Here is a 57,671-nt window from a genome sequence, read left to right as displayed (position 1 = left end):
TGACCGAAGCGGGATTGGCGGACCAGTTCTGATGCCCACTACGACCAAGGACGCCGCGCACGGAGCACTGGTGGCCGCGCTGGGCGCCGATTGCGTGCGTGAAGCGACGGAGACCGACGCCGTGTCCGGCGTCCGCCCGCACTGGGTGGCCACCGTGGACGGAACGGAGCGGACGTCGGTGGCGATGAAGATCGCCGCCGAGCACGGCCTGCGGGTGGTGCCCAGGGGATCGGGCAGCAAGCTCGGCTGGGGCTGCGCGCCGGACGCCGTGGACCTGCTGCTCGACGTGTCGGCCGCGAGCGGCATCGTCGACCACGCCGCGGGCGACCTCGTGGTGCACGCCCTGGCCGGGACGCCGATCGCCGAGGTCAACAGCGCTGCCCGCGCCACCGGGCAGCAGTTGGCGATCGACCAGCCGCTGCCGACGGCGACGCTGGGCGGCATCATCGCGACCGGAACCGCAGGGCCGTCCCGGCACCTCTTCGGCGGGGTGCGCGACCTGCTGATCGGCATCACGGTCGTGCGGGCCGACGGCACGGTGACCACGGCGGGCGGCAAGGTCGTGAAGAACGTCGCGGGCTACGACCTCGGCAAGCTCTACACCGGCTCCTTCGGCACGCTCGGGGTGATCACCGAAGCCGTGTTCCGGCTGCACCCGGTCGCCGCCGAGCACCGCTGGATCACGGTCACCGCCGACGAACCGGAAAGCGCCGCGACCGCCGCCGACATCGTCCGGCACTCCCAGGCGATGCCCACCGCGATCGAACTCGACCGGGCCGAACCAGGCGGGCCGATCACGGTCTGCGCGCAGCTCGAAGGCAGGCCCACCGCCACGCACGACCGCGCGGTCGAGCTGGCCGCCGCCATCGGGCACGGCGCGGAAGTGCTGGAGCAGGCCCCGTCGTGGTGGGGGCAATACCCGTTCGACCCGGCCGGCGGGATCGGTCTGCGCTTCGGCGCGAAGCCGACCGCGCTGCCCCGACTGCTCAGCGCCGTGCAAGACGCCGCCGCGGCGGGCCTGCCGCTGGCGATCCGCGGCGCCGCCGGACTCGGCGTGCTGAACGCCGGGCTGCCCGGCGACGCGGACGCAGCCGCTGTCGCCAACCTCGTCAAAGCGCTGCGCGCCAGCTGCGACTACGCGGTACTGCTCCGCGCGCCGCAGGACGCCGCGATCGACCCGTGGGGGCCGATCGAGCCCGGACTGCTGGCGCTGATGCGTCGCACCAAGGACCAGTTCGATCCGGAACACCGGCTCGCCCCCGGCCGGTTCGTGGGAGGAATCTGATGACCGAGACCCCGGCCCGCCCGGGCGCCTTCGACGCGCTGCACCCGCCGCAGCGCGAGCTCGTCGACGACTGCGTCCACTGTGGATTCTGCCTGCCCGTCTGCCCTACCTACGACCTGTGGGGCGAGGAGATGGACTCGCCGCGCGGGCGCATCTACCTGATGAAGGAAGGGCTCGAAGGCGAGCCCATGACCGATACGATGGTCGGTCACTTCGACGCGTGCCTCGGCTGCATGGCCTGCGTGACCGCCTGCCCGTCCGGGGTGCAGTACGGCACGCTCATCACCGAGACGCGGGCCCAGGTCGAACGAAACCACCAGCGCGGACGCTGGGAACGACTCCTGCGCACGGCGATCTTCACGCTGTTCCCGTACCCACGCCGCCTCAAGGCGATGCGCGGACCGCTCGCGCTGTACCAGCGGCTCGGCATCGGCAACCTGCTCAAGCGGTCCGGGCTGCTGGCGAAGCTGCCGGACGGGCTGCAGGTGATGGAATCCCTGGCGCCGCCGATCAGTCGCGCGCCGAAGCTGGGAAACCGGATCCCGGCGCGCGGCAAGCGACGCGCGACCGTCGGCATGATCACCGGCTGCGTGCAGAGCGCGTTCTTCCCCGACGTCAACGCGGCAACGGCGCGCATCCTCTCCGCAGAAGGCTGTGACGTCGTCATCCCGCCGGCGCAGGGCTGCTGCGGCGCGCTCAGCGAGCACTCCGGGCGCGAACCCGAAGCGGTGAAGTTCGCCCGCCAGCTGCTGGACGCCTTCGAAGAATCCGGCGTGGACTACGTCGTCATCAACTCGGCCGGCTGCGGCTCCACGCTGAAGGAATACCCGCGACTGCTGCAGGACGACCCGGAATACGCCGAGCGGGCGGAACGCTTCTCCGCGCGGGTGCGCGACATCTCCGAACTGCTCGCCGAGCTGGGCCCGGTCGCCGAGCGCCACCCGCTGCCCGTGCAGATCGCCTACCACGATGCCTGCCACCTGGCGCACGGCCAGGGCATCCGGTCGCAGCCGCGCGAACTCCTGCGCGCGATCCCCGGGCTGGAGCTCAAGGAGATCAACCGGGGCGAACTGTGCTGCGGCTCCGCAGGCGTCTACAACCTGCTCCAGCCGGAGGCCGCGCGCGAACTGGGCGATCGCAAGGCCGAGAACGTCCTCGCCACCGGCGCGAAGCTGCTGGTGACGGCGAACCCGGGGTGCTCGATGCAGATCCGCACGGCGCTCGAGCGCCGCGGCGAACGCCTGGCGATGGCGCACACCGTGCAGGTGCTCGACGCATCCATCCGCGGCCAGGGCGTCGAGACCCTCCTGCGCGGCTGACCCGAAGCCCTGCGAGGCCGACGCCCCGGCCTCGCAGGGCTCTTGCCGCTCGCGCGCGAGAGCCCGTGCCCCCTTCGATCGGCAGCATCCTCTCTGCGACCCGGGCGGCGTCGGCTGCGAGCATGGGAACTTTCCTGTCACCACGCATGGAGCATGGGAACCTTCCTGTCATTCCTGAGGCGCGGACGCGAGCATGGGAACCTTCCTGTCACCGGCACGCAGCGATCGGCCGCGAGCGCGGTCGATCCGGCAGGGAGGGGCAGAGCTGTGGATGCGCGGCGTGAAGCATCGGGCGAGTGCCTGGCCTGCGACCTCTCCAACGGTGCGGCCAGGCTCCCGGGCGGCCGAGTGCACCAGACCGAATCCAGGGTGGTGGAGCACTGCGTGGGCCCGCTGGGCGTGGGAACGCTGCTGGTCAAGCCATTCCGCCACGTCCTGTACATCGCAGAGCTGACCGATGCGGAGAGCGCGGAGCTCGGCCCGCTCCTGCGGCGCGTCGCTGAAGCGGTCGAGGAGGTCGTGCGCCCGGAGCAGGTCTACGTCTGCTTGTGGTCGCATTCCGGTGGCACTCCCGGCCACATCCACTTCGTCGTGCAGCCCGCGACCCGCGACCTGATGGAACGGTTCGACGGCTACGGGCCGGAGCTGCAGATGGCGATGTTCACCGATAGCGCGATGCCGGACGAAGCAGCAGTGGAAGCGATCTGCGCCCGATTCCGCGAGCAGCTGAGCGAGGTGGAGTCGGCTTCCTGACCGGTTTCGCTCCGGCGCCGCTCGGGGCGGGATGACAGGAAGGTTCCCATGCTCGCACCGCCCCAGCCCCCATCCGGGCACAACTGATCGCTCGGCAAGCCCCACACCCATTGACTGTGACAGTGTTGGTGTCACACTCTGGGTGGAGCACCTGCCGCAACGAGGAGGCACGCCACACATGTCCGAGGCGTTCGTCTACGACGCGATCCGCACACCACGCGGTCGCGGCAAGAAAACCGGGTCGCTGCACGGGGTGAAGCCGATCAGCCTGGTGGTGGGCCTCATCCAGGAGCTGCAGCGCCGCCACCCGGACCTGGACCCCGCGCTGATCGACGACGTCGTGCTCGGCGTGGTCTCGCCCGTCGCAGATCAGGGCGGCGACATCGCCAAGACCGCCGCGCTGGCCGCGGGCCTGCCCGACACCGTCAGCGGTGTGCAGATCAACCGCTTCTGCGCGTCCGGCCTGGAGGCCGTCAACATCGCCGCCCAGAAGGTGCGTTCCGGCTGGGAGGACGCCGTGCTCGCCGGCGGCGTCGAATCCATGTCCCGGGTATCGATGGGCTCCGACGGCGGAGCCTGGGCGATGGACCCCGAAACGAACTTCGCCACCTCCTTCGTGCCGCAGGGCATCGGCGCCGACCTGATCGCCACCATCGAAGGCTTCGATAGGTCCACTGTGGATGCCTATGCCGCCGAGTCGCAGACCCGCGCGGCCAAGGCCTGGGCCGACGGCCGCTTCGCCCGCTCCGTGGTCCCGGTGACCGACCGCAACGGCGTCGCCGTCCTCGACCGCGACGAACACATCCGCGCCAACACCACCGCCGACAGCCTCGGCGGGCTGAAGTCGTCCTTCGCCGACATCGGCGAGCTCGGCGGATTCGACGCCGTCGCACTGCAGAAGTACCACTGGGTGGAGCGCATCGACCACGTCCACACGGCCGGCAACTCCTCCGGCATCGTCGACGGCGCCGCGCTGGCGCTGATCGGCAGCGAATCCCTCGGCGAACGCACCGGGCTGCGCCCCCGCGCCCGGATCGTCGCCGCGGCGCTCAGCGGCGCCGATCCGACGATCATGCTGACCGGCCCCGGCCCGGCGGTCCGCAAGGCGCTGGCCAAGGCCGACCTGAGCATCGACCAGATCGACCTGATCGAGATCAACGAGGCCTTCGCCGCGGTCCCGCTGAAGTTCATGAAGGAATTCGGCGTCGCCCACGACAAGGTCAACGTCAACGGCGGGGCCATCGCCATGGGCCACCCGCTGGGCGCCACCGGGGCGATGATCCTGGGCACCCTCATCGATGAGCTGGAACGCCGCAACCAGCGCTACGGCCTGGCCACGCTGTGCATCGGCGGCGGCATGGGGATCGCGACTGTCGTCGAACGGATCGGCTGAAGGACACATCACACATGAGCGAGCAGAACACCATCCGCTGGGAGTCCGACGCAGACGGCATCGTCGTGCTGACCCTGGACGACCCGCAGCAGCAGGCCAACACCATGAACGAGCGCTACCAGCGCTCCATGGACGAAACCCTGCAGCGCCTGGAAGCCGAGCGCGACAACATCACCGGCGTCGTCCTCACCTCCGCGAAGAGCACCTTCTTCGCCGGCGGTGACCTGCGCGAGCTGGTCCAGGCCCGCCCCGGCGACGCCGAACGGGTCGCCGAAACCACCACCGGCGTCAAGCGGCATCTCCGCCGCCTCGAAACCCTCGGCGTGCCGGTGGTCGCCGCGCTCAACGGCACCGCCCTCGGCGGCGGCCTGGAGATCGCGCTGGCCTGCCACCACCGCATCGCGCTGAAGGACCCCGAGGCCCGCTTCGGTTTCCCCGAGGTCACCCTCGGCCTGCTGCCCGGCGCCGGCGGCGTGGTCCGCACGGTCCGCCTGCTCGGCATCGCCGACGCCCTGCTGAACGTGCTCCTGCAGGGCCAGCGGCTGCGCCCGGAGAAGGCCGCGGAGACCGGCATCGTCGACGAGCTCGTCGACACGCCGGAGCAGCTGATCGCGGCCGCCAAGGACTGGATCAAGGCCAACCCCGAGGCGGCACAACCCTGGGACCGGCCGGGACACAAGATTCCCGGTGGCACGCCGTCGAACCCGAAGTTCGCGGCCAACCTCCCGGCCTTCCCCGCCAACCTCCGCAAGCAGCTCAAGGGCGCGCCGCTGCCCGCCCCGCGCAACATCCTCGCCGCCGCGGTGGAAGGCGCGCAGGTCGACTTCGACACCGCGCTCGCCATCGAGGGCCGCTACTTCGTGGAGCTGGTCTGCGGCCAGACCGCCAAGAACATGAGCAAGGCGTTCTTCTTCGACCTCCAGCACATCAATTCAGGTGGCAGCCGCCCGGCCGGCGAACCCGAATGGCGCGCGAAGAAGGTCGCGGTGCTCGGCGGCGGCATGATGGGCGCGGGCATCGCCTACGTGTGCGCCAAGGCCGGCATGCAGGTCGTGCTCAAGGACATCTCGCTCGCGGCGGCCGAGAAGGGCAAGGACTACTCGGCGAAGCTGCTGGAGAAGGCCATCGCCAAGGGGCGTTCGACGCAGGTCAAGGCGGACGAGCTGCTGGCCCGGATCACGCCCACCGACCAGCTCGACCCGCTGACCGGCTGCGACCTGGTCATCGAGGCCGTCTTCGAGGACCCGAAGCTCAAGCACCAGGTGTACTCGGAGGTGCAGGACGTCATCGACGGCGACGCGCTGATCGCCTCCAACACCTCCACGCTGCCGATCACCGACCTCGCCGAGGGCGTGCACCGCCGAGAGGACTTCATCGGCCTGCACTTCTTCTCCCCGGTCGACAAGATGCCGCTGGTCGAGATCATCTGCGGCGAGCACACCAGCGACCGGGCCCTGGCGCGCGCGTTCGACGTGGTGCAGCAGATCAACAAGACGCCGATCGTGGTCAACGACAGCCGCGGCTTCTTCACCAGCCGCGTCATCGGCACGTACGTCAACGAGGGCGTCTCGATGCTCGCCGAAGGCGTGCACCCGGCGTCCATCGAGCAGGCCTCCGCGCAGGCCGGATTCCCGGCGCCCGTCCTGCAGCTGTTCGACGAGCTGACCTTGACGCTGCCGCGCAAGATCCGCGACGAGAGCAGGCGTGCCGTCGAGGCCGCCGGCGGGACCTGGACTCCGCACCCGGCCGAGCTGGTGCTGGACCGCATGGTCGACGAGTTCGACCGCAAGGGCCGCTCCAGCGGCGCCGGCTTCTACGACTACGCCGACGGCAAGCGGGTCGGGTTGTGGCCGGGACTGGCCGAGCACTTCGGCGCGGCCGAGCGTGATCCGTCCGAGGTGAGCCTGACCGACCTCAAGGAGCGGATGCTGTTCGTGGAGGCGCTGGAAACGGTCAAGTGCCTCGACGAGGGCGTGCTGCGGTCGGTGCCGGACGCCAACATCGGCTCGATCTTCGGCATCGGGTTCCCCGCCTGGACCGGCGGAGTCGTGCAGTACATGAACGGCTACTCGGGCGGGCTGGCCGGATTCGTCGCGCGCTGCCGGGAACTGGCGGAACGCTACGGCGAGCGGTTCGAGCCGCCGGCCTCCCTGGTCCGCCGCGCAGAGGCGGGGGAGCCGTTCGACCTCGGCGAACCCGACGGGGACATCGTCGCCGCCACGGCGGCATGACGGGAGAGGCTTCGTAGCAGGCGAACTCGCGGACGTGAAAAGGCGCCGGGCCAACGCAGGCCCGGCGCCTTTTCCGCTGGTCCTGCTCAGCGCTTGAGGTGGTCGATGATCGGCGCGTTGACGCAGTGGTTGATCTGCGGCGACAGGATCGGGACCACGGCGCCGGCGACGGCAACGTTGTTGCCGCACAACTGCACCGGAACGGCGCTGACGTTGTTGTCGTCCAGCAGGTTGATGCCATTGTTGTTCGCGCTGTCGGCGAAGGCCGGGGAGGCGATGGCCATCATCGCAGCGGCGGCCGCGGCAACACCAGCAATACGAGCACCGGTACGCACTGTGCTTCTCCTTAGGTGACTGAACATTGCGGGTTCATCCCATGCGGCGACCGGGAAAACGCGGGAACAGGCCCCGTGCAACGGCGACCGCGCGGCAGAGTTTGCGCCATGCCCGCACGCAAGTCGAACCGCTCCGGGCGTGTTCCGGCAAGTTCCCACGATGGAGTGAGAAATCCATTGTGGAGCGTTACTTGTTCGTTGCTCGAAAAAGAAAAAGTGGTCCCGGAACGTTGTCCGGGACCACTTGATCCGATCGTGCTCAGCGCAGCGCGCGGGCCACGTCGCCGACTGACGGGAGCTGGCCGGTGATCCGGTGCACCGGAGCATTCGGAAGGCTGCCGGTGACCTGCTGCGCGACATCCCTCGCGCCGCCGCCGAGGCCGCTGTTGAGCTCCGACGTCACCGGGGTCTTCTCGAGCGCAGGCACGAGCTTCTCGGGCTGCGGCAGGGCGACCTGCTCGCCGGAGTTCTGCAGCGGATTGCGCTGCAGAGCGGGGGCGACCGCGCCGACCGGATTGGCCAGCGGTTCCGTCGCGTAGCCCTGGGCCGCGGTCAGCTCGACCGCGGTGTCCAGCGTGGACATGCCCTGGTGCCCGGGCTCGCGCGGCCCCACCTCGGCGTCCAGCAGCGTGGCTTCCGGAATGCGTTCGGAGGCCACACCGAGGTGGTCCGGGGTCACCGAGCCGCCGATGGTCGGGCGGGTCTTCGTCATCTGCTCGACGCGGGTGGTCTCGGCGAAGACGTGGCCGAGCACCCGGTTCGGCTTGCCGGGCGCGAGCACCGGGCGGCCGTCCCGCATCTCACCGCCAATCCCGTGGGCGGTGGTGGTGATGTCCGCGCCCACCTTCTTAACCAGGTTCGGGGTGTTCGCGTACAGCTGGGTGTCCGCGCACGGAGCCTTCGTCGGGCTGTACCCGGGGCCGTTCTGCATCTGGCAGGCGTTCAACGGGGCGCGGACCCCGATGTTGTCCGGAACGGACGACAGGTCCGGCTTCGGGAGGCCGGTGCTCTCCGCGGCAGAGGCGGCACCGGTTCCGACTGCGGCGAACCCCGCGGCCACAACGGCTGCCTTTACTGTGCGCGTGGTCCAGGGGCGCAAACTGTTCTCCTTGGGTCTGGCGTGTTGGCACGGCTGACTCGGTATCGGAGAACGTCCGGTGGATCTTGACTCTCAACTTCCGATCACCGCTCGAACGAGTGAAATTCGAGAGGCGTGACCCGCTGCTCAGGTCAGAATCTCTGCCCCTGCTGCCTCGGCACTCCGGCCCCGCGATCTCGCACCGACAACACCGCGTGGCGTTCCAGCTCGGGGGCGGATGACAGGAAGGTTCCCATGCTCCAAGGGCGCGGGCGTGGGCTCGGCGTGGAGTGACAGGAAGGTTCCCATGCTTCAACCGGCGCCCCGGGGGGCAGTCGGCGGCTGGGCCGCGTTGCGGGCGGGTGGTGTCAGGGGACCGGGGTGAGGCTCGGGGCGAACAGGGCCATCAGGTGTCCGGTGGCCTGTTCGGCGGTGATTTCCGGGCGGCGGTCCCGCCACAGGGCGAGGCGTTCGCAAGCGCCGATGATCGCCTCCGCGAACGCCTCCAACTGCACCGGATCGAGGTCGGGGCGCGCGGCGCCCATCAGTCCCGACGTGAACTCCATCTGCTGCATGCGGATCGATTCCAGCTCGCTGCTCACCGATGAGCTCGGCACCGCGGACTCGTTGCGCAGCAGCGCCCAGGCCTGGGCGTGGTCGTCGCTGAACTTGAAGAAGGCCAGCAGGCAGTCGTGCAGCAGTTGCTCGGGGGTGGCTGCGCCGGCCGCCGCGACCGTGGTCGCTTCCAGCAGCTCGCGCTTGGCCCGTTGCAGGCAGGCGAGCAGCAGCCCTTCTTTGGAGCCGAAGTACTCGTAGAGCATCGGCTTGGACAGGCCGACCCGTGCCGCGATGTCGTCCATGGACGTGCCCTGGTAGCCGTCTGCCGCGAACACCTGCTCGGCGACGGCGAGGATCTGGCGTTCCCGCTCGGCTCGGGGCATGCGCTTGCGTCCGGTGGTCGGTGCCTGCTGCGTCTCCACGGAAACACCCTACCGCAAGTAACCTACTCGTAGTAAGCTACTGCCGGGTAGTCAGTCGTTCCGGTGTCGGAGGAGGACCTGATGGTGCAACGGCAAACGCAGGACCAGCGCAAATACCGGACCTCGGTGATCATCGTCGGGACCGGCTTCTCCGGGCTCGGGATGGCGATCCGGCTCAAGCAGGCCGGAATCAGTGACTTCATCGTGCTGGAGAAGTCCGCCGACCTCGGCGGCACCTGGCGGGACAACACCTACCCGGGCTGCGCCTGCGACGTGCCGTCCCTGATGTACTCGTTCTCCTTCGAGCAGAACCCGTCCTGGTCCCGGATGTTCGCCAGGCAGGGCGAGATCTCCGACTACCTGCAGCACTGCGCCGACAAGTACCGGGTCCGCGACCACATCCACTACGGCGTCGAGTTCACCGGCGCCGAGTACGACGAGGACGCCAACACCTGGACGGTGTCCACTGCGGACGGAACCGAGTACGAGGGTCGCGCGCTGGTGTCCGGTGTCGGCGCATTGCACATCCCGAGCTACCCGGAACTACCCGGCGTGGAAGGCTTCGAGGGCGAGGTGTTCCACTCCGCGGAGTGGAACCACGACTTCGACCTGGCGGGCAAGCGGGTCGCGGTGATCGGCACCGGGGCGAGCGCCATCCAGTTCGTGCCGCGCATCGCCAAGGAAGTGGCGCAGCTGCACCTGTTCCAGCGCACCCCGCCGTGGATCCAGCCCAAGCCCGACCGGCCCCTCCCGGAGTCGGTGCAGCGCCTGTTCCGCAACGTCCCGCTGGTCCAGCGGGCCGCCCGCGCGGCGCTGTACTGGACCCTCGAAGCGCGCTACTTAGCGGTGTTCAACCGCCGCCTCGGCAAGTTCGCCGAGCAGCTGTCCAAGCGGTACATCCGCAAGGCCGTCAAGGACCCGAAGGTGCGCGCCGCGGTGACCCCGGACTACGCCATGGGCTGCAAGCGGATCCTGCTCTCCAGCGACTACTACCCGGCGCTCAACAGGTCCAATGTGGACCTCGTGACCAGCGGGGTGGCCGAGGTCCGGTCGCGATCCGTGGTCACCGGTGACAGCGAAGAGCACGAGGTCGACGCGATCATCTACGGCACCGGCTTCCACGTCACCGACGCGTTCGACCACCTGAGCATCGTCGGCCGCGACGGGCGCAAGCTGCAGGACGCCTGGCGCAACGGGATGGAGGCCTACCTCGGCATGACCGTCTCCGGCTTCCCGAACCTGTTCTTCCTGCTGGGGCCCAACACCGGGCTCGGGCACAACTCCGTGGTGTTCATGATCGAGTCGCAGATCAACTACGTGCTCAGCTGCCTGCGGCCGATCTGCCGCGACGAGATCGGGCAGATCGATGTGCGGAAGTCGGTGCAGGACGCCTTCAACACCGAGATCCAGGCGGAACTGGCCGACGAGGTGTGGTCGGCCGGCGGGTGCCGGAGCTGGTACCTCGACGAGAACGGCGTCAACCGCACGATCTGGCCCGGATTCACCTGGAAGTACTGGCAGCGCACCCGGAAGGCCGACCTGGCGGACTACGAGACGACCGCCGGCCGATCCCGTTGAAGCTTCGCACGGGCGTTCGATATAGTGGTGGCGTCACTGTCTAACAGCCCCGAAGGGGCTCACCCTTGAGCAAGGGGTGGCGATGTCACCGCTGTCGTCCGATGAGCTGCACGGAATCCGCGAAGAGCTGAACGCCGGAACCACGCCGACGGTGTGGTTCACCGGCTCGGCCGTGGGCGTCCAGGAAGGCCGCTCCGGCAAGGTCGTCGCGCTCGGCGAACCGGCCGAGGGCGACTTCATCCAGGTCCGCCCGGCCGGTTCGAAGGACGTGCTGTCCTTCTCGGCCGCGGAGGTCACGAAGGTCAAACCACCTCGCAAGAAAGCGGCGCCACCCGAGCCGCCGGCGAAACCGGCCGCGAAGCCACGCCCTGCCACCCCGGCATCGGCTCCAGCTGCGGCGAAGCCACCGGCGGCGCAGGAGAAGCCCGCCGCCGCGGTGAAGCCTGCTGCGCCGGCGAAGCCCAAGGCCGCCGCGGCTCCGGCCGCTGCGTCGGCGAAGCCGGCTGCGGAGTCGGCGGCACGCCGCAAACCACGGCAGGCCAAGCCGATCGGCGGGGCGACGGTGACGCTGACGGCGGACCAGGACGGCCAGTGGAGCGTCGAGGTCAGCGCCGGCAAGAAGCGCGTCGTGCGCCCGACACCCGTCGCCGCGAACGCGGTTGCGCAAGCGGCGAAGGCGCTGCACGACGACGTCGCGGCAGCGGTGGAACCGCTGATCGACGCCGCTCGCGAACAGCAGCGTCTGCGCGTCGAGCAACTTCGCTCGGAGCTCGCCGCGGCGCAGGCGGCGCTCGACGAACTCGGGAACTGAGCCCCACTGCGCTGAGCCGGACTTCCGTGTCCGAAGCTCGCCAGCATCTGTCGTCGCGCTCCGATTCACTCATGCCAGGCATCAGGCCGGGACATGGTGAAGAGGAACTCGATGACCGAAACGGCGTCGCGGCGGCGCGGCTCCAGCGGGCAGCTCACCGCGCTGCTGGGTGGGATGTTCCTCGGCAACGTGGACGTGGCCATCGTCAACGTGGCCGCGCCGTCGGTCCGCGATGACCTGGCCGCCTCGGGCGCCGAGCTGGAGCTGATCGTCTCCGGGTATGCGCTCAGCTTCGCGGTGCTGCTGATCACCAGCGCGCGGTTGGGCGAGATGCGCGGTTACCGGCGGATTTTCCTGCTCGGCCTAGCGGTCTTCACGCTCGCGTCGCTGGGCTGCGGGCTCGCGCCAACACCCTTTCTGCTGATATGCGCGCGGATCGTGCAGGGCGCCGGGGCGGCGTTGATGACCTCGCAGGTGCTGACCGGAATCCAGCTGAACTTCCGGGACGACGAACGCCCCCGAGCGCTGGGGCTTTACGCGGTGACCCTCGCGGGCAGTGCGGTGATCGGGCAGGTGCTCGGCGGCCTGCTGGTCTCCGCGGACCTGTTCGGCACCGGGTGGCGCCCGGTCTTCCTGATCAACGTGCCCATCGGCGCGGCCCTGTTCGTGACCGCCTGGTTCTTCCTTCCCGCGGACCGGGGACGCAGCATGGAGCGACTGGACCTGGCAGGAGCGGCGGTCTTGGCCGCGGCGCTCGCGTTGTTCATCGGCCCGATGATCCTGGGGCGGGAGATGGACTGGCCGATGTGGATGCGGTTGTGCTTGGCGGCCAGTCCGCCCGCGTTCGCGCTGTTCGTCGTGGTTGAGCGCCGCGCCGCTCGGCCACTGGTCGAGCTGGGCCTGCTGCGGCGGGCACCGGTGGCGTGGGCGATGGTCGCCCAGACCACAGTGCGGGCCACGTACTTCGCGCTGCTGTTCGTGCTGGCGCTCCACCTCCAGCAAGGGTTGGGGGAGAGCGCAACCTATTCCGGGCTGGTCCTGGTGTCCTGGGTGGCCGCCTTCGGCGTCTCGGGCCCGCTGCTCGGCCGGATGCCCGCACGCTTGAGGAGATCGGCGGCACCGGCCGGGAATCTGCTGCTCGCCGCCGCCTTCGCCGGAATCGGCTCGGGCCGGTGGTGGGCCGCCACGGCCAACGGGCCCCTGCTGATCGTCCTGCTCGGCCTCGGCGGGCTGGGGTACGGAGCGGCGTTCAGCGCCACGCTCGACCACCTGACGAGCGTCGTCGAAACCCGCCACGCACCGGACGTGAGCGGACTGTTCAACACCACGTTGCAGATCGGCGGTGCCGTGGGCGTCGCCGCCTTCGGCGCGATCTACCTGGATCTGGCGCCAGCGAGTGGGCCGGAAGCGGTGACCGCCTTCAGCACGGTCGCCTTCGCGCTCGCGGCGGCGGCGCTGGCCGCAGTGGCATGTGCCCAGCTCGCGATCCGAACCACCAAACCCCGGCAACCGCCGGAAACCTGATGCGAGCATGGGAACCTTCCTGTCACCCACCAGCCGGGCAGGCGCTGTGACCAGGGATTTTCCAGAGGGCATCCGGTATCGAACGAACGGCGCTCGCCGCCGCGCAGGAACGCAGCCGGCGAGCGTCGAGGGTCGTGTGCCGGGTTCGTCAGTTCTCGATGTCGGTGGTGGCGGTCATGGTCTGCTTGCCGCGGTCGGTGGGCGGGATGCGGTCGTAGGCGGCGGGGTCGAGGTGCTCGACCTGGCCGCTGGCGACCGACGAGAGGATCCCGTCGAGTCCGATGTAGACGGCTCGGGTCAGCATCGCGCGATGCTGTTCGCCCAGCGTCTGGGTCTGGCCGCGAACCTCGAACAGCACCGCGCCGCTGCCATTGAGCTGGAACGTGCCGAGGCCGGTGCCCGGCAGGTTGGTGTCCTGCGGGTAGAGGGTGATGTTGCCGAATTCCGGATTGCGGTTGGCCGCGGCCTGCAACGCGTTGTACGCGGCCACGTTGAGCTGCTTGGAGTACTCCGGCCGGAAGGTGTCGGCGAACTCGGCGTACGCGGCGCCCTCCGGGGTGGCGGGGTCGGCGACGAACTTGCCGGACAGGCTCAAGGTCACGAACCGGTCGGTACCCGGAACCGTGTAGCAGGCGCCCTGGTGGTGCAGGTCGATGTAGGTGTCGACCGCGCCGAACTCGGCCTGCAGCGAGCGGTAGACATCGCGCACCGTCTGCGTCTCCGGGCTGATGAACCAGCCTGGCCGGTCGCTGCTACCGGGGAAGTCCTGCGGCTGCGGCTGGTAGTCGAGGTCGGGGTTGTAGTCCCGGTTGACGTCGAAACCGGGCCGCTGCGTGTAGTCGTCGCCCTGCCGCGGCTCGGTGTAGTAGTTCCAGGATGGTGGCGCGGCCGCCAGCTGCGGGAAGCGCGCCTGCACCTCCTGCCACGTCATGTCGTTGCCGCGGCGATCGAGCGCGGCTCCGTCCGGGTTGATCTTCGGCATCGCGACCACGGTCAGCTGCTCGCGGATCTGCTCGGCCCGGCTGGAATCCGAGGTGCCCAGGAAGTCGAGCAGGTCCAGCACCGCATCCGGCCCGGTCTTCTCGTTGCCGTGGATCTCGGCTGTGACGAGCACGACCTTCGGACCGGTACCGACGCGCGCGAGGAGCATGTCGCGGCCCCGGTTGGATTCGCCGACGGTTTCCACCGCGACGCGACCCGCGCTCACCCGCTCGATCCGGTCGAGCTCGACGAGGAGCTCGTCGTGGCTGGTGAACTCGCTGATCGGGTTCTCCCGGGGCTCCTCGCTGCACGGCGGCGGGGCCGCCACCGTCAGCGGTGCGGTGGCCGCCGCGGGAACGAACGCCGATCCCGCGACCGCCGCCGCCAGTGCCAGTGCTCGCATCCGATTCATGCAGGAACTCCTCGCCGTCGCAGTGACGGCCCAAGCCAAACCGATCTTGACGAAAGCCACAATCGGCCATGAGTGCGCATCTCGGACTTCTTGGACCGGATGGACAAAGCATGGCCACGAGGCCTATCAAGAACTCGTGCGAGTCTCGGTTGAATCCCCCGCCAAGGACAGGACGGCGTTGCAGCACCGGTCTTTTCGGCTTCTCCTGGTAGCGACCGTCGGCGGTTTCGCCGGATATGTGCTGCTGGTGCCGGTCCTCCCGCTGTGGGCGGTCGCGGGCGGTGCGGGTGAAGTTGCGGCCGGGGCGACCAACGCCGTCTTCATGCTCGTGACCGTGCTGACCCAGCTGGGCATGCCATGGCTGCTCAAGCGCATCGACCACCGAATCGCATTCGCGCTGGGCACGATGCTGATCGGCCTGCCCACCCCGCTGTACGCGCTGTCCAGCGAGCTGTGGCTGCTGCTCGGCGTCTCCTGCTTGCGAGGAGTCGGCTTCGGCCTTCTCACCGTGACCGGCGCCGCCCTGGTGGCCGAGCTCGTGCCCGCTGCGCAACGCGGGCGGGCGGCTGGGCTCTACGGGTTGTCGATCGGGCTGCCGAACGTTCTCTTCCTGCCCGCCGGCGTGTGGCTGACGCAGACGATCGGCTTCGTCCCGCTGTTCTGGATCGCCGGGGCACTACCGGTGGCTGCGACCGCGGCGGTGCTGGGCATGTCGCGAGTGCGGGCCAAGGTGGTGGAGCGGTCCGGCACCTCGGCGTTCCCGCTGGCGCTGCTGCCGTCGTGGACCGTCATGACCACGGCCGCGATCGCCGCCGGCGGGCTCACGGCGTTCCTGCCGCTGGCCATCGCAGGATCGGTGGCCCCAGCGGCGTTGCTGGCCTTCGGCGCCGCCACGATGCTCGGCCGGTGGGCCGCTGGACAGCTCGGCGACCGGCTCGGGCACAACAGGGTTCTGGTGCCCGCCGTGCTGCTGGCCGCCCTGGGCACGGGCCTGCTCGCGGTCTCGGCGTGGGGTGCGGACCCGGTGGCCCTGGTCGGCGCGGCTGCCTTCGGGGCCGGGTTCGGCGCGGTCCAGAACATCACCCTGGTCGTGATGTTCGAGCGCACGGAGTCCAGGGTGGCCAGCACCGCGTGGAACATCGCGTACGACGCCGGCCAGGGCCTCGGCTCGATCGGCTTCGGCGCCCTGGTCACGCTGTCCGGCTATCCGGTGACCTTCGCCGTCGCGGCGATCCTCATCGCCATCGGCACACCCCTGGCCGCCTCCCACCGCCGGCGGGGTTGAGAGCAAGGGAACCTTTCTGTCACCCGCCGCTGCCCGCCGGTCGGAAAGCTGCAGCATGGGAACCTTCCTGTCACTCGCCCCGCGAGCCGGGGCGGTCGTGGTGACAGAAAGGTTCCCTTCCTGTCACCACGCGTAAGATCTGTGGTGTGTGGTTGGACACATCTCGTGGAATTTCAGCCGACCGAATCGCGCTTCAGCGGATCGGCGAATCCGGCCCCGGGCGATCGGGGTGAACAGCCCGTGACGACACCCGGCCGCCCGGTCGTTCGGGACGGCCTAGAATTCGGGGTGTGTTCCGCAGCCTGTTGACCCCGCGTTGGCTGCTTCTGCACGCGCTTTTCGTCGTGGCCACGGTCGCCACCGGCTTCCTTGCCGTGTGGCAGTGGGACCGTGCGCACGAAGCAGGGGGAAGCTTCCAGAACCTCGGCTACGCCTTGCAGTGGCCGCTGTTCGGCGTGTTCACGATCTTCCTGTGGGTCCGGCTGATGCGCATGGAAGCGCACCGGGACCGGGACGAGGCGGAGCCGGAAGCTGCGGAGACCGCGCCCCGGGAAGAAGCCGCGCCGCAGGTCGAGGCCCAGCCGGCCGTGCACCGGAAGCGGCCGCTGGTGCCGCCGCCGGCGCCGCCGGTCGGTGCGGAGGACGATCCGGAGCTCGCCGCCTACAACCAGTACCTGGCCGACCTGAACAAGTCGGATCGCCGCGCTAGTTGAACGTGATGTTGCCCTCGATGGTGCGCGCCTGAATCAGGTTCTTGACCTCACCGCGGTTCACGTTGACCACCGCGTTGTCCGCGGCCGAGATCTCCTCGTGCACCTCGGCACCCTCCGTGCGCAGCTCCTCCGCGAACTCGGCGTCCTCCGCGCAAACCTGGTCCAGTCGTTCGGCCAGGGCCTTCACCTGCGGTTGACCCGCCGAATCCTGTTCGGCGGCTTCGAGCGCGGCCCTCGTCTCCGGATCGTTCTGAGACCTCCGGCGCAGGAGGTCGCGGACCTTTTCCAACGCCTGCTTTCCGGCAGCGCCGAGCGCGGTGGCGGCTTGCCCAGCGAGCGCTGTGGCCAGCGAATCCAGGAACGGGTCGGTCATTTCTCCTCCGCGGTGATCGACTCCGGTGGTCACCAAGTGTAGTGATCCAGGCCGGGAACGCGGGCCTGTCGGTGAAGACTCGGCCGTTCGGTGCAACGCCGCGCGGATCGGCGGATGTGATATCAACGAATCGACTGACAGCTAGGGAGAAGCGGGCGTCGGCCGATGCCGACGGGACGCTCCCGGGCCGATCGTTGGACGAGCGGGGGCGGGCCCCAGGTGGGCCCTGCGATCGGCGGTCGAGTCGGGTGGACATTTGGTGATTGGGGCTGGCGTGCGCGGCGGCGTGCTGTTGAAGATGTTCGGGCTGTGCGTCCTGGCCGGTGTGCTGGTGGCGGCTTTGTTGCTGCCGATGGCCACCGGGGCCGGGGCGATGGTCAACCAGACGACCGACGCCATGTCGAAGATGTCGGGTTCCCTGGCGAGGCGCGACATGCCGCAGGTGTCCACCATCATGGACAAGGACGGCGAACCCATCGCGTACTTCTTCGACCAGTACCGCATCGAAACGTCGCCGGATCAGGTCTCGGACACCATGAAGGCCGCGATCACCGCGGTCGAGGACAAGCGCTTCTGGGACCACGGCGGCGTGGACTGGCACGGCACCATGCGCGCGCTGGCGACCAACGTCAGCAGCGGTGAGGCGGCGCAGGGCGCGTCCACGATCACCCAGCAGTACGTGAAGAACTACCTCGTGCACGTCGCGGCGGACTCCGAGGTGGAGGCCGAGAAGGCCAAGGAATCGACGATCGCCCGAAAGCTCCGCGAGGCGAAGATCGCCGTCGAACTCGAACACACCATGACCAAGGAGGAGATCCTCACCGGATACCTCAACGTGGTGCCGTTCGGAAACCAGACATTCGGCGTCGGCGCGGCTGCCCAGACCTACTTCGGCACCACGTCCGACAAGCTGACCATCGCCCAGGCCGCACTGCTCGCCGCGATCGTCAACCAGCCCGGTTCGCTGAACCCCAACAGCAACCCGCAAGACGCGATGCAGCGCCGCAACCTCGTGATCGACCTGATGACGGACCCGAGCAACAACATCCGCATCACCAAGGAAGACGCGGAGAAGGCCAAGCAGGAACCGCTCGGCGTGATGTCGCCGCTCGGCCGGCCGCCGAACGGCTGCGCCGGCGTCGGTGATGGTGCCACCGACGGCTTCTTCTGCACCTACGTCACGGACTACCTGAACCGGCTCGGCATCGACAAGGACAAGCTGAAGACCGGCGGCTACACCGTCCGCACGACGCTCGACCGCAAGGCCACCGACGCGGCCAAGGCCGCCGCCGAAGCCCAGGTGCCGACCCAGACCGCGGGCATCGCCAACGCGATGGCGATGGTCGAGCCCGGTAAGGACAAGCACAAGGTGCGGGCGCTGGTCGCCAACCGCGACTACGGCAACGACGCGAGCAAGGGCCAGACGGCGTACGACATCGTCAGCCGGGTGCAGCCCTTCGGCGCAGGCTCGGTCTACAAGGTGTTCACCGCGGCCTCCGCGATCGAGCAGGGCATGAGCGTCTACGACACGATCGACGTGCCACCGTCCTACACCTCTCGCGTGTACAAGAACGGCACCGCGCCGTACACCGTCTCCAACGCCGACGGCGTGCAGCCGGGGCCGAGGACGCTGCAGATGGCGTTGGCCACGTCGCCGAACACGGCGTTCGTGGCGCTGTCGGAACGGGCCGGCCTCAACAACGTTGTGGACATGGCCGCGCGCCTCGGGTTGCGGGTCGGCATGAACGGCGTCAACTCCAGCGGCCTTCCCCTGAAAGCCGATGGCTCGAACGGCCCGTCCCAGGCCGACGTGATCAAGAAGGGCAACCGAGGCGCATTCACGCTCGGTTACACCCCGACGAGCGTGCTGGAGCTGTCCAACGTCGGGGCGACGATCATGAGCGGCGGTGTCTACTGCCCGCCGACGCCGATCGAGGAGATCAAGGACCGGCACGGCAACCCGCTGCAGCTCAACGAGGCCGCATGCGAGCAGGCGGTGTCCCCGCAGGTGGCGGCGGCCTTGGCGCAGGGTATGAGCAAGGACGACACCGACGGCACATCGCGTCAGGCAGCGCAGAGCGTCGGCTGGAATCGGCCCATGATCGGCAAGACCGGGACGACCCAGGCGCACCAGTCGGCAGCGTTCCTCGCTGCGACTCCCCAGATGGCCGGTGCGGTCCTGACCTACGCCGACGGCAGCACCCCCCAGGGGATCTGCGACGGCGGCGGTGACGCGCCCCCGTACTTGTGCGGGAAGAACGGCGGCAACATCTACGGTGGCAAGGTGCCGGCCCGGACCTGGTTCGCCGCGATGACCAAGGTCCACGAAGGCCTGCCGCCGGCGGCTCTGCCCAGTTGACCCTGACACTGCTCAGGCATGAAGCCCGTGCTCACACCGTGAGCACGGGCTTTTTTCATGAGAAGAAAAACGGCGGTCGAGGTACCGTCATAGGGGTTCGTTCGTGTCGTGATTGCAGTAATGCGAATGCCTTGGCGAATGTGTTGGGAATCAATCTTGATCTCTAATCAGGCCTGAAGGACTATGTCGCCATGACGTTCTGCGCGGACGGGATGCACCATCCAGATCCCGCACATAGTCGGTGAACCGTGTTCTTCGTTGTTCTCGAGCTTTTCATCTTATTGGGGGCGCTTTTCGCGGGAGTCGCGTTGGCTCCGCTGAAGCGCGTGGTCACGAGGGTCGTGTTCCTCGCCGTCCACTTAGCAGTGTCGATCGCGCTTTTCGTCTGGGGCGTGTGGGGCGGTCGAGACTGGTCGTCGTACGTGTTCCTCGGCATCGCTCTGGGACCCGGTTCGGTCGTGAGCGCGATCCGCATCTTGCGGGCGATCGTCCGAAAGGAGTGAGCTCGATGAGCTGTCGCGTGTGATCCGTCACCGGCAATGTACGTGCACAAGGAGCTCCCGCCGTTTCGTGCGACGGGAGCCCCCTTGCCTGGAGGGCCTGGCTCTCAGCGAGGTTTGGCAAACTGGCGAAGTGAGCACTGACCAGAACCGAGTGGACGTCCGCGGCGTTGTCAGTTTCGTCGCAATCGCCTATTTGCCGGCGTGGCTGCTGACCCTGCCGCTCTGGTTGACCGGTGAAGGACTGTCGTGGAGTTGGGCGCCCCTCGTCCTCTTCCTCATGATGTTCATGCCGGCGGTTGCGGCATTGGTGGTCACCAAGTGGATCAGCCCGCGGCCGAAGGTGCTTCGCGGGCTGGGAATCACCAACCCCGGCGGCATCAAGAAGTGGTGGCCCTACGCGCTGATCGCCTGGCTGGGGCCGCCGCTGGTGGCGACCCTCGCGCTGATGGTGGGCTACCTGCTCGGGGTGTACCAGGCCGACTGGACGGGTTTCTCCGGGCTGGCCGAGCAGTTCGGGGCCGCCGTGGTGGGCGCGGAGCCCGAAACGTCGCCGGGGATGCTCGCGCTCACGCAGATCGCCGCGGTCTTCGGGCTGGGCTGGCTGCAGGTCATCCCCGCGCTCGGTGAAGAACTGGGCTGGCGGGGCTACCTCACCCAGGCGCTGCTGCCCCTCGGGCAGCCCGGCGCGTTCCTGACGACCGGCGTGCTGTGGGGCCTGTGGCACGCGCCGGTCCTGATCCTCGGCTACAACTATCCGACGCTGCCGATCGTGGTGGCGTTCATCATGATGGTGTGCTTCTGCACCCTGGTGGGAACGCTGCTGGGCTGGCTCAGGCTCGCGTCGCGCAGCGTCTGGCCGGCGGTCATCGCGCACGGATTCCTCAACGCGGCGGCCGGTTTGGGCACGGTCTTCAGCATGGCCGGGCACCCGGTCGACAACGCGTCGACGGGGCTCCTGGGATGGAGCGGATGGATCGTGCTCGCTCTGCTCATCCTGGTGCTCGTCCTGCTCGGGAAGCTCCCGGTGCGGTTCCCGGTGGAGACGACCGGGATCTCCCGAGGAGTCAACCGCCGCACCCGCCGCTGACCGGTTTCGGTGCGAGCATGGGAACCTTCCTGTCACTCGCACCCGAGCCGCAGGCCGGTCGCGGGACTCCGAATGCTTCAACACCGCTTTTCACACGGGTGGAAGCATGGGGGCATGACGAGTCTGCTGCCCTCCACCCAGAGAGCCCTCCTGCGTCGCCTGGCCGTGGAGCAGAGTGAAAACCGTGTTCCATCACTGATCGCGGGGCTGATCCGCGACGGTGAGACGATCTGGGTGGACAGCCGTGGGCAGGTCGGCGGCCGGCCCTCCACAACGGACACCCAGTACCGGGTCGGTTCGATCACGAAGACCTTCGTCGCCGTGCTCGTGATGCGCTTGCGCGACGAAGGCCGCCTCGACCTCGCCGACAAGCTCGACGACTACATTCCGGGCACCTCGATCGGCAAGCGGAGCATCGGTGAAATCCTTTCGCAATCAAGCGGCTTGACCGCGGAACCCGCCGGGCAGTGGTGGGAGCGAACCCCAGGCGGCAGCGCCGAGGAACTCGTGGCCAGCATCGACGAAACCGCGCTGCGCCCAACGCCTCGCCACGGCTTCCACTACTCCAATGTCGGTTTCGGTGTCCTGGGGGAGCTGGTGTCGCGGCTGCGCGGAGCCTCTTGGGGCGAGGTGCTGCAACGCGAGATCCTCGAGCCGCTCGAGATGAAGCGCACCACGCTCAGCCCGGTCGCGCCGCACGCGGAGGGATTCGCCGTGCACCCGTGGGCGGACGTGGTGCTTCCCGAGCCCGCCGAGGACGCGGGAGCAATGGCCCCTGCCGGCCAGCTTTGGTCGACCTTCGACGACATGGCTAGGTGGGCGCGTTTCGTGATCGGCGACAGCGGCCACGTGCTGCACCCGGATACCGTCGCCGAGATGCGATCCCCGGCGTCGGTCGACGACGGCGCCGAATGGCGAGGCGGTTACGGACTCGGGCTGCAGCTGCTGCGGCATGGCGGACGTCGGCTCGCCGGTCATTCAGGATCGATGCCCGGATTCCTGGCGTCCGTCTGGGCAGACCCCGCCGAGAACACGGGGGTGATCTTCATGGCCAACACCACGGCGGGTGTCACGGGGCTGTTCGCGACCGACCTGCTGGACCTGCTCGCGAAGCACGAGCCTCGAATCCCGGCCCCGTGGGAACCACGCGGCGACGCGGACTTGCGACTCTTGGAGCTCACCGGCCAGTGGTACTGGGGGCCGACGCCCTACGTGTTGCGGGTGCGCCGCGATGGTCTGCTCGACCTCTTGCCGTGGCAGGGGCGCGGGCGGGCATCCCGATTCCGCGCCAACCCGGATGGCACCTGGACCGGGCTGGACGGCTACTACTCGGGCGAAATCCTGCGCGTGGGGCGGAACGGCGACGGTGTGCCCACCCACCTCGACCTGAACACGTTCATCTTCACCCGCACGCCATACGCCCCCGACGCCCCGGTTCCCGGCGGTGTGACCGGCTGGCGCCCGGCCCAGTAGCCCCGCGGCCAGCTTTGAAAGCATGGGAACCTTCCTGTCAGAGCGTGACAGGAAGGTTCCCATGCTCCAGCCTTCGATCTGCCAGCTCGAAAGGGAGTCGGGGTGTTCTAGCGGGCGAGGTGCAGCCGTAGGACCGGCCAAAACAGTGTGAGGCATGCTGACTGGTATGCCCGCAGACTTGCCCGTCACCCGCCGCTGGACGATCCCTGCGCTCGAGCTCTCGGAGCGCTTCTCGCGGTCCTCCGGCCCTGGAGGGCAGGGCGTCAACACAACGGACTCGCGGGTCGAACTGTCCTTCGATCTCGCGCGCTCGACGTCGCTCCCAGAACCTCTGCGGGAACGTGCGATGGAACGCCTCGCCCACCGCCTCGTCGACGGCGTGCTCACGATCGCAGCCTCCGAGAATCGCGCACAGCTCGCCAACCGCCAGGCCGCTCGGGAACGGATGGCCAGGCTGCTCGCCGAGGCAGTTACCCCGCCTGCCCCGAAGCGTCGGCCCACCAAACCGACCAAGGGTTCGCAGCAACGTCGTCTCGCTGGTAAGAAGCGGCGTGCGGAGGTAAAACGGCAGCGCCGTCGAGGTGATCCCGGCGACGCCTGACGTGTGCTGCGAGTGTGCGCGGCTAGCCTCGGAAGAAGACGAACGCAGAAGGGACATTGCTGATGCGCACGGCATGGGTCCTGCCGGGTGGCTCCACCTTCGGGGCGATCCAGGCCGGCCTGGTTACGGCATTGTTCGAGGCCGGTATCGAGCCCGACCTACTCGTCGGGACCTCTGCAGGCTCGCTGAACGCGGCATGGCTCGCCGGCGACCCAACACCGCGTGGGGCGGCGAAGCTCCGCGAGCTGTGGGTGTCGATGCGGCGCACAGATGTCTTCCCGATCCAGCCCAGCCGGATACTCGCAGGGAAGATCGGGCTGTCTAACCACGTCATGGGAAATCACGGGCTGGCGCGCTGGCTGCACAACAACCTGCCGTTCCGCCGGTTGGAAGACGCGCAAATCCCGGTGACCGTGACCGCAACGGATCTGGACTCCGGTGATCCGGTGTACTTCGAGAGCGGCCCTGCACTTCCTCCGCTGGTGGCTTCGTGCTCGATTCCCGGCATGTTCCCGCCGGTGAAGGTCGGCGACCGCTGGCTGGTGGACGGTGGCCCAGCGGCGTTCATGCCGGTCAGTCGCGCCGTCGAGCGCGGGGCAGAGCGCGTTTACGTGCTCCCGTGCGGAGGCACCGAGCCTTTCGAGTTCAGCCAGCGCAGGCGGGGGATCGGTTCGATCGCGACCTGGCCGCCGCCGAAGACGCCACCGCGGTCGGTCGGCGGAGTGAACGGTGCGGCGCTCGGCGCGGCGATGGTGTCCGCGGCACGGCTCGACCTGCAGTTGAACGCGACGCGCTGTGAGCTCTACGTTGTGCCAGCCCCGTCGGTGGCCGGTCTCTCGCCGTATTCCTTCGCACACGCCGAGGCCCTGATCAACGCCTCATGGGAGATCGCCAAGAAGTGGTGCCCGACGGCCAAGCCGGTGCCGTCGGGCCCCGTGGACATCGGCGGAAACCCGATCGCAAGCGGCCGGTTCGGGGTTTCCGAATCCGCGCCCAGCATCAACTGACCAGACGCTGAAAGCATAGGAACTTTCCTGCCACGATGACAGGAAAGTTCCCATGCTTTCGTTGGTCAGGCCCGAACCGGGGCTTCTTCGGTCAGCTCGTCCCCGGCGAGTCGCTCCGGCGGTGTGGTTGCGGGGCGGGCGAGCGTCACCGCGACGTTGACCAGGACGTTCGCGGCGAGTCCGAGCAGACCAGCGTTGATGCCGAGCCACGGGTCGTTTCCAGTGATGACGAGCAATGCGACGACGACCACCCCGGCAGCGAGCCCGGACGCGGCCGCCGCGGTCGACATGCGCTTCCAAAGCAAGCTGATGAGGACCACCGGCAGGAGTTGCGCGAGCCCTTGATACGAGAGGACCGACAATTGCACCAGGGTGCTCGGTGAAATGAACGTGAACAGCAGTGCCACCAACCCGACGACGAACGTGACCAGCTGAGACAGCTGCTTCTGGTGCGGCGCTGTCCGGGGATGCACGCCCAGGACGGACCGTCCCCACATCGTGCCGATCACGAGCATGAAGACGGCCATCGGAACGATCGACGACAACGCGCCGGCGACACCGACGAGCCCGACGAGCCAAGCCGGCATCGAGTCGACGACGAGCTTGAACATCGCCAGATTGGAATCGTCGAGCCCTGGGACGACGAACACCGCGGCCAAGCCCAGGAGGATCGGAACGAATAGCAACACCTGGTAGAAGGGCATAATGAGCGCGTTGCGGCGTAATACGCCCGGATTCTTGGCGCCCAGGTAACCGGCCACAGTGGTCGGAAAGATCGTGTAGACGACACCGTTGAGTAGCCCTGTCGTGGCGAACCACAGCATGCCCAAGGACTCCTTGCCATGGCCCGGCAGCACAAGCCATTCAGGGCGTTCCGAAACGAGCCGATCAAGCATCGGGCCGAGGCCACCGAAGTAATGCACCGGCACGTAGATGAAGACGACCAGCAGCGTGATGATCACCAGGCTGTCCTTGAGGATGGACACCCAGGCGCTACCGCGAAGACCGGAGAAGATGATGAACGCCTCGGTCACCACGAACGCGATGATGTATCCAGCTCCCAGGCCGATCGTGCCGTAGCTGATCGTCGAAACGACGACACCCATTCCTGTGATCTGGAGCTGGATGTACGGCAGCAGGAACACCGTGGTGAGGATCGCCACCGCGGCCCCGAACCACGGCGAGTTGAAGCGGTACGCGGTGATGTCGGTGATGTTGTGGAGATTGTTGCGGTGGGCGTAGTTCCACAGGATCGGTCCGACGACGTATCCGACAGCGAAGCCGATCGCGAGATAAGCCAGCAGGTAGAACACCGGCATCCCGTAGTTGTAGGACCAGCCGGCGGCGCCGAGGTAGCTGAAGCTCGTGTACGTTTCGCCCGCCATGAGCACGAAGATCAGCACGACACCGAGGCTTCGGCCACCAACCGACCACTCGGCGAGGTTCGTGCGATCGCGGCCACGCAGCGAAAGCAGGCCCAAGGCGACTGCGGCGAGCATGAACAAGGCGAAGATGCCCACCGACACCGCAGCATTGGTGCTCATTCGTCATCACCTCGCGTACGCTGCCGGTCGCTTCGCCACAGCGGATCCTTGCGGGCGGCAAGCCAGATGCACGCCGGTGTCAGCAAAGTCGCAATCAGCGTCCAGAACATGAAGAACGGCAGCCCCAGAACAACCGGTTCGATCCGGTTGTAAAGCGGAAGCGCTAGCAAGTAGAGCACGACGGGACCCAACAGCCACCACAGTGATTTTCGTTTCCTGAGCACATATCCCTCCGGCCGTTGAATCCGACTCAGCGAAGGAACCTTCGAGGCGTGGGTGACAGGAAGGTTCCCATGCTCTCTCCAATCAGGACATGGCGCTTCGTCCGGCTATGACGTCGCGCTCGTTGTTGGTCGAAGCCAAGGCCGTCACTTCGAGAGTCATGACGGATCCTCCTCGTCGCGCCAGACCGCCTGGCCGCCGACCCACGTTTCGTGGATGTCGATATCGGGCAAGTGCTTCGGATCCTTTTCAAGGGGATCGTCGGACAGCACGACGAAGTCCGCCAGGTTGCCGGCCTCGAGTCGCCCCTTGAACGCGGCCTCGCCAGCGGCGTGAGCCGAACCGGTGGTGTAGATCGCGAGGGCTTCCCGCGCGCTGATCTGCTGCGACGCTCCAAGGACTCGCCCAGCAGTTCGCCCGGCCGTGGAGAGCCGTGTGACGCAGCTGGCAAGTCCGAGCAAGGGCTCGAAGGGCCCGCATGGGAAGTCGCTCGAGCCGGCCACAGCGACACCCGCATCCAACATGCTGCGGTGCGCGAACATCCGCTCCAACCGGTCTGCGCCGTAGTAGTCGAGGAGCTTGTCGCCGTGGAAAGCCACATAGCTGCCGAACGGAACCGCGATGGCATCCAGGGCTTTCATCCGCACCAGGATTTCCGCATCCACCATGCTGCAGTGTTCGATCCGGTGCGCGGTCTTGATTGCCAGGTGTGCCGCCCGTGCCTGTTCGAGGGCATTGAGAACGAGCTTGATCGCCCGGTCGCCGTTGGCGTGGATCGCAAGCCGTGAACCTGCTGCGTGCACGCGGAACGCCAGCTCGTTGAGCTCGTCGGTACCCAGTGTTTGGATACCGTGATCATCGGTGCCTTCGAAAGGCTCCTCGACCAGGCAGGTGCCACCGGCGACAGCACCGTCCGCGAACGCCTTGACACCTCCGATCCGGAGCCAGTTGTCGCCGAAACCAGTGCGCAGCCCGGCAGCGTGGAACGTGTCGACATGCCGGTAGGTGAGTAGCGCGTTGACCCTCGTCGTGAGCTCGCCGCGCTGATGAGCCTCCTGCAGCAGCGACAGCTCGGCCGGGCCGACCATCGCGTCGCCGACGCTCGTGATTCCCGCGGCGTTCAGCGCCCGGAGAGTGCCTTTCAACTGCGCCAACGCCGCTTCGAGGTCCTGATCGGGCAGTACCGGGCGACCTCGTGACAGCGACGGATACGCCAGGTCGAACAACACCTGTTCGTGCACCACCCCGGTGACGTGACCTGCAGCGTCCTTGGTGAGCTCGCCGCCGGGTGGCGGGACGCTGTCGTCGGACAGCTCCGCTGCGGCGAGGCCGGCCGAGTTCAGCACACCCCAGTGCGCACCGATGTTGATCAAAAGCACCGGGTGGGCATCGGTGACCTCATCGAGATCCGACCGAGTCAGGGGCGTGCCGCCGGTCGACCGTCCGTGGTCGTAGCGCGTCCCGAGCAGCCACTGCCCAGGAGGTGTGTCGCGAGCGCGGGTCCTGAGCATCTCAAGAAGATCCGCCCGAGAACTGGCCGTGGACACATCGACGCCCCGCTGGTTCGCGGCCGTCATGGTCGGATGCTGGTGGGCGTCGTTGAAGCCAGGAACGATCGTTGCGTCACCGAAGTCGACGACGTCGGCTCCGGGCATGCGGCGGCGCAGGTCACCGAGGTCACCGACATCGACGACCCATTCGCCCTGGATCGCCAGAGCAGGCCGAGCCGTGTTCACATACGGCTCGTCGGCCATGGTGACGATCCGGCGGGCAGTGACCAGAACCGGTGGTTGTCCAGCGCTCGCCACAGCACCTCCCACGACAGCGGTCGATGCCTGGCATGCTGCCTCGGAAACCCGTCGAGCACCAGCCCCAAGGCCAACGCCGTGGATCTTTCAGGCCGCCTCCCGCTCGTGATGACCCGCCGGCGGTGCGGCACGCGACGGAAACCCCGGGAACGGCGTGGTCGTGCCCCTGAATGCGCGGAGAATCGCACGCGGAACCGCTGTCCCTCGCCTGCTGCCGAGCTCCATCTCGACGATCAGGTCATCCAGCCTGCAGCGGTTCCTGCGCTCCATAGCCTCGACCAGGAGGGCTTCGGTCACGGCCCAGGTCTGCCAAGTGCGGGCACCATCCATGACGGCACGCACCGGTGGTGCGACCGGAATGCCGTCGACGAGAACGGGTTCCGGTAGACGGGTGGTGCGCTCGAAGTTCGTTCCGGGATAGCTCTGGATCTTCCGGCTGTGCGGGATCAGGACGTGAATGTCCGCATCTTCCGGAGGAGTTTCCAAGCCGAGGAGGCGAGCGGCCTGGAGGCCGGTGATCATGGCGCCGGGCCCGGCACGCAACAGTGCTGCGTTGATGCGATCTTGGACCGTCGGCGGCCCAGGCACGATGAGCAGAACACCGGGAGCGAGCCGCATCCAAGGGCCCCCGGGGCGGGCCCGGCGATAGGACGTCGACTGCGAGACTCCGAGCTTCTCCAGTTCGACGACGCGAAATACCCGCCGACCGGTGGACGGCATGGCTGAGTTCGTGGTGATCGTTGTACGCATGCGGAGCACTATCCCGGGCGCCGAGACCGGGGCATTTGATTTCGTCCACCTTCGGCCCCGTGTCGTGCTCGACCATTCCGCCGCACGGTTCCATGCCTCGAGCATGGGAACTTTCCTGTCATCCGGTGAAAGGAAAGTTCCCATGCTTCCCATTCCGCGGCTCGGCCGCTGGGGGTGAATTCCGACGAAGTCAACAGCTCGCGCCAAGGTAGTTCTCAGCTTCGCGCGGCACGGTTGACGGCATGACAGCAGCTGGTTCCGGCGGATCGCCGGAGTACGGAGATGGCACGCAACACACGCCGGGGCCGGAAACCGCTCCCACTGCATCATTCGGCCCTGCGCCCGGACCGCTGCCGGGCGCGGCGAGCACCTACCCGGCCAATCCTCGAACAGGTGAGCCAAGACGTTGGAAAGGCGTGGTCGCGGCCGCGCTGATCGCTGGAGTGGTCGGAGGGGGTGTCGGGGTCGGAGGCGGGATGCTCATTGCCGACGGTGGAGGCACCAACTCCGCGATCGCGCAGCACGATCCTGTCACCGGCACCCAGATCAACGCACAGGCCGGCACCGTACAGTTCGCGGCGGGCAAGGCGTCATCGAGCACAGTGGACATCACCGTTCGCGGAGCCCGAAGCGGTTCGGAAGGGACCGGCGTGGTGCTCACCCCGGACGGCTATGTGCTGACCAACAACCACGTGATCGGCTCAGGCGGCGAGATCACGGTCACCCTGCCCGATGGGACAACGCGGACCGCGAGCGTCGTGGGCACTTCACCCTCCTACGACCTGGCTGTGATCAAACTCAACGACGCCAGCGGGCTCACACCTGCGGAGTTCGGCAAATCTTCGACGCTGGCGGTCGGGCAGCCCGTCGTCGCCATCGGCTCCCCACTGGGGCTGGAAGGAACGGTGACCTCAGGCATCGTCAGCGCCCTGAACCGAACTGTCGATGTGCAGGGGGAGAACGGTCGGCCCGTCATCTACAACGGTATCCAGACCGATGCTTCGATCAACTCCGGAAACTCAGGCGGCCCGCTGGTGAACCTGGACGGCCAAGTGATCGGCATCAACACCAGCATCGTGTCCAACAGCAAGGCGTCAGGAAACATCGGATTGGGATTCGCGATCCCGATCGACACGGCAAGCCGCGTCGCGAACGAGCTCATCAGTGGTGGGGTGGCGACGAAGCCTCAACTCGGTGTCACCGGCACCAACGGCCAGTCGGGCGCGGCGACCATCAGTTCCGTCGTTCCCGGTTCTGCCGCGGACAAGGCGGGGCTCAAAACGGGGGAGACAATCGTCAAGGTCGGAAACCGGGCTGTCAGCAGCTTCTCGGACCTGGTGGCCCAGATCAGCTCCAACGCACCGGGCTCGAAGATCAACCTCACGGTGGCGGACTCCGCCGGTGGCAACCCGCGGCAAGTCGAGGTGACTTTGGGTAGCGAACAGGACAAGGCCGCCGAAACAGTCGACGATTCGTTGTTCCAGCAGCAGAACCCCAACCCCTACACCTCGCCGGACGGTGGGCTGCAGGGCGACAGATAGCGTGCGGAAGGGGACTTTCGTGCCTGAGGTGACAGGAAGGTTCCCATGCTGCAACGGCTAAGCAGTGCGGCGAATCCACCACTGCATGGCGTACTCGACCAGTCTGATCAGCGCCTGCTTGGTGGATTCGCGGTTTCGCGCGTCGCAGGTCACGATCGGGACGTCGGGCGGAATCGCGATGGCCTCGCGCACCTCCTCGACCCGGTGGAGCAAGGTCCCGTCGAAGCAGTTGAGCCCCACGATGTAGGGCAGCCGCCGGTCTTCGAAGAAGTCGATGGCCGAGAAGCAGTCCGCGAGGCGCCGGGTGTCGACGAGCACCACGGCGCCGATCGCGCCCCGGACCAGGTCGTCCCACATGAACCAGAAGCGCTGCTGGCCGGGGGTGCCGAACAGGTAGAGGATCAGATCCGAATCCAGCGACAGCCGGCCGAAGTCCATGGCGACCGTCGTGGTGTTCTTGTTCGGCGTCGCGTGCAGGTCGTCGATGCCCTTGCTGGCCTCGGTCATCACGGCTTCGGTGGTCAGCGGCACGATCTCCGACACCGAACCCACGAATGTCGTTTTGCCGACTCCGAAGCCACCCGCGACGACGATTTTCGCCGAGGTCGCGGTCGTGGACCGACCGGTGTGCACAGGTCGGGGTCGCGTTTCAGGAGTCATGTCTGCCCACCTCAGTAATCGAGTCAAGCTGGCGTCTTGCGGTTTGCGCGCTCCTCCACGAGACCCGCGCTGCGGGGTTCAGAGCCGACGAAGCCCACTCAGAACCCTCTCCATCAGCAACAAGTGCGACGTGCTGCCGTTTTCGTTCACCGTCTGGTGCACGGTTAGGAGACCGATGTCGGCCATGTCGCCGAGCAAGACCTTCGCCACGCCGAGCGGAACGTCGAGCAAGGCCGCGACCTCGGCCACCGAACGCGGGTGCCGGCATAGTTCGGCGATGGAATGGTGTTCGAGCCGCTGCAGCCGCGCCGGGTGGCACGACTCGCTGGTGGACACCAGGGTTTCCAGTTCCAGGCGGTGGTTCGATCGCGTGCGCCCGCCGGTCCAGGCATACGGCCGGATGTAGGTCGCTGTGGATTCGGGCTCCGGAGGGCTTGCTTCCTCGGGTGCCGACATGGCCAGCGCTTCAGCCGGTTCGGCCGACGGCCAAGGCGGATCCGCCGCATGTTGTGGAGGGCCCTGCGGCTCCGGTTCGTCGCGCGCACGCTTGCGGCGTCGCCCGCGACGGCCACTGTCGAGGGTGAACCGGTTGAAGACCTCGGCCATGGCGTCAGCTTCGGGCGACTCTCGGTCGTCCCATCGGTGCCGCCCGGACGCGTCCGGACCTGTGCTCATGCCGTCCTCACACCGACTGGCCGGTCATCACACGATTCGTTCCCTGCAACTGGGAGCGCAGTTCCGGGGTCAGGATCTGTCCGACGCGTTCCACCAGCAAAGCCATCTCGTAGGCGATCAGCCCCATGTCGCAATGCGGCGCGGCCAGGACAGTCAGGCACGAGCCGTCGCTGATCGCCATCTGCAGCATGAGGCCGCGTTCCATTTCGACCACGGTCTCGTTCACAGTCCCGGCTTCGAAGCAGCGCGCCGCGCCCTGGGTGAGGCTGAGCAGCCCCGATGCGACCGCTGCGAGTTGGTCGGCCCGGTCGGTGGGCAGTTTCGCGGACGCGGTCAGCAGCAGCCCGTCGGCTGAGACGACCACGGCGTGCGCCACGCCCGGAACTCGTTCGGTGAAGTCCGTGACCAGCCAGCCGAACTGGTTCGGCTGGGAATTGTGGGCGTTCATCGGCCCTCCTGTCCTCTGCACTGATTCGAAGTGTCACGGGCGCGCTAGTCGGCCGAGGGCGAGTCGCGGAGGCTGTGCTTGCCTTCGCGGACGCCGCGCTGGAAGCTGGCCAGCCGTCCCCGCATCACGTCCGCATCGCGGCGCGGCTTGACGTCCGGCTCGGTGGCCGTTCCCGGGACCAGTTGGGCTCTCGGGGTTCGCCGGGGCAGCCCGGCAGTCGTGTAGTCGGCGGTTTCCTGGTTGAGCAGCGGCTCGGGGGCCTGGACACCGTTGGTGCCGTTGTTGGCGTGCGGATATGGGTCAGGCTGCGCGGATGCTCCCGTCGGCGCGGCGCCGTTGTGTGAGGTCAGCTGCTGGCGGTGGCGGCCGCGCCGAACACCGGCCTGGAAGCTCGCCAGCCGGCCGCGGGCGGCGTGCGGGTCGCGGGGCGGGCGCGCGCGCCCACCCGACTCCGTGTCGGCGCTGCCGGCCAGAAGGTTCGCCTGCGGAACTCGAAGCGGAAGACCTGCAGCGGTGTAGTCGGAAGGTTCTGCCGCCGCGACTTCCTCGGCCCGCTGCCGGGCTTGGTCATTAGCGAAGGTCCACGAGCCACCATGGCCGTTGGTCCGGGCGGGCTGAGAGGAAGGGAACTTTCCTGTCGGCGGTGACAGGAAAGTTCCCTTGCTGTCACCCTCCGCCGAGGGGGCGGGCCATCGGATGGCGGGGCGGGTGGCGTCGTGCGGGGTCGCCCGGAACCACGCGGACGCGAGATCGTCGAAGATCGGTGTCGGGGCCGTAGCGCCGTTGTGGTGCTCGGCGGCCTGTACGGGCTCCCGGGTGATCTCTTCGGTGTTGAAGGCGTCCTCGGGCGGCACCTGCGGCGCGCCGTTGCTCGGGGAGCGGAACAGGTGGAAACCGTTGCGCACCAGTTGGCGCTTGCCGGCCGCGTCCTGTTCGGCCGCTTCCCAGTCGAACTCCTCCACGAGCGTGTCGGCGGTGCGGGCGTTGGGCACGATGCCGTTGGTCCGCTGGACCGGTGCCGAGGGCACGGAGTCCACCAGCAGTTCCGGCCCGAGGCCGACCGCGACGCACACCCCGGTCGATTCCGGGCCGGGGCGCAGTTCCACCCGGATGCCGTGGCGGGCGGCGAGCCGGCCGACCACGAACAGGCCCATGCGCCGGGACGTCGACAGCTTGATCTCCTCGTCACCGGCCAGCCGCTGGTTCACGGCCGCGAGCTCGTCCTGCGACATGCCGATGCCGCGGTCGACGATGTCGATGCCCAGCGACCCGTCGCCGCGCCGCTGCCCGGAGACGACGACCTGGGTTTCCGGCGCCGAGAAATTCGCCGCGTTGTCGAGGAGTTCGGCCAGCAGCCGAACCAGGTCGCTCGCGGCGTATCCGACGATCTTGACGTCCGGCAGCGGCTGCACGATCACCCGCGGGTAGTGCTCGATCTCCGACACTGCGGCCCGGATCAGATCCGCGGGCGAGGTCGGCCGCGTGAACCGCCGGGCGGGGTCCGCGCCCGAGAGCACCATGAGGTTCTCGTTGTTTCGGCGCATCCGGGTGGCCAGGTGGTCCAGCTGGAACAGGGTCGCCAACTGGTCGGGGTCTTCCTCGTCGCGTTCGAGCTGCTCGAACAGCCGCAGTTGCCGCTCCAGCAGGCCCTGGCTGCGCCGCGACACGTTGATGAACGAGTCGCTGTAGCTGCGGCGGAGTTCGGCCTGCTCGGTGGCGAGGTTGACGGCCTGGGTGTGCACGTCGTCGAACGCCCGCGCCACGTCGCCGATCTCGTCGGAGGTCTCCACCGGCACCTGCTCGACGCGGGGGCGGACGGCGTGACCGGCGCGGATGTCGGCGACCGCCTGCGGCAGCTGGTAGTTAGCGGTGTCCAGCGCACTGCGGCGCAGGACGTCGAGCGACCCGAGCAGGTGCCGGGCGACCACGACGACGACCGCGCCGGCGACCAGCAGAGCCGACAGCAGGATCACCGACTCCAGGCCCGCCATGTTGCTCGCTTTGTCCTGCAGTGAGAACGCGGTGTCGTGCAGCTGCTGGTCCAGGTGATCTTGAAGCGCGTTGAGCTCGCCATGAGCCGTCCGGGACTGGTCCTTCCACACCGCTGCCGACACCAGCGCCGTGGAGAGCCGCGACTTCGTGTTGTCGCGCTCGGCCATCGCCAGCTGCACCGAGGTTTCCCGCGCCGGCACCTCGGGCTTCGCGTACAGCTGGTCGTAGCGCATCCGCTGCTGAGGGGTGGCGGCCGCGCGGAACTCCTTGACCGCGGAGGTGCGGCGGGATTCGCTGGCCGCGAGCCGGGCCAGGTTGTCGGTGCTGAAACCGCCGCGGGTCAGCCCAGTGAGAACCAGGGCCTGCTGGAGCTGCATTTCCTCGCTGATCTGCCCCAGTTCGTGCGCGGTGGTGGCCGTGGACACGAGTTGCGACGACGAGATCTGGCTGATCAGCGTGCGGTCGAGCGCCATCAGCACGCCGATGAGCTCGGTGTAGGTGTTGATCGTCACCCCGGGATCGGCGTGACCTCCCAGCACCTGCTGGCGGATCGGCGCGAGCCCGGTGAAGCGCCGGTCGGTTTCCTGCCGGGCGAACCGGACCGCCTCGCTGTCCGGGGTGGCCCGCAGCCGCTGGCGCATGTCGTCGAGCGCCTGGTCCGTGGCGGTGAAGCGTTCCTGCACTTCCGGCGCGGAAACCGGCCCGCGCACCAGGAACTCGGCGGCCTTGCTGCGTTCCTGCTGCAGGCCGTCGGTGGCCGCGCGAACCGCGCTGCCGGTCGCGACCAGCCGGTCCAGCTTGGCGTATTCGTCGGCCTGGTTGATCTGGCTGCGGATCTGCAGCACGCCGAGTACCAAGGCGAAGATCACCGGAACGAGCACGACGGCGGCGATCTTGGTGGGTAGTTTCCAGTTGCGCCACGTGGTGATCCGCTCGGCGACCTTCGGCGTGGTGCGGGACCACCTGGACGCCCGGGGCGCGTTCGCGGCCGGATTTTCGAGTCCGCTGCTCACGACGCAGTCCTTTCCCGCGCAGTCGAGGTGTTCACCGACGGCGCGTTCATGTGGTGGGCAGCCTGGGCCCGTCTGTGGTGTGCGCGGCAGGTTCTTGCAGGGCTGGCGGCGCTGCGTGCGGCCGGTTTTCGCCGGTGGCCGGTGCTGTCGTCGATACCGGCGTCCGGAGCCTGCGATGTCGGGGGTGATCGCGGCCGCACCGGATTCGTCTTCGCCGGGTGTCGGTTTTGAGAACACTACCGCAATGAAATGATCTTCCTTCGTTCTCGAATTCGGTTGGCTGACCTGCTGATTCGATGTCGTTGGAGATCATTTTGGCTGGGGTGGTGGTTGATCTTGACAATCGCGAACACTGATCGTGTCCGGCTGGACGATCTCTAGAAGTGCTTTTGTCGCCCGATAGGTAGATGTTGGGGCTACGAATGACTTTTTCGTTGCAGGACCGCGCCGAGAATTCGCCCGGCCACCTGTCGTGCGTGTCGAGTGCCTTGTTGACCTGCTGAAATTTGCTGCGGCTCAGGGTTTTCGGCTTGCGGAGGGCAGTTTCGGTGGCGCCCGCGCATGGGGTCGGTACAGCAAAACGACCACATACCGTGATCGGCGAATTCATCAATGTGTGTGCTGTGTCGCTGCGCGTGTCGGTGCTGCGGCGTTCACTGGCTAGACTTCCGAACCGGTTGGCAGCGCGGGCAGCGCGGTTCGCCGACGCCCTGGATCCGCGAACTCTCGATAAAGCCGGATCGAATGCGAGCCAGGGCGCTCGGCCACGGAGCACTGGGGAACTCCGAAGCATCGACCGAAACCACGTCGATGCAGCTCGACTGCTTGGAAGGACGCATGCCCAACGCAACCCAGCCACCGCAGCCGCGAACGCCCGGAGGCGAGCCCGCGACGCCGGCAACCTTCGGCCAGATCGACAAACCGGCACCCCGCGCCCACCGGCCGGCACCGGACTACACCGCCATCGCGCGAAGCCCCGAATTCCTCGATCTCCGGGCCAGGCTGCGCCGCTTCGTCTTCCCGATGACCGCGGTGTTCCTCCTCTGGTACCTCGGATACGTCGCCCTCGCCGCCTACCTGCCGGAGTTCATGAGCATCCGGCTCTTCGGCGAGGTCAATGTCGGCCTGGTGATGGGCATCGGCCAGTTCGCGAGCACGATCCTGATCACCGCCCTCTACCTCAAGTACGCGGCGCGCCAGATCGATCCGCGCGTCGTGGCGCTGTACCGGGACGCGACCGGGGAGGACCCGCGATGATCAACGCCAACCCGGTGCTCAACATGAGCATCTTCGGGGTGTTCGTGCTGCTCACCCTGTACATGGTCTACCGCGTGAGCAGCTCCGGCACGGCAACCGACTACTTCGCCGCAGGCGGCCGGTTCACCGGTGCGCAGAACGGCATCGCGCTCTCCGGGGACTTCCTGTCGGCGGCGTCGTTCCTCGGGATCGCCGGAGCGATCGCGGTGCACGGCTACGACGGCTTCCTCTACTCGATCGGCTTCCTCGTGGGCTGGCTGGTCAACCTGCTGCTGGTCGCCGAGCTCCTGCGCAACACCGGCCGCTTCACGATGGGCGACGTGCTGAGCTTCCGGATGCGGCAACGCCCGGTCCGCGCGGCCGCCGCAGTGTCCACATTGGTGATCTCCTTCGTCTACATGATCGCCCAGATGGCCGGCGCGGGCAGCCTGGTGGCGCTGCTGCTCGACGTGCACAGCTCGGGCGGTCAGGCGCTGGTGATCGGCGGCGTGGGCCTGGTGATGATCGTCTACGTGCTGGTCGGTGGCATGAAGGGAACCACCTGGGTGCAGATCATCAAGGCGGCCATGCTCATGCTGTGCGCGGCAATGATGACTCTGTTCCTGATGGGCAAGTTCGGCTTCAGCCTGACCTCGCTGCTGCAGCACGCGGCGGACCAGAACCCGTTGGGGGACCGGATCTTCTCGCCCGGTGCGAAGTACGGCCAGAGCGAAACGACCAAGCTGGACTTCGTGTCGCTGTCTCTGGCCTTGGTGCTGGGCGTCGCCGGGCTGCCGCACGTGCTGATGCGGTTCTACACCGTGCCCAACGCGCTGCAGGCGCGGCGTTCCGTGGTCTGGGCGACCTGCACGATGGCGTTGTTCTACCTGTGCACGCTCGTGATCGGCTACGGGGCGGGGGCGGTCAACGGCACCGAGGCGATCCTCTCGGCTCCCGGCGGCGAGAACTCGGCCGCGCCGCTGCTGGCGTACCGCGTCGGAGGCACGGTGTTGCTGGGCGTCGTCGCAGCGGTCGCCTTCGCGACCATCCTCGCCGTTGTCGCCGGGCTGACGCTGACCGCATCCGCCTCCTTCGCCCACGACGTCTACGCCAACATCGTGAAGCGCGGCAAGGCGGATCCCGACTCGGAGGTGCGGATCGCCCGCCTGACGGCGCTCGTGATCGGTGCCGCGTCGATCCTCGGCGGCATCCTCGTCAACGGGCAGAACATCGCGTTCCTGGTGGCGCTCGCGTTCGCGTTCGCGGCTTCTGCGAACCTGTCGACGCTGCTGTTCTCGCTGTTCTGGCGGCGGTTCAACACCCGCGGCACGCTGTGGGGGATCTACGGCGGGCTGATCTCGTGCACGGTTCTGGTCATCTTCTCGCCGGTGCTCTCGGGATCGCCGGACTCGATCCTGCCGGGCGTGGACTTCGCGTGGTTCCCGCTGAGCAACCCCGGGATCGTGTCGATCCCGATCTCGTTCCTGTGCGGCTACATCGGCACGCTGCTCGGAGGAGGCCAGGTGAGCGAGAAGCGAACCGCAGAGATGGAAGTCCGAGCCCTCACCGGCATCGGCTCGTCCTGACGTGGAGCATGGGAACCTTCCTGTCATTTTTGACAGGAAGGTTCCCATGCTCGCGCCGGGGCGATCGCAACGTCAGGCGAACCAGCCCATCACGCGATCCCAGAAGGACGCAGTCTGCTCAGGGGCATGGGTGCCGTGGTGGTGTGTGGTGGCCGAAGTCGTGGCCACAGGCCGCTGCGCCTCAAGGGCGCTGGTCTGGGCGGTTCCTTGCTTGCCGAAGACCACGTCGGAGCAGGAGTAGAACGCCTCGGGGCTGTCAGTGCGCTGCCAGATCGTGTAGAGCACGTGCTGACCTGTCTTGCCCTCGGGGATCTTCGCGGCGATCGAGTACCCTTCCGCGGTTTCCGGCGGGCTGTCGACGTCCGCGACCTTCACCAGATCGCCCCAAGCCAGCGGCTTCGACGAATCCCAGCCGTCCTTGGTGATGAAGACCTGGAACCCGCCCTGGTGCTTGGCAGTGGCCTTGAACTCGAGGTCGACGTCGCCGGTCTGCAGCTGAGTGGTCGGCCATGCCGTGGCCGGGGTGTCGAAACCCGAGTACATCGGATTGTTGGCGCTGCAGAGCTTCCCATCCGGGATCAGTTCCTGGTGCCGGCCGTTGGCGTCGCCGATCCGGTTGCTCATCCAGTCGTAGATCGGGGCGGAACCGTTCTCGGCAACGACTTCCTTGCATCCCTCGGAGTCGGGGCTCTCGGCTCCCTCTAGAAAGCAGGTGTAGGCGCGGCCGGCGGGTGCCTGCATGTCGCCGTGGGCGAAGGCGGCCTGTGGGGAAAGCAGGGTGCCGATGACGGACAAGCCGCCAAGAGCAGTGGCTGCGGCTGGCTTGCGGCGCACGTTCACGTCGAGTCTCCTCGTCGTCCGCCGGTGCCGACGTCGGCCGCGAGCGGCGCGCATCGATCACCGGTGCATCGTTTCGGGGTGAACAGATGTTGACTCGGCGAGTGAGGCGACGTCCACGGTGAAAATTCTATTCGTGTTCAACGGAAATTATTGGATCGATAGGTGTTCTTGCAGGTGAGAGGCAGTGTGTTGTCATCTGAAGTGAATGCGTAAAGGAATCTGACGCAGCCGATAAACGAGCCTTAATTAGGACTTCGGGGCATCTGTGGGACCGCATTTTCGATGCGGACCTTTTTCGGTTCTTAACTTTCCCTGAAGTGAAACGGTGTCGCGAGTCGCCGAATGACGGCGAGCGCGACTGCTGGGCAGTAGTGACAGAAAGGTTCCCATGCAGCGGCCTTCTAGCTCGTGTGGCTCCAGGGGGTCTAGGGGCTGGAGCATGGGAACCTTCCTGCCACTGGTGCGAGAGTTCGCGGGTCTCTTCAGCGTGGGATCGGGATCTCGAAGTGGACGGACTGGCTGTGCTGCTCGTCGCCACGCGCGTCGTAGATCTCCTTCGCCACCGCGCGCCAGAAAGGCTCGGCGCCTTCGATCGCCGGGTTGGTGTGCAGGTAGATCGCGGAGTAGCCCGCCGTGTCGGCGACGAAGTCGCAAGCCATCGCAACCAAAGCGCGTGCAAGACCGTTCCGGCGGTGCGCCCTGGCGACGTAAACCCTGAACAGTTGAGCGGTCTCGCCGCTCGGATAGCGGTCGGCGATCCACTGTGGATGCGGCGGACTGCTGGGGCCGTTGGCTCGCACCGCCGTTGTTGCCGCGACCTCGCCGTCGCGAACCGCGACGAACAGGGCGTGCCGGGGATTCTGCAGGTAGGTGGGCTCGATGTTGATGACGTCCGAGTGCCATGTCGAGTCGTAACCGTGCCCGAACTCGTTGTAGAAGGTGTCGAGCATGACCTTCCGCGCGCCATCAACGTCGGATGGCCTGACGGCGCGGACGGTGTACTCGCCGATGCGGTGTTCGATGTTGTGCTGCATCGCGTCCTCTCCGGGCGATCGGTGATGCGTGTTCGTTCCTGGGCGGCGGAAAGGTTCCCTTGCTGCGGATCCGGGCCACCCGAGGCCGCGCCAGTAAAGCAATGATAATCATTTTCAACCTAGCCGCAGGCGGCAACCCCCCCGCTTGAGCTGGGACGTCGGGGGCGCATGACTGGAAAGTTCCCATGCTGTCGCCCGCTACGGCGGGTTGACGGTGGGTGGGGGCGGGATTACGTTGGACGGCTGTTGTGGTCAGACCGTATGTCCAGTGAGGGGTTTGATGAATCTCCACGCGTTGCTGGGCGAGCGAACGCGGGATCGTGGGCCGATCCGAGTCGGAGTGATCGGGGCGGGGAAGTTCGCCTCGATGTTTCTCACTCAGGCGTTGAGCACCGAAACCATGCACGTCGTCGGCATCGCAGACCTCTCACCGGAGCGAGCTCGGGCCGCGTTGCAGCGCACCGGCTGGCCCGCCGGGCGTTACGCGGCCGCGAACTTCGGCGAGGCATTGCGCAGCGGCAGCACGCATGTCACCGACGATGCAGATGCGTTGATCGATGCTCCGGGGCTGGAAGTGGTCATGGAGATCACCGGCGACCCCGTGGCAGGTGTGCGCCACGCGGTCCGCGCGATCAACGCCGGTCGGCACGTCGTGATGGTCAACGTCGAGGCCGACTGCATGGTGGGGCCGCTGCTCGCGGAGCGGGCTCGCGCGGCCGGGGTGGTCTACTCGATGGCCTACGGCGACCAGCCCGCCCTGGTCTGCGAGCTCGTCGATTGGGCTCGCACAGCGGGCTTCGACGTGGTGGCCGCGGGCAAGGGAACGAAGTACCTGCCCGAGTACCACGCATCCACTCCGGACACGGTGTGGGAGCACTACGGCTTCACGCGGGAACAGCTGGATCGCGGGGATTTCAACCCGAAGATGTTCAACTCGTTCCTGGACGGGACGAAATCGGCCATCGAGATGGCGGCCGTCGCCAACGGCACCGGATTGGTGCCGCAGGACGAAGGCCTGCTCTTCCCACCCTGCGGAGTCGACGACCTGTCAACGGTGTTCCGGCCCGCCGAGGTCGGGGGCCGGTTGACCCGCCGGGGCACCGTCGAGATCGCCTCCAGCCTCCACCGCGACGGCACCGACGTCGCGCGAGACCTGCGCTGGGGCGTCTACGTCACCTTCGAAGCGCGCACCGACTATGCGGTCCAGTGCTTCGCGGAGTACGGCGTGCGCACGGATGAGACCGGGCGCTACGGCTCGCTCTACCGGCCGTACCACATGATCGGGCTGGAACTGGGCATCAGCATCGCTTCGGCCGCCGTGCGCGGAGAGGCGACCGGGTGCCCGACGGTCTTCCGAGGAGACGTCGTCTCCGTTGCAAAACGCACGCTGAAGGCTGGGGAAGCCCTCGACGGCGAGGGCGGCTACATGGTTCACGGCAAGCTCGCCCCGGCAGAGATGTCGCTGAAGCTCGGTGCGTTGCCGATGGGACTGGCCAGCGGCGTCAAGCTGCGCAACGAGATTCCCCAGGGCGGTGTCGTCGGCTGGGATGACGTCGAAGTGGACGACTCGGTGCTGGCGGTGCAGTTGCGGCGTGAGCTGGAACGAACGATGCGCGGCTGACGGCAGGCAGGGGCGGGCTGCGCCCGTAGAGTGGGGCGGTCTCCGGGAGCACCGCAGGAAAATCGAGGAGAAGCGTGAGTTCCGCAAGCCAGAGCTCGTGGGAACCGGTGCGCAAGGTGCGCACCTACGAGCAGGTCATGGCGCAGATCGAGCAGCGCATGCTGGACGGGTTGCTCGCGCCCGGCGACAGACTGCCCAGCGAACGCGAACTTTCGCAGCTCCTCGGCGTCAGCCGCCCGTCGCTGCGTGAGGCGCTGCGCGTGCTTGAGGCGCTCGGCATCGTCGAAGTTCGGCCCGGCCGCGGCCCCGAAGGCGGGACGGTGTTCGTCGGTCATCCCGGTGAGGGGTTCGCCATCCTGCTGAAGATGCAGTTGGCGCTCGGGCACTTCAGTGGCACCGATGTACTCCGGACCCGCGTGATGCTGGAGGAGTGGGCGGTCGCCGACGCGGCGCGCAACGCTACCGGCGAGGATCACGAGGCGCTGCGGAACATCCTGGACCAGATGGACGCGACCGACTTGACCGCCCGCGACTTCAACCGCCTGGACACCGAGTTCCACGTGCGGATCGCGGAATCCACCGGAAACTCGCTGGCTTCCTACCTGATGAGTTCGCTGCGCACCGCGATTCAGCGCCAGATGATCGACGCTTACGAGCAGCTGGCCGACTGGCGAGCGACTGCGAAGACGGTGCGCGCCGAGCATCGGAACATCCTGCGGGCCATCGAGGAGCACGACGCGCCGCGGGCCGTCGAACTCGTTCGCGACCACATCAACGACTTCTACGAGACCGGATCCTTCGCCGGCGGCACCGCCTAGTCGGCTCGCCGACCGTCGGCTCGAACCCGCTGAAGCGGGCGATGCCTCTCAATCTGTGAACGTCGGTGTCACTTGCCGCAGCAGCAGTGCGTCGGCGTTCATCGTCGCCAGGAGCAGTTCGGTTTCGGAGATCTTGGGGAGCGGTTCGCCGTCGGCAAGGTCGCTGGAGGTGTTGGAGCATGGGAACCTTCCTGTCACTTCTGGCAGGAAAGTTCCCATGCTGCCGTCGTCGAGCAGGCGAAGCGTGTCGTCGATGGCGGTTGCGGTCGACTTGTCAGGTGGGAGCACGACCACGGCCGTTGCCTGGTGGAACAGGCCTCGCAAGCTGTCGTAGGCGGTGTCGAGCGCTTCCTGCTGGTCCGGCTGCGGTTGCCTGCTACCGGGCGTGGCCGTGACCAGCTCCTGCTGGGTTCGGACGGCTGTGTGGAAGCTCCGGGCGAGATCGTGCGAGTTGGGACCGGCGCCTCGGTGGACATCCGCCACCTGGGCCAGCAGGTTCCGGATCGCGCCGCAGGCGTTGGCGAAGCGCTCGTTGATGCCGGGCTTGGGTACACCGGGTATCGCGGCGAACCCGAAGACCAATCCGATCACCAGGGCGAGCAGGATCAGCACCACGTACTCCACGAGGACCGACACCGGGTCCAAGTGGCGCGTGGTGGCGTTGAGCCCGACGCTCATCAGCACGATGCACCCGTTGAACACCACGGGCTGCGTTCGCATGAACCAGAAGCCGATCAGCAGCGCGATCAGGGCCACCGTTGCCAGCGCGGCCTGCGGAAGCAGCCAGATCACCAGGGCCAGCACCGCGGAACCGGCCAGCGCACCGATGGCCCTTTCGCGGGCTTTTGCCAGGCTGTCGTGCCACTCCGGCTGCATGATCGCGAAGATCGTCATCAGGAACGCGACGGTGAGTGGATCTCCAGGCCGGAAGCTCGCGATCACGAGCGCGATCAGCACGCCCAGCGCGCACCGCACCGCATGCCGGAGTTGGGTCGATCGCCAGGACAGCGTGCCGCGCGAGGTCTTCACCAGCACCTGGCGGACCGCCGCGGGCACCGCGATCCGAGTGGCATCCCGAGCCGCAGCCGCAGTGCGGATCTTATCCAGCTCCTCCCATAAACGGGAGACCAGGCCGCTGGTGCCGCCGGGAAGCTCGGGGGCTGCCGGTCCGCCATTGTCAGGCAGCTCGGGCGAGGCGGGAGCGCGCACGGCGTCGGCCAGCCTGGCTGCTTCTTCGCGCGCGGCGTCCAGCGCGGCATCCAGCTCTTCGGCGCCATAGGACGGCAGGTGCCGGCGACGGTCGCCGAGGACACCGAGGATGGTGCGGTAGCGCATGGCCGCGAACAGCACTTGCCCGGTCCAGCGCGTCGGCCGGTCGGAGTGCCATTTGCGCAGTGCTTCCGCCGGGTCGGTTGGCTGCTCGTCGGCCAACGCATCGGCCAGGGCGGCTCTCGTCGGCCCGCTCGGGTCTCTGGCACCGAGCAACAGGCGGAGCAGGAAAACCCAGATCACGGCCAGCGCCGGAGCCGCGACGATCTGGATGTGCGTGGCGGTCCCGGTGAGCTGGAATCCGTAGCTGAACAGGGCCGCCATGCCCAAGCCGAGCCCAACCTGGACGAAACGTTGGCCCAACGCCGGCAGGAGACCGGAGACGAACATGACGACCACGACCAGTGCGATCGAGACCCAGCTCGACACCCCGGCCATCAGGCGCGGCACCGCGACGGCCAACACCATCGCCGGCGCGAGCAACGCGAGCAGCCGCAAATCGGTGCGCAACGCGCCGCCGGATGCCGCCATGAAGCAGAACATGGCGGTGAGCGCAGCCAACGTCGTCGCCGCGCCGAGCCCCGCCATCGCGCCCATCCCGGCCGCTCCGCCGACGATGACCACCATCATCAGCAGCAACCCGAGCCGTTTGCCCACACTCACCGAGGCCTCGCAACCGCCATGGCCCCAGCTTATCGATGGCGGCCACAGTGGACAGCTTTAGCAGCGAGCGCCACTTCGCGCATCAGCGTTGCCGAGGTGCAGCATGGGAACCTTCCTGTCACCTGGGCGGAAATGTCCTGTTTGGTTTGGAGCGGTGGTGCATGCAGCCCTGGCTGCGGAGCGACTCAGGAGCATCGAAGGGCCGGTGGCCGAGTAACCACGCTCCCAGCAGGACATCAACGTTCATCCGGCGGCGGCTCGACGAGCGAGTGTTCCAGCTTGGCTAGAAAGCCGGTCAGGGATGAGCGTTCGGCCGCGGTGAGCGCACTGATCAACTGCGATTCGTGTTCGAGCAGTTCGCGCACGGTGGTTTCGATGAGGCTGTGGCCTGCGTCGGTCAGCCGGACGGCGACCGCTCGGCGCGAGGCCGTGGACGGTGATCGCGAGACCAGCCCGGCTTGTTCGGCCCGGGCGATTCGCTGGGAGACCGCACCCGGGGTGACCAGCGTCCGGCGGGTGATCTCGCGGGTCGTGAGCTCGTACGGCGGGCCCGCGCGGCGGATCACGCTGAGAAGGTCGAGTGTGGACGGATCGATCCCGAGCCTGCTCAGGGTGCGCCGCCGTTCGTCGGCGAGGACCTTGGCGATTCGCCAGATCGGCGTGATGACCCCGATGGAATCTGTGTCCACGCCGGGAAGTTCGCGTTGCCATGCCGCTGCGATGTCCGCCGTGGGCCACGTGGCGGCCTGGTTGAGCGGGTAGTCCCCGGCTCCTGGGGTGTTGGACATCTGCCGCCTCCCGGGTTACGTTTAGCGCTAAACATATCAGTTGAGGAGCTTTCAGTGAAGCGCATCGTGCTCGTAACCGGAGGTAGTACGGGAATCGGCAAGGCGGTTGCGGCCAGATTCCGCGCCGACGGAGACACCGTGATCATCACCGGTCGCAACGCGGAGCGGCTGGCGGCCACCGCGGCCGAGATCGGCGTCCGTTCGATCGCCTGCGACGCGACCGATCCCCGGCAGGTGGCCGACCTGGCCGACCGGCTCGGGGAGCATCTCGACGTGCTGGTCAACATGGCCGGCGGCAACGCCGACCTGCAGCGGTCCGGGGAGCCGGAAGGTCTCGAAGAGGTGATGGCGGCGTGGCGGGAGAATCTGGACGCCAACCTGCTCAGTGCCGTCGCGACCACGACGGCCGTGCTCGACAAACTCCGGCCGGGCGGCACCATCATCAATATCGGTTCCATCGGCGCCGAATACGCCTCGACGTCTTACGGGGCGGCGAAGGCGGCGCTGGCGGCCTGGAACGCGGGCCTGTCCGCGCAGGTGGGGCCGAAGGGGCTGACGGCAAATCTGATCGCGCCCGGCTACATCGAGGAAACCGAGTTCTTCCGCGGGCAACTTGGCGAGCAGAAGCGAGCCGCCCTGATCGACGCCACCCACAACGGCCGTGCGGGACGGCCGAGCGACATCGCCGAAACGGTGCACTTCCTGGCATCCGAAGGCGCGAGCCACATCACCGGGCAGACCCTGCACGTGAACGGCGGCGCTTACACCACCAGGTGAGCGCCGCGTCGATGTCGCTTGCCGCATAACGAAATCGGGCCCTGGTGAGTGAAACTCATCAGGACCCGATTTCGTTGCGCCCTCGACAGGACTCGAACCTGTGACACCTGCCTCCGGAGGGCAGTGCTCTATCCGCTGAGCTACGAGGGCTTGTCGCTGCGGACGATCGTTAGCTTAGCGCACCCGGCGGGCATCCTTCGACGGGGGTCGGGTTACCGCTGTCCCGCAGTTCACCGCGTCTTCGTGGTGAGGTTGGAACATGGGAACTTTCCTGTCACCGGTGAGAGGAAAGTTCCCATGCTCGCATCTCGATAGGCGGGACGGCCTGACTTGACGCGTGCACTCATGCATACTTCACTATGTATCGGAGAGACGACTGAGGAGGACGGTCGATGGGTCAGGGGCATGGGCACGGCTCGGCCGCCGATGCGGTCAGCGCATCCGGCCGCTACGTGCGGCGGTTGGCCGCATCATTCGCGATCTTGCTCGCGTTCTTCGTCCTGGAAGCGGTGGTCGGGTTCCTCACGTCATCGCTGGCGCTGCTCTCCGACGCCGGGCACATGCTCACCGACGTGCTCGGCGTCGGCATGGCGCTGGCCGCGATCACCGCCGCCCGGCGACCGGTCGAGGGCAAACGGACCTTCGGCCTCTACCGCATGGAAGTGCTCGCCGCGCTCGCCAACGCCGTGCTGCTGTTCGGCGTCGCCGGTTATATCCTCTACGAGTCCATCGCCCGGTTCCAGGAGCCGCCGGAGGTCGCCGGCGTGCCGATGATGCTGACCGCCGCCGCCGGGCTGGCTGCCAACCTCGTCGTCTTCGCGCTGCTGCGGCGCGGCGCGAACGAGAGCCTGAACGTGCGCGGCGCCTACCTCGAGGTGCTCGCGGACACCATCGGCTCCGTCGGCGTGTTGATCGGTGGCGCGGTGACCTGGGCGTTCGGTTGGTACCTGGCCGATCCGATCGTCGCGGTCGCCGTCGGCCTCTTCGTGCTGCCGCGCACCTGGAAGCTGGCGCGGCAGGCGCTGCGAATCCTCGTCCAGCAGGCGCCGGAAGGGGTGGACCTGCAGAAGCTGCGGGCCGATCTCGCCGCGCTGCCGTCGGTCACCGAGGTGCACGACCTGCACGTGTGGACCCTCACCTCGGGCATGGAGGTCGCCTCCGCCCACCTCACCACCGGCGCGGGCGCCGACCACGGCGGCGTGCTGGTGGCGGCCCAGCGAGTCCTGGCCGAGCGCTACCAGATCGACCACGCGACCCTGCAGGTCGAGCCCGCCGAATGCGCCCAGCGCTGCCGGGCTTTGACCTGGTGAGGGCCGCCGGGTGACAGGAAGGTTCCCATGCTCGCGCCTCAGCGCAGCGGCTGGGCGCCTCGTTCGGCGAGCATCGAGCGCATGAGGTCGCTCTCGCTGCGCTGGGAGCCGAGCATGTTCTTCCCCAGCTCGCGGACCGCCGGGACCGCCGCGTGCGTCGCCCCGTAGTCCGCCATCGGCGCGCCGCCCTCGTGGTGGCGCAGCATCAGCTGCAGGAAGTAGACGTCGAACTCCGGCCCGCGCAGCGACTGCAGCCGGGACATCTCCGCGCTGGTCGCCATGCCGGGCATCAGCCCGCCGGACTCCGACTGCGCGGCCGCCGGGGCGCTGTGCTGGTGGCCGCCGTCCTCCGTCATCCACGTCATCAGCGGGCCGACGGCCTGCGCGGACTGGCCCCACAGGCTGAGCCAGCCCTGCATGCGGCCGATCTGGTCGCGCTGGTTGGTCTCGATGTCGAACGCCAGCTGGCGCACGGCGACGTCGGCGGCGTGCTCCCGCGCGAGCGTCGCCATCGTCACCGCCTGCTGGTGGTGCACGGACATGTCCTGCGCGAAGCCGACGTCCACCGCCGTCGGCTGCGGTTCGGCGCTGTCGAAGGACGGCACCCGGATCAGCAGACCGAGCGCCGCCCCCAGCAGCAGCAGGACGACCGCCGCCGCCACGGCCACGAAGATGCGGACCGGCAGCGGTCGCCGTGCCTCAGCCGACACGGGTCACTGGCCCATCTCGCCGGTGGCGGCGCTGGCGCCGCGGCCGTCCATCGGGATCGCGTCCGGGCCGGGCGGGGTCGGGTCGAACTTCGGCGGGTTGTTCGTGTCGAACGCGCCCGGGTAGGCCTGGCAGGAGCCGCCGATCTCCGGGTAGACACCGTTGTTGTTCAGCCGCAGCGCGGTGATGAACTGGTCGATGCGCTGGTCGTCGGCGTTGTCGACCTTGAGCTGGTGGCCCCAGGACTGCAGCGAGATCGCGCTGTCCAGGCCCGGGTACGGCGACATCATCGTGTAGGGCTTGCCGTCGACGCGGGCCTTGAGCCGCTCCAGGCCGGGCTCGTTGACCCGATCCGGGTTGTAGGCGATCCACACCGCACCGTGTTCCAGCGAGTGCACCATGTTCTCGGTGCGCACCGCCTCCGGGTAGACCACGCCGGTGCAGTCGGCCCAGATGCCGTCGTGCGGGCCGCCGAACGACGGCGTGTGGTCGTAGGCCACCCGCTGGTCCGGGCGGACGTGGATCTGCCCCGGGTAGTCGACGACGGTGACGCCGGGGATGGTCTTCGACGGGTCCGGGTTCTGCGGCGACGGCTTGAACGCCTCGGTGGCCTTCTCCGCTTCGGCCTGGGCCTGCCGGACCGACTCCTGTCCCGACCACCGGCTGTACGCGTACCCGAAGATCACGGCCGCGAAAACCACCACGACGGTGACGCCGGAGATCAGCATCCAGGGGATCGACCGCTGGTGCACCACGGCGCCGCGCACCGCTTTGCTCTTCCTGTTCGCCATGCTCTTCGCAAACCTCGTCTCGCCGAGAACCACCGGGGGATCCGGCCCGTCAGTGTAGAGATTCCGGGCGCTGCGGGTGGCCGTGCGTCCAATGCTCGCCACCACGTTCTCACACCAGAGTGACGAGTCGATCACGCGGCGTGTTATCCCAGGCTTGCTCGTCCCCAACCCGTTGGCTGAGCAGCGCGGACGCTTCCTTAGACTGCATAAGGTGACTCCCGCCGCGCTCGCAGAACTGGTCCGCAACACCGCCGTCGAGGTCCTCTCCGCCCGGGACCTGGACACTTCCGTGCTGCCCGAGGTGGTGACGGTCGAGCGACCCCGCAACCCCGAGCACGGTGACTACGCCACGAACGTGGCCATGCAGGTCGCCAAGAAGGTCGGCGTGTCGCCGCGCGATTTCGCGGGCTGGCTCGCGGAGGCGCTGACCGGGCAGGACGCCATCGACTCCGTCGACGTCGCCGGGCCCGGCTTCCTGAACCTCCGGCTCGCCGCCGACGCGCAGGGCCAGATCGTGCGCGAGGTGCTCACCAAGTCCGCCGGTTACGGCCGCGGCGAGCTCTATCCGGCGCTGAAGGTCAACCTCGAGTTCGTCTCCGCCAACCCGACCGGCCCGATCCACCTGGGCGGCACCCGGTGGGCCGCGGTCGGCGACGCGCTCGGCCGGGTGCTGGCCGCGCAGGGCGCCGAGGTGACCCGCGAGTACTACTTCAACGACGCGGGCGCGCAGATCGACCGGTTCGTGCGGTCGCTGATCGCCGCCGCGAAGGGCGAGCCCGCGCCGGAGGACGGCTACGGCGGCGACTACATCGCCGACATCGCCGCGGCCGTGCTCAAGGCCGAGCCGAACGCCCTGGAGCTGCCCGAGGCGGAGGGGCACGAGGCGTTCCGCCGCATCGGCGTCGGGCTGATGTTCGACGAGATCAAGCAGAGCCTGCACGAGTTCGGCACCGACTTCGACGTGTTCTTCCACGAGGACTCGCTGCACACCTCCGGCGCGGTCGCCGCGTGCGTCGAGGAGATGAAGCAGTCCGGCCACGTGTACTTCGCCGACGGCGCCTGGTGGCTGCGCTCCACCGAGTACGGCGACGACAAGGACCGGGTGCTGATCAAGAGCGACGGCGCGCCCGCCTACATCGCCGGCGACGTCGCCTACCTGCGGGACAAGCGCGGCCGCGGCTTCGACCTGTGCATCTACATGCTGGGCGCCGACCACCACGGCTACATCGCCCGGCTGAAGGCCGCCGCCGCGGCGCTGGGCGACGATCCGGCCGTCGTCGAGGTGCTCATCGGGCAGATGGTGAACCTGGTGCGCGACGGCAAGCCGGTGCGGATGAGCAAGCGCGCGGGCACCGTCGTGACCCTGGAGGACCTCGTCGACGCCGTGGGCGTGGACGCGGCCCGCTACTCGCTGATCCGGTCCTCCGCGGACTCCGCGGTGGACATCGACCTGGACCTGATCAGCAAGCGCACCAACGAGAACCCGGTCTTCTACGTGCAGTACGCGCACGCCCGGCTGTCCTCGTTGCAGCGCAACGCCGCCTCGCTCGGAATCGAGCGCGGACCGGTGGACGAAGCCGACCTGTCGCTGCTCACCCACGAACGTGAGGGCGACCTGATCCGCACCCTGGGCGAGTTCCCGCGCGTGGTGCTGTCGGCCGCCCAGCTGCGGGAACCGCACCGGGTGGCCCGCTACCTGGAGGACGTGGCCGCCGCGTACCACAAGTTCTACGACGCGTGCCGCGTGCTGCAGCCCGGTGACGACCAGGCGAGCCCGTTGACCATCGCCCGGCTGCAGCTGTGCGAGGCGACCCGCCAGGTCCTCGCCAACGGCCTCGGCCTGCTCGGGGTCAGCGCCCCGGACAAGATGTAGGGCGCACGCGGGGCAGATGAATGCAACAACGGCCTGCCCATCGGCAGGCCGCGCGAAGGAGCTGTAAATGCGCGCCCATCCCGCCGGGCCGCGGCACGCCGATGTCGTGCTGCCCGGCAACACCGCGGGACCCCTCCCGGCGACCGCGGACGAAGTCGACCTGCTGCACCCGAACGTCTGGCCGCGCAACTGCGAGCGCGGCGCCGACGGCGTCGTCCGGCTCGCCGGCATCGACGTCCGCGAACTCGTCGAACGCTTCGGCACGCCGCTGTTCGTGCTCGACGAGGACGACTTCCGGTCGCGTTGCCGCGACTACGCCGAGGCGTTCGGCGACCCGGCCACCGTGCACTACGCGTCCAAGGCGTTCCTGTGCACCGAGGTCGCCAAGTGGGTCGCCGAGGAGGGCTTGAGCCTGGACGTGTGCAGCGGCGGCGAGCTGGCCGTGGCGCTGCGCGCCGGGTTCCCCGCCGAACGGATCACGTTCCACGGCAACAACAAGTCCGTCGCCGAGCTGACCGCCGCCGTCGAGGCCGGGGTCGGCTCCGTGGTGCTGGACTCGTTCCACGAGATCGCCCGGCTGGACCACATCGCCACCGAGCGCGGCGTCCGCCAGCACGTGCTGGTGCGCATCACCGTCGGCGTCGAGGCGCACACCCACGAGTTCATCGCGACCGCGCACGAGGACCAGAAGTTCGGCTTCTCACTGGCCAACGGGCAGGCCGCCGAGGCGGTGCACCGGGTGCTCAAGGCAGATTCGCTGGTGCTGGCCGGCCTGCACAGCCACATCGGCTCGCAGATCTTCGACGTGGACGGCTTCGAGCTGGCCGCGCACCGGGTGGTCCGGCTGCTCGCCGAGCTGCGCGAGGAGCACGGCGCCGACGCGCTGGCCAGCGCGTCCACTGTGGATCTCGGCGGCGGGCTGGGCATCGCCTACACCGCCGACGACGACCCGCTGCCGCCCGAGCAGCTGGCGATTCGGCTGCACGAGATCGTCGGCAAGGAAGCCGACAACGCGGGCATCCCCGTGCCGAAGATCGCCGTCGAGCCCGGCCGCGCGATCGTCGGCCCCGGCATGGTGACCGTCTACGAGGTCGGCACCATCAAGGACGTGGCGCTCGGCGGCGACGCGCACCGCAAGTACGTCAGCGTGGACGGCGGTATGAGCGACAACATCCGCACCTCGCTCTACGACGCCGTCTACGACTGCCGGCTGGTGTCCCGCACCGCTGAGGCGCCCGCCGTGCTGTCCCGCATCGTGGGCAAACACTGTGAGTCCGGTGACGTAGTGGTGCGCGACTGCTGGTTGCCGGAGGACATTGCTCCAGGAGACCTGCTGGCAGTCGCCGCCACCGGCGCCTACTGCTACGTGATGGCCAGCAACTACAACCGCCTGCCCAAGCCGCCCGTCGTGGCGGTTCGTGATGGTCAGGCGCGGTTGCTGCTGCGCAGGGAGACCGAGGACGACCTGCTCCGGCTGGAGGTGTGAGTGAGCCAGGACCGTGAACCGATCAGGGTCGCACTCTTGGGGTGCGGGACCGTCGGAACCGAGGTGCTGCGCCTGTTGCAGGACCAACCGGATGAATTCGCCGCGCGGACCGGCGCGCCGATGCTGGTCACCGGGGTGGCGGTGCGTCGCCCGCACAAGCACCCCGACGTGCCCCAGCACCTGCTGACCACCGACGCGCACGCGTTGGTCGAGGGCGACGTCGACGTCATCGTGGAGCTGATCGGCGGCATCGAGCCGGCGCGCTCGCTGCTGCTGACCGCGCTGAAGTCCGGCAAGTCGGTGGTGACCGCGAACAAGGCGCTGCTCGCCGAGCACGGCTCCGAGCTGTACGCGGCGGCGGACGCCTCGGGTGCCGACATCTACTTCGAGGCGGCCGTGGCGGGCGCGATCCCGCTGCTGCGCCCGCTGCGCGAGTCGCTGGCCGGGGACCGGATCAACCGGGTCATGGGCATCGTCAACGGCACCACGAACTACATCCTGTCCGCGATGGACTCCACCGGCGCCGGCTACTCCGAGACGCTGGACGAGGCCGGGCGGCTGGGCTACGCCGAGGCGGATCCGACCGCGGACGTGGACGGCTTCGACGCGGCGGCGAAGGCCGCGATCCTGGCGTCGCTGGCCTTCCACACCCGGGTGACCGCCAGCGACGTCCACCGGGAGGGCATCTCGGCGGTGACGCCCGGCGACATCGCCGCCGCGCGCACCCTGGACCGCACGGTGAAGCTGCTGGCGATCTGCGAGCGGGTGGTCGACGAGGACGGCGCCGAGTCGGTGTCCGCTCGCGTGCACCCGGCGATGATCCCGCGCAGCCACCCGCTGGCCGGCGTCGGCGACGCCTTCAACGCGGTGTTCGTCGAGGCGGAGGCCGCGGGGCAGCTGATGTTCTACGGTCAGGGCGCGGGGGGAGCGCCGACCGCCAGCGCGGTGCTCGGCGATCTCGTCGCGGTCGCGCGCAACCTGGTCGTGGCGGGCCGGGGGCCCCGGGAGTCGGCGCACGCGCAGCTGCCGATGCGCCCGATGGGCAAGACCCCCACCCGCTACCACATCAGCCTCGACGTGGCCGACAAACCGGGCGTGCTCTCGCAGGTCGCGGCCATGTTCAACGAGCACGATGTGAGCATTTCGGTGGTGCGTCAGCAGGGCCGGGGCGCGGAGGCCAGCCTCGTGGTGGTCACCCACACGGCCCCCGACGCGGCACTCAGGTCCACAGTGGACAAGATCGCGCAGCTACCGGTGGTGCGCGAGGTGGTCAGCGTGATGCGCGTGGAAGGTGAATCGTCGTGACGAACATCCAGGGTGCGCCGGTGCGGTCCGGCGCCGGATGGCCCGGCCTGATCGAGGCGTACCGGGACCGGGTTCCGGTCCCGGACGGGGCGCGCATCGTGACCCTGCAGGAGGGCAACACCCCGCTGGTGCCCGCCCACCACCTCTCCGAGCTCACCGGCTGCACCGTCTACCTGAAGGTGGAGGGCGCCAACCCCACCGGCTCGTTCAAGGACCGCGGCATGACCGTGGCCATCACGCACGCCCTGGCCGAGGGCAGCAAGGCCGTCATCTGCGCCTCCACCGGCAACACCTCGGCGTCGGCCGCGGCCTACGCCGCCCGCGCCGGGCTGACCTCGGCGGTGCTCGTGCCGCAGGGCAAGATCGCGCTGGGCAAGCTCGCCCAGGCGGTCGTGCACGGCGCGAAGATCCTGCAGGTCCAGGGCAACTTCGACGACTGCCTGGAGCTGGCCCGCAAGACGTCCGCCGAGCACCCGGTGACCCTGGTCAACTCGGTGAACCCGGTCCGGCTGGAGGGCCAGAAGACCGCGTCGTTCGAGATCTGCGACGTGCTCGGCCGGGCGCCCGACGTGCACTGCCTGCCGGTCGGCAACGCCGGCAACATCACGGCCTACTGGAAGGGCTACACCGAGTACGCCGGTGACGGCGTCATCGAGCGGACGCCCCGCATGTTCGGCTTCCAGGCCGCCGGTGCCGCGCCGCTGGTGCACGGCCAGCCGATCGCGCAGCCGGAGACCATCGCGACCGCCATCCGGGTCGGCAGCCCGGCGTCGTGGGCGGGCGCGGTGCGCGCGAAGGAAGAGTCCGGCGGGCTGTTCGACGCGGTGACCGACGAGCAGATCCTCGCCGCCTACCGGACGCTGGCCTCGCGGGAAGGTGTTTTCGTCGAGCCCGCCTCGGCGTCCAGCGTCGCCGGGCTGCTCGTCACCGCCGCCGACGGCCGCCTCCCGGCCGGCTCGGTCGTGGTGTGCACGGTCACCGGTCACGGCCTGAAGGACCCGGACACCGCGTTGTCCGGCATGGTCGAGGTGGAGCCGCTGCCGGTGGACCCGGGCGCGGTCGCCACCGCGCTGGAACTGGCATGACCGCATTGCCGGTGTCGGCCGTCCGGGTGACGGTGCCCGCCTCGACCGCGAACCTCGGCTCGGGGTTCGACGCACTGGGCATGGCCTTGTCGTTGTACGACAAGGTTTCCGTCCAGGTCGTCGACGGCGCCGCGGGCACCGCCGAGGTGTCGGTGGAGGGGCAGGGTGCGGCCGCCCTGCCCACCGACGAGCGTCACCTGGTGGTGCGGGTCATCCACAAGGCGTTGGCCGAACTGGGTTTCCCGGCGCCCGCGCTGCGGTTGCACTGCCAGAACGCGATTCCGCACTCCCGCGGGCTGGGTTCCTCGGCGGCGGCCATCGTCGCCGGGGTCGCCGCCGCCTTCGGCCTCGCCGGATTCGACTTGCGGGACAAGGAAAACGCCGGCCGCGCGCTGCAGATGGCCGCGGTCCGCGAGGGGCACGCGGACAACGCCGCGGCGAGCCTGCTCGGCGGTTTCGTCGTCGCCTGGCAGGATTCCGGGCGCTTCCAAGCGGTCCGGATGGATCCGCACCCGGACGTGTCACCGATCGTCCTTGTCCCCCAAGCGGAGTCGTCGACGCACACCACTCGCGGCCTGCTGCCGGAGCGGGTTCCGCACGCCGACGCCGCGTTCGCGGCCGGGCGTGCGGCGCTGGCGGTGCACGCGGTCACCAGCGATCCTGCGTTGCTGCTGGCCGCCACCGACGACCGGCTGCACCAGGACTACCGAGAGTCGGCGTGGCCGGAGACCATCGCGCTGGTCCGCCGGTTGCGCTCGGCCGGCGTCGCCGCCGCCGTGTCCGGTGCGGGACCGACCGTACTGGCGTTCCCGCCGGGCGGGGAGCTTCCCGCCGACATTGCGCCGAACGGCTTCGACGAGCTGCGCCTTCCGGTCGATCGGGCGGGCGTGCGGGTCGAGCCGCAGGCATGACCCGAGGCCGTGAACGGGGACGGAAAAGCCCTGTTCACGGCCCCGGAGCAAACGCGCTCGCGAAGAGTGGTACAAAGGAAGTGTCACCGGTCGCCAACAGCGACAGCAGCTGGCCGGCTACCGATGACGTGATCGGAGCGGGCGTGCCACACGCCCAGGGGGTTGTTGCACCCGAACTACGGGGCGTCTACCCTCAAGGTCAATCAGTCACCGCGCCCAGGGCGCCGGTGCCGTGCCCGGGACATCGTTTTCCGGGACGCATCTCCCGCTGTGAATTGAACTCCACCCGCCACGGGTGAAGATCAACTTAGCGGGTTCGGCGATCGCGGTGACCGAGGCAGGAGTTCTCAACTCAATCGAGTTCGCTTCGGGACGATCGGCGGTGCGCATCCGTTGCCGATGTCGGGGTGGGGGCCTTAAGTTCCACGGTGTGGCCCCCCAAGGTGACCATGACGCCGACTCGATGTCCCGTAGCTTCCCGGTTCACCACCGGGGCACGAAGTTGAGCCGGGGGTTCCTGGAATGAGGCGGCAGCAGAGCGTGCATCGGCACGCGTGGATCGGAGTGGATGCGTCGCACATGGACCACGCGAGCCGGGTACCTCCCACCGCCCGGTGCTGCTGGTTCCCCGAGCCATTGCCGAAATCGGTCGCGCCGCGAGCGCGGCGCTGACCACACCGGCAAGAGGGCTGGTAGCACAAACAGGCCGCCCGCACTCCAGAGCGGGCGGGCAATCCGCTGGGTCGCGTAGGAGGCGCGGTCCGGTCAGGAAGGACATTCGTGAGCAACACCGAACTGTTGAGCAGCGAGGCGACGAACGCCTCTTCGGCTGGCCAGCAGGAATCCGAGGCCAACGGAACCCCGCGGCGACGCGGCGGACTCTCCGGCATGGTCCTTGCCGAACTGCGCCAACTCGCGGGGGAACTGGGGATCGAGACTGGTGGCCTGCGCAAGGGCGACCTGATCGCCGCCATCAAGGAGAAGCAGGGCGGCACCACGGCGCCGAAGGCCCGCTCCACCAAGAAGAGCCCGTCCCGCGCCGAGGAAGCTCCGGCCGCCAAGGCCCACCAGCCGGCGCTGGACGAGACCGAGACCGAGGCCGCCCCGCGCGAGACCGCGGCAGAGTCCGGCACCAACGGGGCTCCCACCCGCGGCCGAGGCCGCCGCGCGCAGGCCGCTGAGCCGGCCGCCGGCGGCGAGGACGACGGCCGTCGCGGTGGCAACCGCCGGCGCCGCTCGTCCGGGCGGGCCGGTGCGGCCGCCGAATCGGGCGGCGACGAGCAGCGCGAGCGCAAGTCGGACGGCCGCGACAACCGTCAGGAGCGTCAGGAGCGGGACAACCGCCAGGAGCAGCGCGGCAACCGGCAGGACCGGGACAACCGGCAGGACCGGGACCGCGACAACCGGCAGCAGGACGACGATGACGACGAGGGTGGTCGTCGGGGTCGTGGCCGCCGGTTCCGCGACCGCCGCCGCAACCGCGGCCGCGGCGAGGGCGGCGGCAGCGAGCCGGAGGTCCGCGAGGACGACGTGCTGCTGCCGGTGGCCGGCATCCTGGACGTGCTGGAGAACTACGCCTTCGTGCGCACCTCCGGCTACCTGGCGGGCCCGAACGACGTCTACGTGTCGCTGTCGCTGGTCCGCAAGTACGGGCTGCGCCGCGGCGACGCCATCAAGGGCGTCATCCGGCAGCCCCGGGAGGGCGAGCAGCAGCGGCAGAAGTTCAACCCGCTCGTGCGGGTCGACTCCATCAACGGCCTGGAGCCGGACGCGTCGAAGAACCGCCCCGAGTTCCACAAGCTGACCCCGCTCTACCCGAACGAGCGGCTGCGCCTCGAAACCGAGCCGCACAACCTGACCGGCCGGATCATCGACCTGGTGATGCCCGTCGGCAAGGGGCAGCGCGCGCTGATCGTCTCGCCGCCGAAGGCCGGTAAGACGATGGTGCTGCAGGCGATCGCCAACGCGATCACCACCAACAACCCCGAGTGCCACCTGATGGTCGTCCTCGCCGACGAGCGTCCGGAAGAGGTCACCGACATGCAGCGCTCGGTCAAGGGTGAGGTCATCGCCTCCACCTTTGACCGGCCGCCGTCGGACCACACCACGGTCGCCGAGCTGTCCATCGAGCGGGCCAAGCGGCTCGTCGAGATGGGCCACGACGTGGTCGTCCTGCTGGACTCGATCACCCGGCTGGGCCGCGCCTACAACCTGGCGGCCCCGGCATCCGGGCGAATCCTGTCCGGTGGTGTGGACTCCACGGCGCTGTACCCGCCGAAGCGGTTCCTCGGCGCGGCCCGCAACATCGAGAACGGTGGCTCGCTGACCATCTTCGCCACGGCGCTGGTGGAGACCGGATCCACGATGGACACGGTCATCTTCGAGGAGTTCAAGGGCACCGGTAACGCGGAGCTGAAGCTGGACCGCAAGCTCGCGGACAAGCGGCTGTTCCCGGCGGTGGACGTGGACTCCTCCAGCACCCGCAAGGACGAGATCCTGCTCTCGCCCGACGAGCTGGCCGTCACCCACAAGCTGCGCCGGGTGCTCGCCGCGCTCGACGCGCAGCAGGCACTGGAACTCCTGCAGGACCGGCTGCGCAAGACGCGCACCAACATCGAGTTCCTGATGCAGGTCGCCAAGACCACCCCGGGCAAGGACGACGACTGACGGTTCCGACCGCCAGCCCGGTTCCTCGACCGACGGCAGGGCCCGCACCGACCCCGGTGCGGGCCCTGCCGCATTTCCGGGGGCGCGGGGGGGGGGGGGGGGGGGGGGGGGGGGGTGGGGTTGGGGGGGGGGGGGGGGGGGGGAACGCGGGGGGCGGAGGGGGAAAGGG

49 protein-coding genes and 1 tRNA gene (1 of these 50 running past the window's edge) are annotated in these 57,671 nt (G+C 68.4%); 30 read left to right on the top strand and 20 right to left on the bottom strand.

Annotation, left to right across the window (positions count from 1 at the left end; translation table 11 throughout):
- The 6 genes from AC07EQ_RS22630 to AC07EQ_RS22605 form a co-directional block, all read left to right on the top strand.
- A protein-coding gene (locus AC07EQ_RS22630; protein ID WP_478389897.1) for an FAD-linked oxidase C-terminal domain-containing protein crosses the window boundary here: on the top strand, positions 1-32 show its end. It extends 1,453 nt beyond the left edge of the window; 32 of the gene's 1,485 nt are visible here — the last part of the coding sequence; its start codon lies beyond the left edge, outside the window; its stop codon occupies positions 30-32.
- Complete coding sequence (locus tag AC07EQ_RS22625; RefSeq protein ID WP_478389896.1) at positions 32-1,285, top strand: FAD-binding oxidoreductase; 1,254 nt, start codon at positions 32-34, stop codon at positions 1,283-1,285. Before AC07EQ_RS22630 ends, AC07EQ_RS22625 begins: the two co-directional genes overlap by 1 nt.
- Entirely contained in the window at positions 1,285-2,604 is a 1,320-nt protein-coding gene (glcF, locus tag AC07EQ_RS22620; RefSeq protein WP_478389895.1) for a glycolate oxidase subunit GlcF, read from the top strand. The genes AC07EQ_RS22625 and glcF overlap by 1 nt, the downstream gene beginning before the upstream one ends.
- Positions 2,605-2,871: 267 nt before the next feature.
- Complete coding sequence (locus tag AC07EQ_RS22615; RefSeq protein WP_478389894.1) at positions 2,872-3,357, top strand: HIT family protein; 486 nt, start codon at positions 2,872-2,874, stop codon at positions 3,355-3,357.
- A gap of 178 nt (positions 3,358-3,535) precedes the next feature.
- Complete coding sequence (locus AC07EQ_RS22610) at positions 3,536-4,750, top strand: acetyl-CoA C-acetyltransferase (protein ID WP_478389893.1); 1,215 nt, start codon at positions 3,536-3,538, stop codon at positions 4,748-4,750.
- Between the two features lie 14 nt (positions 4,751-4,764).
- A complete protein-coding gene (locus tag AC07EQ_RS22605; RefSeq protein WP_478389892.1) occupies positions 4,765-6,981 on the top strand; it encodes a 3-hydroxyacyl-CoA dehydrogenase NAD-binding domain-containing protein in 2,217 nt (738 codons plus the stop codon).
- Between the two features lie 86 nt (positions 6,982-7,067).
- Here AC07EQ_RS22605 and AC07EQ_RS22600 read toward each other — a convergent pair whose 3' ends face one another.
- The 3 genes from AC07EQ_RS22600 to AC07EQ_RS22590 form a co-directional block, all read right to left on the bottom strand.
- A complete protein-coding gene (locus AC07EQ_RS22600; protein WP_478389891.1) occupies positions 7,068-7,316 on the bottom strand; it encodes a hypothetical protein in 249 nt (82 codons plus the stop codon).
- 259 nt (positions 7,317-7,575) lie between these two features.
- Positions 7,576-8,376 carry a hypothetical protein gene (locus AC07EQ_RS22595; protein ID WP_478389890.1) on the bottom strand — a complete coding sequence of 267 codons (801 nt, stop codon included), beginning with the start codon at positions 8,374-8,376 and terminating at the stop codon, positions 7,576-7,578.
- Positions 8,377-8,762: 386 nt separating this feature from the next.
- The gene (locus AC07EQ_RS22590; RefSeq protein ID WP_358574540.1) at positions 8,763-9,374 is read right to left on the bottom strand and encodes a TetR/AcrR family transcriptional regulator; all 612 of its coding nucleotides are present in this window, start codon (positions 9,372-9,374) and stop codon (positions 8,763-8,765) included.
- Between the two features lie 81 nt (positions 9,375-9,455).
- Between AC07EQ_RS22590 and AC07EQ_RS22585 the strand changes: the two genes are divergently transcribed.
- The 3 genes from AC07EQ_RS22585 to AC07EQ_RS22575 all read left to right on the top strand — a co-directional run bounded on the left by AC07EQ_RS22585 (position 9,456) and on the right by AC07EQ_RS22575 (position 13,287).
- Entirely contained in the window at positions 9,456-10,952 is a 1,497-nt protein-coding gene (locus AC07EQ_RS22585) for a flavin-containing monooxygenase (protein WP_478389889.1), read from the top strand.
- 82 nt (positions 10,953-11,034) lie between these two features.
- The gene (locus tag AC07EQ_RS22580) at positions 11,035-11,763 is read left to right on the top strand and encodes a DUF6319 family protein (protein WP_478389888.1); all 729 of its coding nucleotides are present in this window, start codon (positions 11,035-11,037) and stop codon (positions 11,761-11,763) included.
- A 111-nt stretch (positions 11,764-11,874) separates the two neighbouring features.
- Positions 11,875-13,287, top strand: a complete 1,413-nt coding sequence (locus AC07EQ_RS22575; protein ID WP_478389887.1) for an MFS transporter — start codon at positions 11,875-11,877, stop codon at positions 13,285-13,287.
- 148 nt (positions 13,288-13,435) lie between these two features.
- Here AC07EQ_RS22575 and AC07EQ_RS22570 read toward each other — a convergent pair whose 3' ends face one another.
- Positions 13,436-14,680 carry a M14 family zinc carboxypeptidase gene (locus AC07EQ_RS22570; protein ID WP_478389886.1) on the bottom strand — a complete coding sequence of 415 codons (1,245 nt, stop codon included), beginning with the start codon at positions 14,678-14,680 and terminating at the stop codon, positions 13,436-13,438.
- 136 nt (positions 14,681-14,816) lie between these two features.
- Here AC07EQ_RS22570 and AC07EQ_RS22565 point away from each other — a divergent pair, with 136 nt between their 5' ends.
- A complete protein-coding gene (locus tag AC07EQ_RS22565; protein WP_478389885.1) occupies positions 14,817-15,965 on the top strand; it encodes an MFS transporter in 1,149 nt (382 codons plus the stop codon).
- 290 nt (positions 15,966-16,255) lie between these two features.
- A complete protein-coding gene (locus AC07EQ_RS22560) occupies positions 16,256-16,678 on the top strand; it encodes a hypothetical protein (RefSeq protein WP_478389884.1) in 423 nt (140 codons plus the stop codon).
- Here the strand turns inward: AC07EQ_RS22560 and AC07EQ_RS22555 are convergent.
- Positions 16,671-17,051: a hypothetical protein gene (locus AC07EQ_RS22555; protein ID WP_397530815.1), complete on the bottom strand. Its 381-nt coding sequence runs from the start codon at positions 17,049-17,051 to the stop codon at positions 16,671-16,673. The two genes, AC07EQ_RS22560 and AC07EQ_RS22555, sit on opposite strands and share 8 nt — an antisense overlap.
- Before the next feature lie 298 nt (positions 17,052-17,349).
- Between AC07EQ_RS22555 and AC07EQ_RS22550 the strand changes: the two genes are divergently transcribed.
- The 6 genes from AC07EQ_RS22550 (at position 17,350) to AC07EQ_RS22525 (ending at position 24,081) form a co-directional block, all read left to right on the top strand.
- Entirely contained in the window at positions 17,350-19,410 is a 2,061-nt protein-coding gene (locus AC07EQ_RS22550) for a transglycosylase domain-containing protein (RefSeq protein WP_478389981.1), read from the top strand.
- Positions 19,411-19,658: 248 nt separating this feature from the next.
- Positions 19,659-19,913 carry a hypothetical protein gene (locus AC07EQ_RS22545; RefSeq protein WP_478389883.1) on the top strand — a complete coding sequence of 85 codons (255 nt, stop codon included), beginning with the start codon at positions 19,659-19,661 and terminating at the stop codon, positions 19,911-19,913.
- A 130-nt stretch (positions 19,914-20,043) separates the two neighbouring features.
- Entirely contained in the window at positions 20,044-21,000 is a 957-nt protein-coding gene (locus AC07EQ_RS22540; RefSeq protein ID WP_478389882.1) for a CPBP family intramembrane glutamic endopeptidase, read from the top strand.
- A 114-nt stretch (positions 21,001-21,114) separates the two neighbouring features.
- On the top strand, positions 21,115-22,473 hold the full coding sequence (locus AC07EQ_RS22535) for a serine hydrolase domain-containing protein (protein WP_478389881.1): 1,359 nt from the start codon (positions 21,115-21,117) through the stop codon (positions 22,471-22,473).
- 166 nt (positions 22,474-22,639) lie between these two features.
- Positions 22,640-23,074: an alternative ribosome rescue aminoacyl-tRNA hydrolase ArfB gene (gene arfB / locus AC07EQ_RS22530; protein ID WP_478389880.1), complete on the top strand. Its 435-nt coding sequence runs from the start codon at positions 22,640-22,642 to the stop codon at positions 23,072-23,074.
- 62 nt (positions 23,075-23,136) lie between these two features.
- Positions 23,137-24,081, top strand: coding sequence for a patatin-like phospholipase family protein (locus AC07EQ_RS22525; RefSeq protein WP_478389879.1), 945 nt, complete (start codon positions 23,137-23,139; stop codon positions 24,079-24,081).
- 65 nt (positions 24,082-24,146) lie between these two features.
- Here the strand turns inward: AC07EQ_RS22525 and AC07EQ_RS22520 are convergent, their stop codons facing one another.
- The 4 genes from AC07EQ_RS22520 to AC07EQ_RS22505 form a co-directional block, all read right to left on the bottom strand.
- A complete protein-coding gene (locus tag AC07EQ_RS22520) occupies positions 24,147-25,607 on the bottom strand; it encodes a sodium:solute symporter family protein (protein WP_478389878.1) in 1,461 nt (486 codons plus the stop codon).
- A 14-nt stretch (positions 25,608-25,621) separates the two neighbouring features.
- Positions 25,622-25,849 (bottom strand): DUF3311 domain-containing protein, encoded by a 228-nt coding sequence (locus AC07EQ_RS22515; protein WP_478389877.1) that lies wholly within the window; start codon positions 25,847-25,849, stop codon positions 25,622-25,624.
- A gap of 156 nt (positions 25,850-26,005) precedes the next feature.
- A complete protein-coding gene (locus AC07EQ_RS22510; protein WP_478389876.1) occupies positions 26,006-27,655 on the bottom strand; it encodes an amidohydrolase in 1,650 nt (549 codons plus the stop codon).
- A gap of 87 nt (positions 27,656-27,742) precedes the next feature.
- Positions 27,743-28,405: a hypothetical protein gene (locus tag AC07EQ_RS22505; RefSeq protein WP_478389875.1), complete on the bottom strand. Its 663-nt coding sequence runs from the start codon at positions 28,403-28,405 to the stop codon at positions 27,743-27,745.
- 476 nt (positions 28,406-28,881) lie between these two features.
- Between AC07EQ_RS22505 and AC07EQ_RS22500 the strand changes: the two genes are divergently transcribed.
- A complete protein-coding gene (locus AC07EQ_RS22500) occupies positions 28,882-29,946 on the top strand; it encodes a S1C family serine protease (protein ID WP_478389874.1) in 1,065 nt (354 codons plus the stop codon).
- A 57-nt stretch (positions 29,947-30,003) separates the two neighbouring features.
- Here AC07EQ_RS22500 and AC07EQ_RS22495 read toward each other — a convergent pair whose 3' ends face one another.
- From AC07EQ_RS22495 to AC07EQ_RS22480, 4 genes are all read right to left on the bottom strand, one after another.
- Positions 30,004-30,606 (bottom strand): GTP-binding protein, encoded by a 603-nt coding sequence (locus tag AC07EQ_RS22495; protein WP_132491265.1) that lies wholly within the window; start codon positions 30,604-30,606, stop codon positions 30,004-30,006.
- Between the two features lie 78 nt (positions 30,607-30,684).
- Positions 30,685-31,212 (bottom strand): DUF742 domain-containing protein, encoded by a 528-nt coding sequence (locus AC07EQ_RS22490; RefSeq protein WP_478389873.1) that lies wholly within the window; start codon positions 31,210-31,212, stop codon positions 30,685-30,687.
- A gap of 76 nt (positions 31,213-31,288) precedes the next feature.
- Entirely contained in the window at positions 31,289-31,729 is a 441-nt protein-coding gene (locus AC07EQ_RS22485; protein ID WP_093270958.1) for a roadblock/LC7 domain-containing protein, read from the bottom strand.
- A 44-nt stretch (positions 31,730-31,773) separates the two neighbouring features.
- Positions 31,774-34,734 (bottom strand): sensor histidine kinase, encoded by a 2,961-nt coding sequence (locus AC07EQ_RS22480; RefSeq protein ID WP_478389872.1) that lies wholly within the window; start codon positions 34,732-34,734, stop codon positions 31,774-31,776.
- A gap of 837 nt (positions 34,735-35,571) precedes the next feature.
- Between AC07EQ_RS22480 and AC07EQ_RS22475 the strand changes: the two genes are divergently transcribed.
- Together AC07EQ_RS22475 and AC07EQ_RS22470 are read left to right on the top strand one after the other, a co-directional pair.
- Entirely contained in the window at positions 35,572-35,991 is a 420-nt protein-coding gene (locus tag AC07EQ_RS22475; RefSeq protein ID WP_478389871.1) for a DUF485 domain-containing protein, read from the top strand.
- Positions 35,988-37,556, top strand: a complete 1,569-nt coding sequence (locus AC07EQ_RS22470) for a solute symporter family protein (RefSeq protein WP_478389870.1) — start codon at positions 35,988-35,990, stop codon at positions 37,554-37,556. Before AC07EQ_RS22475 ends, AC07EQ_RS22470 begins: the two co-directional genes overlap by 4 nt.
- Positions 37,557-37,628: 72 nt before the next feature.
- On the opposite strand, the gene AC07EQ_RS22465 is transcribed toward AC07EQ_RS22470, so the two are convergent.
- Both AC07EQ_RS22465 and AC07EQ_RS22460 read right to left on the bottom strand, forming a co-directional pair.
- Positions 37,629-38,396, bottom strand: a complete 768-nt coding sequence (locus AC07EQ_RS22465) for a lytic polysaccharide monooxygenase auxiliary activity family 9 protein (RefSeq protein WP_478389869.1) — start codon at positions 38,394-38,396, stop codon at positions 37,629-37,631.
- A gap of 482 nt (positions 38,397-38,878) precedes the next feature.
- On the bottom strand, positions 38,879-39,430 hold the full coding sequence (locus AC07EQ_RS22460; RefSeq protein ID WP_478389868.1) for a GNAT family N-acetyltransferase: 552 nt from the start codon (positions 39,428-39,430) through the stop codon (positions 38,879-38,881).
- Between the two features lie 280 nt (positions 39,431-39,710).
- Between AC07EQ_RS22460 and AC07EQ_RS22455 the strand changes: the two genes are divergently transcribed.
- Together AC07EQ_RS22455 and AC07EQ_RS22450 are read left to right on the top strand one after the other, a co-directional pair.
- A complete protein-coding gene (locus tag AC07EQ_RS22455; RefSeq protein WP_478389867.1) occupies positions 39,711-41,051 on the top strand; it encodes an NAD(P)H-dependent oxidoreductase in 1,341 nt (446 codons plus the stop codon).
- A 74-nt stretch (positions 41,052-41,125) separates the two neighbouring features.
- Positions 41,126-41,869 carry a FadR/GntR family transcriptional regulator gene (locus AC07EQ_RS22450; protein ID WP_478389866.1) on the top strand — a complete coding sequence of 248 codons (744 nt, stop codon included), beginning with the start codon at positions 41,126-41,128 and terminating at the stop codon, positions 41,867-41,869.
- Positions 41,870-41,917: 48 nt separating this feature from the next.
- Here AC07EQ_RS22450 and AC07EQ_RS22445 read toward each other — a convergent pair whose 3' ends face one another.
- Together AC07EQ_RS22445 and AC07EQ_RS22440 are read right to left on the bottom strand one after the other, a co-directional pair.
- Positions 41,918-43,801, bottom strand: coding sequence for an FUSC family protein (locus AC07EQ_RS22445; RefSeq protein ID WP_478389865.1), 1,884 nt, complete (start codon positions 43,799-43,801; stop codon positions 41,918-41,920).
- A gap of 236 nt (positions 43,802-44,037) precedes the next feature.
- Positions 44,038-44,589, bottom strand: coding sequence for a MarR family winged helix-turn-helix transcriptional regulator (locus AC07EQ_RS22440; protein ID WP_478389864.1), 552 nt, complete (start codon positions 44,587-44,589; stop codon positions 44,038-44,040).
- A 54-nt stretch (positions 44,590-44,643) separates the two neighbouring features.
- On the opposite strand from AC07EQ_RS22440, the gene AC07EQ_RS22435 reads away from it, so the two are divergent.
- Positions 44,644-45,366, top strand: coding sequence for an SDR family NAD(P)-dependent oxidoreductase (locus AC07EQ_RS22435; protein ID WP_478389863.1), 723 nt, complete (start codon positions 44,644-44,646; stop codon positions 45,364-45,366).
- A gap of 77 nt (positions 45,367-45,443) precedes the next feature.
- On the opposite strand, the gene AC07EQ_RS22430 is transcribed toward AC07EQ_RS22435, so the two are convergent.
- Positions 45,444-45,516 (bottom strand) — tRNA-Arg (locus AC07EQ_RS22430).
- A 242-nt stretch (positions 45,517-45,758) separates the two neighbouring features.
- On the opposite strand from AC07EQ_RS22430, the gene AC07EQ_RS22425 reads away from it, so the two are divergent.
- A complete protein-coding gene (locus AC07EQ_RS22425) occupies positions 45,759-46,676 on the top strand; it encodes a cation diffusion facilitator family transporter (protein WP_132493152.1) in 918 nt (305 codons plus the stop codon).
- A 38-nt stretch (positions 46,677-46,714) separates the two neighbouring features.
- On the opposite strand, the gene AC07EQ_RS22420 is transcribed toward AC07EQ_RS22425, so the two are convergent.
- Together AC07EQ_RS22420 and AC07EQ_RS22415 are read right to left on the bottom strand one after the other, a co-directional pair.
- Positions 46,715-47,386 (bottom strand): DUF305 domain-containing protein, encoded by a 672-nt coding sequence (locus tag AC07EQ_RS22420; protein WP_358574582.1) that lies wholly within the window; start codon positions 47,384-47,386, stop codon positions 46,715-46,717.
- A gap of 3 nt (positions 47,387-47,389) precedes the next feature.
- The gene (locus AC07EQ_RS22415) at positions 47,390-48,175 is read right to left on the bottom strand and encodes a DUF3105 domain-containing protein (protein ID WP_132493154.1); all 786 of its coding nucleotides are present in this window, start codon (positions 48,173-48,175) and stop codon (positions 47,390-47,392) included.
- 211 nt (positions 48,176-48,386) lie between these two features.
- Here AC07EQ_RS22415 and argS point away from each other — a divergent pair, with 211 nt between their 5' ends.
- The 6 genes from argS to rho all read left to right on the top strand — a co-directional run bounded on the left by argS (position 48,387) and on the right by rho (position 57,502).
- On the top strand, positions 48,387-50,048 hold the full coding sequence (argS, locus tag AC07EQ_RS22410) for an arginine--tRNA ligase (RefSeq protein WP_478389862.1): 1,662 nt from the start codon (positions 48,387-48,389) through the stop codon (positions 50,046-50,048).
- Between the two features lie 67 nt (positions 50,049-50,115).
- Positions 50,116-51,534 (top strand): diaminopimelate decarboxylase, encoded by a 1,419-nt coding sequence (gene lysA / locus AC07EQ_RS22405; RefSeq protein WP_478389861.1) that lies wholly within the window; start codon positions 50,116-50,118, stop codon positions 51,532-51,534.
- Positions 51,535-52,839: a homoserine dehydrogenase gene (locus AC07EQ_RS22400; RefSeq protein WP_478389860.1), complete on the top strand. Its 1,305-nt coding sequence runs from the start codon at positions 51,535-51,537 to the stop codon at positions 52,837-52,839.
- Positions 52,840-52,859: 20 nt separating this feature from the next.
- Entirely contained in the window at positions 52,860-53,924 is a 1,065-nt protein-coding gene (gene thrC, locus AC07EQ_RS22395; protein WP_478389980.1) for a threonine synthase, read from the top strand.
- Positions 53,921-54,835, top strand: a complete 915-nt coding sequence (gene thrB, locus AC07EQ_RS22390; protein WP_478389859.1) for a homoserine kinase — start codon at positions 53,921-53,923, stop codon at positions 54,833-54,835. Before thrC ends, thrB begins: the two co-directional genes overlap by 4 nt.
- Positions 54,836-55,615: 780 nt before the next feature.
- The gene (rho, locus tag AC07EQ_RS22385) at positions 55,616-57,502 is read left to right on the top strand and encodes a transcription termination factor Rho (RefSeq protein WP_478389858.1); all 1,887 of its coding nucleotides are present in this window, start codon (positions 55,616-55,618) and stop codon (positions 57,500-57,502) included.
- Positions 57,503-57,671: the final 169 nt, after the last annotated feature.

It is taken from the genome of Saccharopolyspora sp. NPDC045839, assembly GCF_056431645.1.
The sequence above is the reverse complement of the archived record's forward strand: the minus strand, read 5'-3'. Positions and strand labels throughout refer to the sequence as shown.

Bases quoted from the DNA above. Each gene is read 5' to 3' on its own strand.
- AC07EQ_RS22625 (WP_478389896.1), top strand. From the start codon at position 32: ATGCCCACTACGACCAAGGACGCCGCGCACGGAGCACTGGTGGCCGCG.
- glcF (WP_478389895.1), top strand. From the start codon at position 1,285: ATGACCGAGACCCCGGCCCGCCCGGGCGCCTTCGACGCGCTGCACCCG.
- AC07EQ_RS22610 (WP_478389893.1), top strand. From the start codon at position 3,536: ATGTCCGAGGCGTTCGTCTACGACGCGATCCGCACACCACGCGGTCGC.
- AC07EQ_RS22605 (WP_478389892.1), top strand. From the start codon at position 4,765: ATGAGCGAGCAGAACACCATCCGCTGGGAGTCCGACGCAGACGGCATC.
- AC07EQ_RS22585 (WP_478389889.1), top strand. From the start codon at position 9,456: ATGGTGCAACGGCAAACGCAGGACCAGCGCAAATACCGGACCTCGGTG.
- AC07EQ_RS22580 (WP_478389888.1), top strand. From the start codon at position 11,035: ATGTCACCGCTGTCGTCCGATGAGCTGCACGGAATCCGCGAAGAGCTG.
- AC07EQ_RS22575 (WP_478389887.1), top strand. From the start codon at position 11,875: ATGACCGAAACGGCGTCGCGGCGGCGCGGCTCCAGCGGGCAGCTCACC.
- AC07EQ_RS22570 (WP_478389886.1), bottom strand. From the start codon at position 14,680: ATGAATCGGATGCGAGCACTGGCACTGGCGGCGGCGGTCGCGGGATCG.
- AC07EQ_RS22555 (WP_397530815.1), bottom strand. From the start codon at position 17,051: ATGACCGACCCGTTCCTGGATTCGCTGGCCACAGCGCTCGCTGGGCAA.
- AC07EQ_RS22550 (WP_478389981.1), top strand. From the start codon at position 17,350: ATGTTCGGGCTGTGCGTCCTGGCCGGTGTGCTGGTGGCGGCTTTGTTG.
- AC07EQ_RS22535 (WP_478389881.1), top strand. From the start codon at position 21,115: ATGACGAGTCTGCTGCCCTCCACCCAGAGAGCCCTCCTGCGTCGCCTG.
- arfB (WP_478389880.1), top strand. From the start codon at position 22,640: ATGCCCGCAGACTTGCCCGTCACCCGCCGCTGGACGATCCCTGCGCTC.
- AC07EQ_RS22525 (WP_478389879.1), top strand. From the start codon at position 23,137: ATGCGCACGGCATGGGTCCTGCCGGGTGGCTCCACCTTCGGGGCGATC.
- AC07EQ_RS22505 (WP_478389875.1), bottom strand. From the start codon at position 28,405: ATGCGTACAACGATCACCACGAACTCAGCCATGCCGTCCACCGGTCGG.
- AC07EQ_RS22500 (WP_478389874.1), top strand. From the start codon at position 28,882: ATGCTCATTGCCGACGGTGGAGGCACCAACTCCGCGATCGCGCAGCAC.
- AC07EQ_RS22495 (WP_132491265.1), bottom strand. From the start codon at position 30,606: ATGACTCCTGAAACGCGACCCCGACCTGTGCACACCGGTCGGTCCACG.
- AC07EQ_RS22490 (WP_478389873.1), bottom strand. From the start codon at position 31,212: ATGGCCGAGGTCTTCAACCGGTTCACCCTCGACAGTGGCCGTCGCGGG.
- AC07EQ_RS22485 (WP_093270958.1), bottom strand. From the start codon at position 31,729: ATGAACGCCCACAATTCCCAGCCGAACCAGTTCGGCTGGCTGGTCACG.
- AC07EQ_RS22475 (WP_478389871.1), top strand. From the start codon at position 35,572: ATGCCCAACGCAACCCAGCCACCGCAGCCGCGAACGCCCGGAGGCGAG.
- AC07EQ_RS22470 (WP_478389870.1), top strand. From the start codon at position 35,988: ATGATCAACGCCAACCCGGTGCTCAACATGAGCATCTTCGGGGTGTTC.
- AC07EQ_RS22460 (WP_478389868.1), bottom strand. From the start codon at position 39,430: ATGCAGCACAACATCGAACACCGCATCGGCGAGTACACCGTCCGCGCC.
- AC07EQ_RS22455 (WP_478389867.1), top strand. From the start codon at position 39,711: ATGAATCTCCACGCGTTGCTGGGCGAGCGAACGCGGGATCGTGGGCCG.
- AC07EQ_RS22440 (WP_478389864.1), bottom strand. From the start codon at position 44,589: ATGTCCAACACCCCAGGAGCCGGGGACTACCCGCTCAACCAGGCCGCC.
- AC07EQ_RS22425 (WP_132493152.1), top strand. From the start codon at position 45,759: ATGGGTCAGGGGCATGGGCACGGCTCGGCCGCCGATGCGGTCAGCGCA.
- AC07EQ_RS22415 (WP_132493154.1), bottom strand. From the start codon at position 48,175: ATGGCGAACAGGAAGAGCAAAGCGGTGCGCGGCGCCGTGGTGCACCAG.
- lysA (WP_478389861.1), top strand. From the start codon at position 50,116: ATGCGCGCCCATCCCGCCGGGCCGCGGCACGCCGATGTCGTGCTGCCC.
- thrB (WP_478389859.1), top strand. From the start codon at position 53,921: ATGACCGCATTGCCGGTGTCGGCCGTCCGGGTGACGGTGCCCGCCTCG.